Source organism: Mesorhizobium sp. M1409, assembly GCF_040317535.1.
In the GTDB taxonomy this organism is placed as follows: Bacteria; Pseudomonadota; Alphaproteobacteria; order Rhizobiales; family Rhizobiaceae; genus Mesorhizobium.
The window spans coordinates 226275-283431 of sequence record NZ_JAMYKV010000001.1 but is presented as its reverse complement, the minus strand read 5'-3'; the positions used below and the strand labels follow the sequence as shown (position 1 = coordinate 283431).

The window sequence follows — 57157 nt, the reverse complement described above, 5'->3', positions numbered from 1 at the left end:
GCAAGTCTCGTCGACAGCGCCGGGCCAATGACCATGCGATCGATATTGGCCAGCACATGCGCGCGTTCGGTCGCTTGCCCGCACCACCATGTCGCGACACTCGGCAGCAGCAATTCCTCGCCGCGCAAGGCGCGCGAAATCTTGGGCAGGAAGGCGAGCAACGCGCGCGTCTCCATCAGGCCCGAGCCCAGTGCATTGACGGTCGCAACCGCGCCCTGGCGGATCGCCTCGACCAGCCCCGGCGTGCCGATCTGCGAATCCGCGCGCAGTTCGAGCGGATCCGCGAAGGCGGCATCGAGCCGCCGCCATAATACGCTGATCGGCATCAGGCCGGAAACCGTGCGCACCATCAGCCTGCCGCCGGAAACGGTCAGATCCTCGCCTTCGAGCAGCATGATGCCGAGATAACGGGCGATATAGGCATGTTCGTAATAGGTTTCGTTGAGCGGCCCCGGCGTCAGGATGGCGACGCGGCCGTCGGTTTCCTTGGCCATGCCGATCAGCGCATCACGAAAACGGCGGAAGAAGCCGGCAAGGCGATGCACATGCATCTCGCCATAGATATCGGACAGCGCGCGCGTGGTGGCGACACGGTTTTCCAGCGCAAAGCCGGCGCCGGACGGCGCCTGCGTGCGATCGCCGAGCACCCACCACTGGCCATCAGGCCCACGGCCCAGTTCGAAGGCACAGAAATGCAGGAAATGACCGCCGGGTGGCTTGGTGCCGATGAGGGGTCGCAAATATTCCGGACTGGCCGCGATCAGTCCCGCCGGCAAGATGCCCTTTTCGATCAGCCGGTTCGGCCCGTGGATATCGGCGATGGTTTCCTCGAACAGCTCGGCGCGTTGCACGAGGCCAGCGCTGATCGCCGCCCACTCGCTCTCCTCGATGAGAACCGGGACATGCGCCAGCGGCCATTCGCGCTCATTGGTGCCGGCCTTGTCATAGACGCGGTAGTAGACGCCGGCGTCGCGCAGATACTGGTCGGCGCGGGCGAAACGCTGGCTAAGCTTTTCAGGCCCCAGTTCGTCGAGTGCTTCGATGAAGTGCTTCCAGACAGGACGGGGATTGCCTGATGGATCGACCATCTCGTCGACGACGCCGTCGATCGGCTGGTAGTGCTCCAGCAGGCTGTGGATCCGCGGCTTGCCGCGTACCCTCTTGTGATTCCCCTTTACCATCGCTGATCAGAGTCTTGCCGGCCGCCGAAGGTCAAGGGTCATCGGGAAATCTTCAGCGGGTTGTTCCTCACGTAGCACATAAGCGGACGGCGTATGGCCGCGCGGTTCGAAGCGGGCGAGGCGCCGTGCCTCCGCCTCATTGCCATTGACCGGGAAAGTGTCGTAGTTGCGCCCGCCCGGATGCGCGACATGGTAGACGCAGCCGCCGACCGCCCGGCCCGACCACCGGTCATAGATGTCGAAGACCAGCGGCGTGTTGACCGGCAGTGCCGGATGCAGGCCAGAAGCCGGCTGCCAGGCCTTGAAGCGGACGCCCGCCACCGCGACTTCGCGATTGTCCGTGACCTTCATCGGCACGATGCGGCCGTTGCAGACGATCGCGTGACGCTCCGGATTGAGACCTTCGGTCTTGACCTGCAGCCGCTCGACCGATGAATCGACGAAGCGTACGGTGCCGCCGATCGCGCCTTGCTCACCCATGACATGCCACGGCTCCAGCGCCTGCCGCAGTTCCAGCTTGATGCCCGCATGCTGAACCTCGCCGCAGAACGGGAAGCGGAACTCGAGCTGGGCGTCGAACCATTCGGGCCTGAACTCGAAGCCGTTGAGCTTGAGGTCGTCGAGCACGTCGAGAAAATCGGCCCAGACATAGTGCGGCAGCATGAAGCGGTCATGCAGCGAGGTGCCCCAGCGCACGAAACGGCCATCGAGCGGGTTCTTCCACGCCCGGGCAATGATCGCCCTAACAAGCAGCTGCTGCGCCAGCGACATGCGCGCATTGGGCGGCATCTCGAAACCGCGGAACTCGACAAGACCCAGCCGGCCGGTCGGTCCGTCCGGCGAGAACAGCTTGTCGATGCAGATTTCCGAGCGGTGCGTATTCCCGGTGACGTCGGTCAACAAATTGCGGAACAGCCGGTCGACCAGCCACGGCAAGGGTGCTGCCCCTTGCTCCGGATGCGGCACCTGCGCCATCGCGATTTCGAGCTCATAGAGCGAGTCGTGACGCGCCTCGTCGAAGCGCGGCGCCTGGCTGGTTGGGCCGATGAACAGGCCTGAGAAGAGATAGGACAGCGAGGGACGCCGCTGCCATTGCAGCACCAGGCTCTTCAACAGGTCCGGCCTTCGCAGGAACGGGCTGTCATTGGGCGTCGCACCGCCGACCACGACATGGTTGCCGCCGCCGGTGCCGGTGTGGCGGCCATCGATCATGAACTTGTCGGCGCCAAGTCGCGTCTGCCGCGCTTCCTCGTAGATCGCCGTCGTCGTCGCCACGCAATCCTGCCAGTTGGACGCCGGATGGATGTTGACCTCGATGACGCCGGGATCGGGCGCCACGCGGATGACGTTGAGGCGCGGATCGTGCGGCGGGCCATAGCCTTCGATATGCACGGGAAGGCCAATCGCCTTTGCCGCGTTCTCGGCCGCCGCGACGAGTTCCAGATAGTCTTCGAGCGCTTCAACTGGCGGCATGAACACACAAAGCCGCCCGTCGCGCGGTTCGACCGAGAGCGCGGTGGGCCCCGCGCCCCCCAACGCGGGGCTCGGATGTTGGACGCGCTCCGGCGGGCCGGTCGCCGCCGTGAAGGACGCCGCCTGCTGGCGCCGCGCCATCTCGTCGGCGCCTTCGAGTTCGGCCGGAGCCGTCACAGGCATTAAGGCTTCACGCGCGGGCAGCGGTCCGCGTGGCAGCGACGGATCGACCGGCACGATGTAGGGGAATTGCTCCGGCGGCACATAGGGCAGGGTGCCGAGCGGCAAGCGGTAGCCGACCGGTGAATCACCGGGCACCAAGAATAGCCGGCCGCGCCGCGTCTTCCATTTTTCCGAGCGCCAGCGTGGCCCTGATGCCTGGCTGTTCCAGCGCTGGACGGGCAGCACATAGCCTGACGGCTTGGTCAGCCCGCGTTCGAACACCTTCGCCATGCGGCTGCGTTCTTCCGGATCCTCCAGCTTGGAGTTGGATGGATCGACATTCTCCGGCAGCTTGCCTTCCTTGAGCAGCCACTCGGCCGGATCCTCATAGGCTTCACTGACCATGGTCTTGTCGATGCCGAGTTCGCCGGCAATCGCGGTGAGCAGACTTTCGGCCTGCTTCGGGCCGATATCGGCCTCGCTCTTTTCGCGTGCGATCAGCGACGGATCGCTCCACACCGGCTGGCCATCGGTACGCCAGTAGAGCGAGAAGGTCCAGCGCGGCAGGCTTTCGCCCGGATACCATTTGCCCTGGCCATAGTGGAGAAAGCCGCCGGGCGCGAAACGCTCGCGCAGTTTCCGGATCAGTTCGTCGGCCTTTTCGCGCTTGGTCGGGCCGACGGCGGCGGTGTTCCACTCGGCCGACTCGAAATCGTCGATCGATACGAAGGTCGGCTCGCCGCCCATGGTCAGCCGCACGTCCCCCGCCGTAAGGGCTGCATCGACCTTGTTGCCCAGCGCGTCGAGCGCCTGCCAGCTCTCATCCGAGAACGGCTTGGTGATGCGCGGATGCTCGGCGATGCGGTCGACCCGCATCTCGAAGCCGAATTCGACATTGGCGAAGCTCGCCATGCCGGAAATCGGGGCTGCGTTGCGGAAATGCGGCGTTGCCGCCAGCGGCACATGGCTTTCGCCGGTTAGCAGGCCGGAGGTCGGATCGAAGCCGATCCAGCCCGCGCCAGGCAGATAGACCTCGCACCAGGCATGCAGGTCGGTGAAGTCGACGGCGGTTCCCGGCGGCCCGTCGAGCGCGACGAGGTCAGGCTTGAGCTGGATCAGATAGCCGGAAACGAAGCGCGCGGCGATGCCGAGATTGCGCAGGATCTGCACCAGCAGCCAGCTCGAGTCCCGGCATGAACCCTTTTTCGCGGCAAGCGTCTCCTCCGGCGAGAACACACCGGTCTCCATGCGCACGATATAGGCAATTTCGCGCTGCAGCCGGGCATTGAGATCGACGAGAAAATTGACGGTATTCGGCGCGCTGCGGTCGATCGTCCCGAGCAAGGCCGAAAGCAACGGACCAGCCGGTTCCGGCGTCCGGTAGATGGCGAGATCATCGCGTATCTCTTCCGGATATTCGAACGGAAACGCCTCCGCCGATGGCTCGACGAAGAAATCGAACGGATTGTAGACCGTCATGTCGGCGACGAGGTCGACCTCGATCTTCAACTCGGTCACCGGCTCCGGAAAGACGAAACGGGCGAGGAAGTTGCCGTAGGGATCCTGCTGCAGATTGACGAAGTGGTTCGCCGGCTCGACCTTGAGCGAATGGCTGAGCACCTTGGTGCGCGAATGCGGCGCCGGCTGCAGCCTGATGATTTGGGGCCCGAGAACCACCGGCCGGTCATACTTGTAGTGGGTCAGGTGATAGACGGCTGCCAGAATTGCCATGGGGCCCCGGAATTCAGCGTTTCAAACGATTTCGCTGAACCCTGACACAAATGGCGGCCATTCTCCAAGCACAGATGTTGCGGTGCACCTAATTTAAGCGGCTACCGAAGGCTCAGAAGAACGCCTGTATCCCCGTCTGCGCCCGTCCCAGGATCAGCGCATGCACGTCGTGCGTGCCCTCGTAGGTGTTGACCGTCTCCAGGTTCTGCGCGTGGCGCATGACGTGGTAGCCGATCTGGATGCCGTTGCCGCCATGCATGTCGCGGGCCTGGCGGGCGATGTCGAGCGCCTTGCCGCAATTGTTGCGCTTGACGATCGAGATCATTTCCGGCGCCATCTTGCCTTCGTCGAGCAACCGTCCGACGCGCAACGATGCCTGCAGTCCAAGCGCTATCTCGGTCTGCATGTCGGCGAGCTTCTTCTGGTAAAGCTGCGTGCCGGCCAACGGCTTGCCGAACTGCTTGCGGTCGAGGCCGTACTGGCGGGCGCGATGCCAGCAATCTTCCGCCGCACCCATCGAGCCCCAGGAAATGCCGTAGCGGGCCCGGTTGAGGCAGCCGAACGGGCCGCCAAGGCCCTTGGCGTTGGGCAACAGCGCATCCTCGCCGACTTCGACGCCTTCCATCACCACTTCGCCGGTGATCGATGCCCGCAGCGACAGCTTGCCACCGATCGTCGGCGCCGAAAGCCCCTTCATGCCCTTTTCCAGCACAAAGCCGCGGATCTCGTCCTTGCCGTTCTCGCCCTTCAACTTCGCCCAGACGACGAACACATCAGCGACCGGCGCGTTGGAAATCCACATCTTGGAGCCGGAGAGCCTGTAGCCGTTCGAGGTCTTCTCGGCGCGCGTCTTCATGCCGCCCGGGTCGGAGCCGGCATCCGGCTCGGTCAGCCCGAAACAGCCGATCCACTCGCCGCTGGCGAGCCTGGGCAGGTACTTCTTGCGCTGTTCGTCCGAGCCATAGGCATGGATCGGATACATCACCAGCGACGACTGTACTGACATCATCGAGCGATAGCCCGAGTCAACGCGTTCGACTTCCCGCGCGACCAGCCCGTAGGTCACATAGTTGGCGCCAAGCCCGCCGAATTCCTCGGGGATATTGATGCCGAGCAGGCCGGCCTCGCCCATTTCGCGGAAGATGGCGGTGTCGAAGGTCTCGTTGAGATAGGCGTCCTCAATCCGCGGCGCCAGTCTGTCGGCGGCAAAGGCCGCCGCACCATCGCGCACCATGCGCTCGTCTTCCGAAAGCTGGTCCTCGATCAGGAATGGGTCTTCCCAGACGAATGCATTCTTGTCGGCGGCCATGGCATTCTCCCAAACCAATGCATGTCGCCCAAACATGTTCAGCAGTTTTGGATGACGAGATGCATGAAGCAAAATCTTGGCCCGGCTTATCGGCCTGCGCCTTGAAAAAATCAAACGAAATTGCTTCACCGATCAATGAGCGTTAGTAATGGATCATGAATGTCCAGCGCCGCCTTTTGCCCAACATCAGCGCCCTTGCCGCCTTCGAGGCTGTGGCCCGGCTCGGCAGTTTCACCGCTGCTGCCCAGGAGCTTGATCTGACCCAGGGCGCGGTCAGTAGACAGATCAGGTCGCTGGAAGATCAGTTCGGCCGCCGGCTGTTCGAACGCGACAGCCGCAATGTCAGGCTGTCGACATCGGGCGAGATATACGCCGACGCGGTACGTTCAGCGCTTGGCCAGTTGCGTGACGCAGCTCTCGGATTGATGAGCAATCGGCATAGTGGCATCCTGAACCTTGCCATATTGCCCACCTTCGGCACGCGCTGGCTGATGCCGATGATCCCCGATTTCGTCGAAAACAATCCTGACATCACCATCAACTTCGTCACCCGCGTCGGCCGCTTCGACTTCGCCAGGGAGAGGCTGGACGCCGCCATCCACTACGGGCTGCCGGACTGGCCGGAGGCCGACTCGACGCTCTTGGTGCGCGAAACGGTGGCGCCGGTGGTGTCGCCCGAATTCCTCGCCGGCCGCGCCATCGCCTCACCGGCCGATATCGGCCGCTTGCCGCTGCTGCACATGGCGACGCGCCCTGGCGCCTGGACCGAATGGTTCGAACATCAGGGCCTGAGCGCGCCCACCGGACCGGGCATGCAGTTCGAACAGTTCGGCACCGCGGCCCAAGCCTGCATGGCGGGGCTCGGCGTGGCGCTGTTGCCGTTGATCCTCATCGCAGGCGAATTGCAGCGCGGCCAGCTCGTATCGGCGCCCGGCCAGCCCATGCAAAGCCGCAGCGCCTATTATCTCGTCGTCCCGCACGACAAGCGCGGCCATCCGCCCGTCGCCAATTTTCGCGACTGGCTGCTCAAGCATGTAGGCCATCAGATTTGATTTGGCGGATTTATCAAAAATTGATAATATTGGGTAAAAGCAAGGATAACTCATGCCTGCAAGTTACAGCATCGGCCCCCGCTATGAGACATTGGTGCGCGAGTTGGTAAAGAGCGGCCGCTATGCCAGCGCCAGCGAAGTTGTGCGCGATAGCCTGCGCCTGCTGGAAGAGCGCGAAGAACAGCGCGAGGCAAAGCTTGCGGCGCTACGAGAGGACATTCGAAAAGGCGTGGAAAGTGGCCCGGGCATCCCGGCCGAACAGGTGTTTAAGCGACTGGAAGCAAAATACAGCGGCGGAAAGCCGTGAACAATGGCGGTCATATTTGCGCCAGCCGCCGCGCAGGACGTCGAAGAGATCGGCGATTACATCCTCGCTGAAAATCCCGCTGCGGCTCGACGCTTCATAGCTGCGCTCAGGGAACGCTGCGGCCGCATTGCTGACGCGCCACGCGGTGGCGTTCCCCAGCCGAGTCTATGGCCCGGCCTGCGCTCCATCGCATTTCTGCGCTATGTGATTTTCTACACCGCCGATGGCGATGATGTGCGTATCGAGCGCATTTTGCATGGTGCCCGCGACATCCCGACCATTCTTGAGGGACGCAATGATTCTTGAGCCCCTGTGTCGCACGGCATGAATCTCATCAAACGCGGACGTGCTTCGAGGCGGGTCGCAGAATAGTCATTTCCGCTTCAGCGCGTCAGCCAATGCCGCACCGAACGCGCCTTGCTGCGCCGGCCTTTCCGGCTGGCGTGGAGGTGCCGGCGAACGCGGCGCCGGCCTGCCGCCGCCATTGTCGCGCGGCCCGCCTTTCGACGCCCCACCTTCGCCGCCATCCTTGCGCATGGACAGCGCGATACGCTTGCGCTTGATGTCGACATCGACGACGCGCACCTTGACCACATCGCCGGCCTTGACCACCTCATGCGCATCCTTGATGAAACGATCGGCCAGCTGCGAGACATGCACCAGGCCGTCCTGGTGGACGCCGATATCGACGAAGGCGCCGAAGGCGGCGACATTGGTCACCGTGCCTTCCAGCAGCATGCCGGGCTTCAAATCCTTGATGTCGTCGATGCCGTCGGCAAACGTCGCCGTCTTGAAGCCGGGGCGTGGATCGCGGCCGGGTTTTTCCAGCTCCGCCAGGATATCGCGTACCGTCGGCAAGCCGAAACGCTCATCGACGAAGACGCGCGGATCGAGCGCCTTGAGTGCTGTACTGTCCCCCATCAGCGAGCGAACATCGCGCCCGCAGGCAGCGACGATCTTCTTCGCCACGCCATAGGCTTCCGGATGCACCGACGAGGCATCCAGCGGCTCGCTGCCATTGGCAATGCGCAGGAAGCCGGCGGATTGCTCGAACGCCCGAGGTCCAAGGCGGGCGACCTTCAGCAGGTCCTTTCGGCTGGCGAACGGGCCGGTCGCGTCGCGATGCGCAACGATGGCGTCCGCGAGCGATGCGCCAAGGCCAGACACGCGCGCCAGCAGCGGCGCCGAGGCGGTGTTGAGATCGACGCCGACGGCGTTGACCGCGTCTTCCACCACGGCCTCCAACGAGCGGCCGAGCCGGTACTGGTCGACGTCATGCTGATACTGGCCGACACCGATCGATTTCGGCTCGATCTTGACCAGTTCGGCCAGTGGATCCTGCAGCCGCCGTGCGATCGATACCGCGCCGCGTAGCGACACGTCGAGGCCGGGGAATTCCGCCGCCGCCGTCGCCGATGCCGAATAGACCGAGGCGCCCGCCTCGCTGACGATCACCTTGAGCGGCTTCGGACCAGCGTCCGCCGGCATGTCGGACAGCATGTCGGCGACAAGCTTCTCCGTCTCGCGGCTGCCGGTGCCGTTGCCGATCGAGATCAGCTCGACCTTGTGCAGGCGGATGAGCTTGGCGAGTTCGGCCTGCGTGCCACGCACATCGTTCCTCGGCGGAAACGGATAGACCGTCGTCGTGGTCAGCACCTTGCCGGTGCCATCGACCACCGCAACCTTGACGCCGGTGCGGATGCCGGGATCGAGCCCCATCGTGGCCCGCGAGCCGGCCGGGGCCGCAAGCAGCAAATCCTTCAGATTGCGGGCAAAGACGTGGATCGCTTCCTCTTCCGCTCGTTCGCGCAGATCGCGCATCAAGTCGAGCGTCAGGTGCAGCGACAGTTTGATCCGCCAGGTCCAGCCGGCAACCTCCATCAGCCAGCGATCGCCCGGCAGGCTGCCGCCGATCGCATAGGCATTGGCGATCATCCGTTCGACCGGCTTCACCGGGGAGGTGTCGTCGGCATCGACCTCGATGTCGAGCGACAGCACCTCCTCGTTGCGGCCGCGCAGCATCGCCAACGCCCGATGGCTCGGCACATTTGCCCAGCGCTCGACATGGTCGAAATAATCCGAGAATTTCGCACCCGCCTCCTGTTTGCCGTCGACCACCCTGGCCCGCATGAAGGCGCGTTCCCTCATGTAGGTGCGCAATTTGCCGACCAGGTCGGCATTCTCGGCGAACTGTTCCGACAGGATGTCGCGCGCTCCGTCGAGTGCCGCCTTGGCGTCGGCCACCTCTTCGGTGACATAGGCCAGCGCCAACTCAGCGGGCACCGACGCCCGGTTAGCGAGGATGGCTTCGGCCAGAGGCCCCAGCCCACGTTCCCGGGCGATCTCGGCCTTGGTCCGGCGCTTGGGCTTGTAGGGCAGGTAGATGTCTTCCAGCTCCGCCTTGGTCGCGGCGGCGACGATCTTGCCCTCGAGCTCCTGCGTCAGCTTGCCCTGCTCGCGGATGGAGCCAAGAATGGTGTCGCGGCGCGCATCGAGCTCGCGCAGATACGCAAGCCGTTCGGCAAGGTCGCGCAATTGCGTGTCGTCCAGCCCGCCGGTGACCTCCTTGCGGTAACGCGCCACGAACGGCACCGTCGCACCTTCGTCGAGCAATTTGATCGCCGCGGCCGCCTGTTCGGGCCGGGCAGTGATCTCGGCTGCGATGATGGCTGCAATGCGCTTGATGTCGGATGCCATGTCATTCCTGCTCTCGTCGAAAGAGCGGCGACCATAGGCGCAGACGTCCGATCCGCCAACCGCCGCGCTTTGATCAGCCCGGCGGGTCCACAGGAAAGCGCGCGCTAATGTGGCGACCCAGGCGCGCTCAGACCATGCGGCTCAGCGCTTCCAAAAAGGCGACGATCTCGACATCGAACGCATCGTCCACCGGCTCCGGCTGCGACGACATCTTGGCGATCACCACTTCGGTCCTGGGATCGACATAGAGCCACTGGCCATGGATGCCGATGCCGCAATAGGCGCCGTTCTCGTGTCCAGTCTGGTACCATTTGTTGCGATAGCGGCCCTTCGGAAACAAAAGCGCCATCGTGCCTCGCTGCCAGGCTTCCGAGCTGCCGCCGATAGCAACCGTGTCTCGCACCCAGGCTTCCGGCACGATGCGGCGGCCGTTGGCCATGCCGCCTTGCCGCATCATCTCGCCCACGCGCGCCAGATCGCGCGGCGTCACCGAAATGCCGCCGGCCGTGCGTGCCGTGCCTTCCATGTCGACGCTGATCGAAGCGTCGCTGACGGCGCCCAGCGGCAGCCACAGTTTGTCGCGCATCAGGTCGGAAAAACGCTGGCCGGAGGCGCGCTCGAGCAGGATGCCGAGCAGATCGGAATTGGGCGAGCGGTAGCGGAAGGTCTGGCCATGCGGCTCGGCAAGCCGCTGCAAGGTCAGGATGAATTCGCGCAGGCTTTCCGTGCCGCCGCCCGGATTCCACAGCGTGGCGCGGCGATAGCGGGCGAAAGCGCTCTCCGGATCGAGATAGGCCTCCTCGAAATCGAGGCTGACGCTCATGTCGAGCACATGCCGCACGCTTGCGTCGCCATAGGCCGAGCCGGCGGCTTCAGGGATGTAAGCCGTCACCGGCGCTTCCGGGTCGAACACCCCCTCGCCTTCCAGTATGCCGGCGACAATGGCGGTCATCGACTTGCTGATCGAAAAGATGATGTGGCGGGCGCCGAAATCCATGTGCGGCGCGAACCAGTCGCCGATGATCTTGCCGTCTTTCATCACCGTCAGCGCATCGGTGCTCGAACGTCCGAGAAATTCAGCCACCGTCTCCGGCACGCTGGCGATCGCGACCTTCTCGCCGAGCAGACCGCCCATGTCCCGGATCGGCGTCTCGACACCAGCCGGGGCTGCCGCCACGCGGGCGGTCGGCACCAGTTCTCCGAGATTCTGGAACGACCACCGGTTGAACGGGTTTTCGCGCCAGTTGGCGAGCAGCACCTCGTTGCGACAGAAGCCGTAGCGGGTCTCGAACGCGGTCTTGCCGGTCATGGCGGTTCCTCCCAAGTCTTGTTTAGAGGCTGTTTCGAAAGTCGGTCCGGCGAGTCATATGGCGGCGGTTTCGAGAACCAGAGCGGAGCGGACATTCAGGTCCGTGAGCATCGGAAGCGCAGAAAACGCCGTCAGATGGCCGCTGGAGTGAGTTTCCAAACAGGCTCTCAGCTCAGTGCAGCGGCGATGGCGTGCACGGCCTTCAACGTCGCCATGGAATAGGCGACGTTGCTGAAATCCGGATAGGTCGAAAGCTTCACCACGACCATTCCGGCATTCCAGTCGATATGGATCATCTGCCCGAACACGCCCCGGCACATCAGCGCGCGCGAGCGCGGGTCCTCGATCCAGAACTGGTTGCGATAGCTGCCCTCCGGCAGGCTGGGGCTGAAGTCCGGCCCATGTAGCCCGTTGCGCGTGGTCTCGATCCAGTCGGCCGGCACGACGCCGCCGCCATTGTCGAGGATCAGCTGGCCAAAGCGGCCGTAGTCGCGCAGCGTCGCATTGAAGCCGCCGTCGGCCACCGCATAGCCGGCGCTGTCGACGGTGAAGCAGGCGCTTTCGTCGGCGCCGAGCTTTTGCCAGAGCTCTTCCGAAACCAGCTGCGGCAGCCGCTTGCCCGTCACCCGTTCCATGATGAAGGCAAGCACGTCGTTTCTCGATCGAGCGGTATTCGAAGGCAGCACCATGCGGGCGGATCGTTTCCTTCAAGCCCAGGATCAGTTCGAACATGTGCGAGGGCCAGCGAAAGGCCGGATCGCTGTCCGGCGGCGCCGGCTTCCAGCCGGTGGCGACATCGACCTGGCCGATGTCCGAATAGCGGTCGGTATATTCCTCGGAGAAGCGGACGCCGCTGGTCATGTCCAGCACATGCTGGACACTGGCGCCGGCCCAGCCCGTCGCGCTGAGTTCCGGCAGATAGGTCGTCACTGGCTTGGCCGGATCGATCAGGCCGCGCCCGACCAGTATGCCGAATACCGAACCGGTGACGGACTTCGCCATCGACTGCGACAGGTGCAGCGTACGGTCATTCATGCCGTTGAAATAGCGCTCATAGGCGACCTTGCCGTCCTTCAGCACCAGCAAGCCGTCCGTATAGGTCTCGTCGAGCAGCCCGACGACCGTCGTCGGCGCGCCCGTGCTGTCCTCCACGGGCAGCCCGTCGAGGTCGATCTCGGCGCGTTCGAAACGGTGGCGATGGCCATTGCCGCGCCAGACTTCGGCGGTCGGCAGAATTTCGCGGATGTGCTGGAACGCCCAGCGGTTCCACGGCGGCCGGTCCCAGTCGAGCTTCGGCGGCACCATGGCCGGCGGCGAGCCCTGCATGATCGGCGGCCGCGGATCGGAGTTGCGGTAGGATTCCATGACGACCGAGCCCCTTGAACGTAAAACGGACCCCGCGGCGTGCGCCGCCGGGCCCGTCGAAAACGCGGTTACTTCTGCAGTTCGGTCCAGATCTTGGTGTAGATGTCCTGGATTTCCGGGGCGCACATCTGCTGCAACTCGGCACGCGGCTTGTCGGCTGCCGGGATGACAACTTCCGGCGCGTCCTTCATGTCGGCCGGCATGTACTTGTCCGATCCGGTGATGGCGTTGGCATAGCGATGGAAGGCCGAGAGACCCGCCGCATTTTCCGGGTCCATGATGAAGTTCTGGAAAAGCTTGGCGTTCTCGACGTTCTTGGCTTCCTTCAGAACGACGACGTTGTCGCTCCACAGGCCAAAGCCTTCTTTCGGATAGTTGTAGTGGATGGCCGGGTTGGCCAGCCGCTGGCGCAGCGCCGACCCGTTCCAGTCGCTGGTTGCCTTGAAGTCGCCGGCGCCCATCTTCTCGATGGTGTTGTACTCCATCGCGATCCAGTTCGGCTTGGCCGCGACAAGCGTGTCACGCACCTTCTTCAGCACTTCCTTGTCGGTGGTGCATTGCTGGCCGCCGACATATTTGATCGCGGCGAAGATGACGTCGTTCATTTCGGGAACGACATTGACCTTGCCCTTCAGTTCGTCAGGTGTGTTGAAGATGATGCCCCAGCTGTCGGCCGGGCCCTTGTAGGCGTCGGTGTTGACGACCACGCCGACAGTGCCCAGGGCCCACGGCACCGAGTATTTGCGGCCCGGGTCGAAATCGGGATTGGCCCATTCCGCCGCCACATTCTTGAAGTTCTCCATCTTGCCCGGATCGGTCTCCTGGACGAGGCCTTCCTTGATCCAGATCGGCACGTAGGTCTGCGAAGGCACCGCGATGTCGAAGCCGGTGCCGCCCTGGCGGACCTTGGCGAGCGCGGTGTCGTTGGAATCGTAATCGGTGATGGTCACCTTGACGTTGTATTTGGCCTCGAACTTCTTGATCACGTCAGGGCTGGTGTAGTTGCCCCAATTGTAGATGTTCAATTCGCCGTCGGCGCGGGCGAGGCTCGTCGAAGCGAGCAACGCCAACCCCATGGCGGTTGCTGTTGTCTTCCAGTTCATCGTTTTAACTCCCATTTTCGGTTCAGTCTCGTTTCCTGCTGACGAAGAAAAACAACGTGACGATCGCGACCGAAAGCAGCAGGAAGGCGGTCGATATCGCGTTGATCTCGGGTGTGATGCCGCGGCGAATCTGGCCGAGCATGTAGGTTGGCAGCGTGTCCTGGCCGCCCGATTTGACGAACTCTGTGATAACGACGTCGTCGAGCGAGATGACGAAGGCCAGCATCAATCCGGCCAGGATGCCGGGCCACAGAAGCGGCAGCGTGATGCGGCGGAAGGTTTTCCACGGAGTCGCGTAAAGGTCGGCGGCGGCACGCTCCAGCGTCAGGTCCATATTCTCAAGCCGCGCCCGGATCGGCAGGTAGGCGAAGGGAATGCAGAACGCCGTGTGCGCGGCGATCAGATAACCGATGCCGGAATAACCGGTGAATATTTTGATGCGCGAGAAGAAGATCAGCAGCGCCACGCCGGTGACGATCTCGGGCACCATCAGCGGCTGATTGATCGCCGCATATTTGAAGGTGAGGCCGGGGTAGGGCGCGGTGCGCGTGGTGGCGAGCGCGGCCATGGTGGCGAAGATGGTGGAAAGCACCGCCGCGACGGAGCCGATCTGGAAGGAACGCAGCGTGGCATCGATGACCTGCGTGTTCTGCCATGCCGACTGGAACCATTTCAGCGAAAAGCCGCCCCATTCGGAGGTCGAGCTCGCCGCGTTGAAGGCATAGATGACCAGCACGATGATCGGCAAATAGAGCACGATAAAGCAGGTCGCGGCGATCGTGGTGAATCCCGGCTGGTGCTTGATGGAAAAGTTCTTAGCCATGACGCACCCCTGACTTGCCGGCATTGCGCACATAGGCAAGCAGCGCCACCATGACGATGATCATGACGGCGATCGACAGCGCCGAGCCGAGCGGCCAGTTGCGGCCCTGCCCGAACTGCAATTCGATCAGGTTGGACAGCATCATGTTCTTGCCGCCGCCCAGCACGCTTGGCGTCACATAGGCGCCAAGTGCTGGAATGAAGACCAGGATGGAACCGGCGATGACGCCTGGCTTGACCAGCGGGAAGATGATCCGCCGCAGCACCTGGAAACGTGTCGCGTAGAGATCATAGCCCGCCTCGACCAGCCGGAAATCGAGCTTCTCCATGCTGGCGTAGATCGGCAGCACCATCAGCGGCAGGTAGACATAGGCCATGCCGATCAGGATCGCCGTGTCGGTGTAGAGTATCTGGATCGGCGCCGAGATGATGCCGAGCTTGAGCAGGATCGTGTTGATGATGCCTTCGTTGCGGATGATCTGCAGCACGGCGAAGGTGCGGATCAGCAGGTTGGTCCAGAACGGTATGGTGATCAGGAACAGCCAGAGATCGCGAGTCTTTTCGCTGCGCGTCGCCATGAAATAGGCGGTCGGGAAGCCAAGCACCAACGTGGCGATGGTCGTCACCACCGCGAGTTTGATCGAGCGCAGGAAGATGGTGACGTGGGCTGCGGCGATCGAAAGCGTATCGTCGAAGATATCGCGTTCCAGAAACACCGCTATCCAGGCTTCCGGCGAGAATTGCCACTTCACGTCGCCATAGGAGCCTGGTGTCAGGAATGAATAGACGAGCACGATCAGCAACGGGCCGGTCGCGGCGAGAAAAATGGTCAACAGCGCTGGGGCTGACAAAAGCCAGCGCTCACGGATATCGCGCCGTTCCGCTGCCTTGGCGACTTCTTCCGCGGTCGCCATCGTCAGTCCTTCAGGACCTGGGCGGCATCGCTGCCGATGAGAATGCCGACCGTGTCGCCCTTCTCGAAACCACAGCCCGCGCTGCGCGTGTTCTGCTGGCGTACGGTGAAGAGTTCGCCACTCTCGAGATGAACATGGATGTGGGTGTCGGTGCCGAAATAGACGATGTTGTCGACTGTTCCCGACAACTCGCCCTTGCCCTTGCTCAGCTTGGCATGTTCGGGCCGAACCACGACCGTGGCATTGGCGTTGGGCTGGAAACCTTGGGCCACGGTCGCCTCGATGGTCGCACCGGATTTGAGCGTCGCGCGCGCCTTGCCGTTGGCCATCTCGCTGATGGCGGCCATAAGGAAGTTGGTTTCGCCAATGAAGTCGGCGACGAAGCGTTCGGCCGGCTTGTCGTAGATATCCCAGGGCGAACCGACCTGCAGGATCTTGCCCGACGACATCACCGCGATGCGGTCCGACATGGTCAGCGCCTCTTCCTGGTCGTGGGTGACGAAGATGAAGGTGATGCCTGTCTCGTGCTGCAGCCGCTTCAATTCGATCTGCATTTCCTTGCGCAGCTTGTAGTCCAGGGCCGAGAGCGGCTCGTCGAGCAGCAGCACCTTGGGCTGCGGTGCGAGCGCCCTGGCCAGCGCCACGCGCTGCTGCTGACCACCCGAAATCTGGCTGGTGCGGCGGTTGGCGAGCGCTTCCATCTTGACCAGCTTCAGCATCTCGGCGACGCGCGCCTTGATCTCGGCCTTCGGTTTGCCCAGCATTTCCAGGCCGAAGCCGATATTGTCGGCGACCGTCATGTGCGGGAACAGCGCATAGGACTGGAAAACGGTGTTGACCGGCCGCTTGAAGGGCGGCAGCAGGGCGATGTCCTGGCCATAGAGCAGTATCCCACCGGCGGTTGGAAAGTCGAAGCCGGCGATCAGCCTAAGCAATGTCGTCTTGCCGCAGCCGGATGGGCCAAGCAGCGTGAAGAACTCGTTCTCGCGGATGGATACCGAGACCGTGTCGAGGGCAGCGACCTGCCCCTCCCCTGATCCGAAAATTTTGCTGACGTTTACTACTTCAATCGCATTCCGATCCGGTTTGTCCGGCACGATTACGCCTCACTGTTGACCCCGCTCTTGCTGGCGGAGCTCTTCCCCTGTTCGATGTGACCACATGGCCGGTAGGTTGGCAAGCCCGGCATTGAATCACGGTTCAGTTCGTATTTTCGGCTGGCAAGGCTCATGCCCAGCAAGCCTCATGCCATTGTCAGGCCTGATAGGTGATCTTGCCGCCACAGATCGTCGTCACCGGCCGCACCTCGTGCAACGCTTCCGGCGCCGTCGCCTCGATATCCGCCGAAAGCACCACCAGATCGGCCATGTAGCCTGCTTTCACCTTGCCCTTGCGGTGCTCGGCAAACTCGGCATAGGCGCCCTCGACCGTGTATGCGGCGAGCGCTTCATGCAGCGAGAAGCTCTGGTCCGGGTCGCTTTCTGCCCACGGTTTGCGCAACACCGCCGCGCGGATGCCCAGGATCGGATCGATCGGCGACACCGGCCAGTCCGATGCGAAGACGACATGCGCGCCGGCATTCTTCAGGGTTCGCCAGGCATAGCTCAAGGGCCAGCGCGCCGGCCCGATGCGCGACACCGTCGGCTCCAGCGGAAAATCCATGGCGCCGGGCGGATGCGGCGGCTGCATGGAGGCTATGACGCCGAGTTCGGCGAAGCGCGGCACGTCCGAAGTAGTGGTGACCTCGATGTGCTCGACCCGGTGGCGGCTGTCGCGCTTGCCGTTCGCCTTCCGCGCCGCCTCATAACCGTCGAGCACCGCGCGCACCGCGCCGTCGCCAATCGAATGTACGGCGATCTGCAGCCCCCGCTTGTCGACCGCGACGGCCAGATCGATGAACTGTTGAGGCGTGAACAGCGGCTCGCCCACCCAGTCGGGCCGGTCGGCATAGGGCTCGACCATGACAGCCGTCCAGGAATCGAGCACACCGTCATAGAACACCTTGACCATGCCCGACGACAGCCATTCGCTGTTGTAGCGTTCGGCCATCGTTGATGCCTTGTCGAGCATGTCGAGCGTCATGAAATTCTTGTAGTGGAACGGGATTTGTACGCGGCAAGGCAAGCCTTCCACGGCTTCGATCTCGGCCAGCAGCTCGAGCTGATAGAGATTGCCGTCCATGTTCTGGATCGAGGTGATGCCATGGCGGGCGCACCAGGCGAGCCCGCGCCGCATGATATCGCGATCGGCGGCCCGCTCGGCTGCCGTCGGCATCGGATCCGGCTCGCCGCCGGTCGACAGCCCCAGCCGCACCCGGCTTTCGCCGGCAAGGTCGAGCACCGGGCCGAAGGCCTCGCCTTCGCGCAATTCACCGGCCGCCAGTCCATCGTCACCCATGACGATCTCATTGCCCGGACCAAGCGTGCGTCCATGCAGGATGCCGGCCATTTCCAGCGCCTTGGTGTTGGCCCACATGGTGTGATGGTCGGGCGCGGCCATACAGAACGGGCGATCGGGCAAAATGGCATCGAGGTGATGGCGCGTCACCCGCTCGCTGCCGAGCACGGTGTAATCGACGCCCTGGCCGACCAGCATCGGAGCATCAGGCCGCGTCGGCGCGTAGTCGCGTATCGCCTTTTGCAGCGCCTCGAAGCCGTGGACCCCGACAAGCTGGAGATGGGAAAGCTCCGCCCCGCCTGAAAACAGATGCATGTGGGCTTCGATGAAGCCCGGCACGATCGAGGCGCCCTTGGCGTCGATGACCTTGGTGGCCGGTCCCTTGAGCTCTTCGATCGAGGCGCGGCTGCCAACGGCGATGATGGCGCCGTCCTTGACGGCAACGGCCTCGGCGGCGGGATTGGCATCGTCCATTGTCTGCACACGACCGTTGATGACGATCAAATCCGCATTGTGACACGCACCCGTGACAGACATCGCGACTCCGCGCTTTTGACGACTGGCTGACACCGACAACCCTGCCTCCAACGATCTGCCGCTCCACCGGAGCGGCGCCATGGGATGGAAAAAGATGCCAGCTTGCCGTCTTCGAAATTCCCCTTGTTATCCCGGGAGACAGCGTGGATAAAGAATGCGACTGATTATTCGCGTTTGTCAACATGCGGAATATGGAATGTATTGTGGACAGCACCCCGCGCCTGTGTTGGGACCGGGCGGGGAACGAGGACATCAAGCCGTGAAGCGCAGTCTCGACCGCAAAACCAGGATAGCGCTCGAACCGCGCAAGCAGCCACGGCAACAACGGTCGAGCAAGGTGGTCGACAGGATTCTCGACGCGGCGCTGATCTTGACACGGGAGCAAGGGACAAAGACGCCGACGACGCTCGCCATTGCGCAGCGCGCGGGCTTGTCGGTCGGTTCGGTCTACCAATACTTTCCCAACAAGGAAGCCATTCTTCTGGACCTCGCCCGGCGCTGGCTGTCATCCTTTCCCGAGGTCATCGCGAGGCGCATCAAGGTCGCCCGGCCCACCAACCGCGACGAATTTCGGCAGGAAGTGCGCAGGCTCTTCATCGACACGTCCAGGCTCTACCTCGAAAACGCCAGCCTGATGCCGGTGATCGAAGCTATCTCCGGTAACGCCGACCTCCGGCCGATTCAGAACGAATATGACGACCAGATCATCGCCCTCTACGCCGCATGGCTGCAGCATGTGAACCCGGCTCTTGAAGACAAGATCGCCAGCCGGCTCGGCGTGGTGATGATGGAGGTCGGGCACGTATGCCGGCTTGTGGGGCTGAAAAAAGACCGCCGGACGTTCGACCTCATCGAGGACGATGTGGAAACCATGTGGCTCGCTCTGGTGAGCCCGTATCTCAATCTTGACTGATTTCGCACTTCGAGAGGAATCTATGCAGACTGTCTATTCGCCGCTTCACGCTGGTCATGCTGGCCAAATGGAACTGGTCACCTCGGCCATCGTGCCGGGTTTCGAAAAGCCGTCGCGGGCCGAATTCATCAAGGCGCGGGTCGAGAGTGAGAAACTGGGGCCGATCGTCCTGCCGCTCGAGCATGATCTCGCCGCCGCCAAGCGCATCCACAAATCAGACTATATCGACTTCCTGCCGACGGTCTGGCCGCAATGGGTGGAAGCCGGCCTGAAGGGCACGGCGATGCCCTTCACCTGGCCGACGCGCGGCCTGCGCGGCGACGTGCCGCCAAAGCGCGTCGACGCCCTGCTCGGATACTATTCCTTCGATGCCGGTGCCACCTTCGTCGAGGGCACGTGGGCCGCGATCAAGTCGTCCTATGATGTGGCGCTGACCGCCGCCGGCCTGGTCAAGGGCGGCGAGACATCCGCCTTCGCGCTCTGCCGTCCGCCCGGCCACCATGCCGGTGCCGGCTTCATGGGCGGCTATTGCTACATCAACAACGCCGCCGTCGCCGCGCAATGGTTCCGCGATCAGGGTGCCGAACGCATCTCGATCCTCGATGTCGACTACCACCATGGCAACGGCACGCAGGAGATCTTCTATGATCGCGCCGACGTGCAGGTGCTCAACCTGCATGGCGATCCCCTGGTCGAGTATCCGTTCTTCCTCGGCCACGCCGACGAACGTGGCACTGGTGCCGGCGAAGGTTTCAACATCAACTACCCGATGCCCTTCGGCACCGATTGGGGCGCCTGGAATGCCTCACTCGAGGATGCCTGCGCCAAGCTCGCCGCTTACGCACCGGATGTCGTCATCGTCTCGCTGGGCGTCGATACCTTCGAGAAGGATCCGATCAGCCAGTTCAAGCTGAAAACATCTGACTATCCAAAGATCGGCCGCCGCATCAACAAGCTTGGCCTGCCGACGCTGTTCGTCATGGAGGGCGGCTATGCCGTCGAGGAGATCGGCGTCAATGCCGTCGGCGTTCTGACCGGTTTCGAGGATCGGTAAAATGAGCGCCGAACGGCGGTGGCCGTTCGGCGTTAGATCTAGCTTGCCGCCTCGGTGCTCGGCACGGCAACCGGTGCGGCTGCCTTGCGCGAGCGCCCGAGGTAGTAGACCGCCGCCGCCGCGATGATGCCGGCCGCAAGGATGCCCACCGCCAGGACCGGCCGATACCAGAACCAGGCAATCGCAATTGTCGTCGTGCCGACCAGGATCGCCAGGAAGAAGGCGATGATGCCGGTTCCCATCCGCGCCATGCCGCCGAGGAACGGAATGACGTCTAGGATCACGCCGATCGGACTGAGGAACAGGGCAAAGCCGATGGTCAGCAACAAAAGGCCGGCGGCACGCAGCAGCCAGGTGATCAGCGTGTTTGCGCTGACCGCCTCGGCGAACATCTTGTCTGCCGGGACAGTGCCGGTGTCGACCATCAGCAACGCATCGCCCGCCTGCGTCTGGTAGGGTTCGAACCGACTGCCGGCCTGCCGCGCCACGATGCTGATCACGCCGAGTGGTGCCAACTCGTAGCCGATGCGGTAATCGCCCAGCGCCGGCGTTGTCGTGTCGGCGCCGAGATAGATCCTGCCGTCGACGACGCTGAGCGGCCCGGTGCCGGTATAGGCGGCCTTGATCGCGGCCGATTGGTCGGGTGACAGCGCATACGCCTTGTCGCCCTCGATGCGATCAAGCACCGGCGTGTCGAGATCGAAGGCGACGAGCTTGCCTTGCGGAATCTGGAAAGTCCGGCCGTGGATCGCCATCGGCGGATTCTGGTGGCCATCCGGCTTCTTGAAATCCGACGAGTCGATCTGGCTGTCGTCCCACACTTTCGAATAGCTGTAGGTGGTTACGGTCTCCTCACCGCCACCAAGCTTCTTGGTGGTCTCCGATTTGGACTCTTCCTTCCACTGGTACATCTCGGCGCTGCGCGACAGGCGCAGACCTTGCGCCGCAATGCCGAAATCCGGATCGGCGAGACCACTGTCCGTCGTCACCGGCCCGCTGACATGCACCAATTTGCCGTCATTGGCGGCATCGACGCTGTCGGCGCTGGCCGAAACCACGGCTCCGGCCCCTTCGGCCAGAGAGCGCGCTGTCTGCACCGCGCGCCCCTCGTTCCAGAACAGCCCGATCACCATCAGCACGACCAGAAGCAGGCCGAAGATGACCCCACCGACAGCGCGCTTGATGCGTCCGAGCCACGAGACCGACGTAACTTCCCGAAATGAATCGCTCATTGTTTCCCCCGAAACCATTGATACCAGAATTTGAGCTCGGCCGTTGGCCGCGCAATGAACCGATCAGTTGGCGTAAATCTATGCTCCGCGCCAATGCCTATTGCCCAGAAGCGCAAGTCATCTTGCCCAGTCCGATCCAAAGGACGCCCATCCTTGCGGATCGCCGAAAACTTATCGGAAACGATCGGTCTTCGATACGGCGGTGTTGCAAACACGGTTCGGTCTTTTCGCGTCGACTTTTCAGGGGCGTGAGGGCGGCGAAAGCGGTTTGAATCCGCCTCTGAGTCGCACGCGAGTCCCCAGATTCGATTTTGTCAAATCGCGTTTGATGTCGGATTCAACTGCGGGTAGATTAGACCCGAATCAGCCGGTCCTCGGGGGGCGCGGCGACCACCCAAAGTCTCTTGTTCCGGAGCTTTTCCGGCACCAGACGCGGACGGCTTCGCGTTCCCTGAATGGATTCGAATCTGGTGGGCGCAGCCCTGCGCCAAGCGTGTGTCTTCAAAGTAATGCGTATTCGGGTTCGGTGGCTGGCTTCCAGCAACCGGATAGCAGAAACGATTCCGGCCAAAAGCAACAAGAATGAGCAGTCCCGCCGCGCTACTTCAATCCGACACATTGGGCTCGCGCCTGACGTCGCGCGGCGATCTGACCAGCTTTTTCATGCAACTGACAGCCGAGATCGGCGCCGACAGCTATATGCTGGTCGCCATCGTCCACGACCAGGACCGCAACGATGCGCGCATCGTCTCGTCCAATTGGATTTTCGACGCCATCGAACTGACCGGCAAGCGGCTGATCGCCGGGCTTGCACAAGGTGCGCTCACCGTTGCGCCCGGTATCCGCCCGATCGCCCTGGTGGCATCCCAGGCACCCGAGACTGACGGATTGATCACCGGTGAGGAAGCGCGCCTTCTCGACGTGCTTGGCCATGCCGAGATCTATTCGCTGCGCCTCAATGTCGGCCGCCAGCGCCTGTTCGCCTTGTTTTCGGCAGCGACAGCCGGCAGCATCGACCAGCCGGCGCTGATGAGGGCACAGCTGAAATGCTGCTATGCGCTCTCGCACATCCCGCAACTGATTGCCGCCGCCGCGATGCAGGATCCGCTGTCGGATCGCGAGCGCGAATGCCTGTTCTGGGTCTCCGAGGGCAAGACCACCGACGAGGTCGCCGTCATCCTTGGCGTCTCCTCCAACACCGTCAACAGCTACATCACCCACGCCATCCAGAAATTCGCGGCCAGCAACCGCGCGATGGCAATCGCCACGGCGATCAGGAGCGGCATCATTTGAAACACGTCGACATCAAGGAGGCTGCCGAAGCCCTTTTCAACGAGCAGCGCAATCCGTTCGGCGCCTTTTCGCTCGGCTCCGAAACCCATCACGCCGTCACCATTCCCGATGCCGTGCGCCGCTGCCGCTGGATCTCCGTCGACATCAACGCATCGGCCTTTGGCCTGTTCTTCGTCAGCCCCTCGCCCGAACGCGCACGGCTCGTCCCTTGCCTTGATTCCGACTACCCCGGCATTGCGGCGGCGACGAAATTCATTTCAGGCGCCAATGGCGAGGAGATCGTGCGCCACACCCGCATCTCGACGGAACCGCGCTGGTGGTCGGATGACGGCGTCGCCGCCATGGCGGAGATGTTCGGCAATCTCGCCTGGACCGAGCAGATGGCGCCGCTGGCGCCCGGCACCAGCGGCATCGCCTTTCCGGTCCACGCCGATCGTGGGCAGTGCGGCCTCGTCGTTTTCATGGGCCCGGAGATCTCCTTGCCGCAGGACGCGCTCTACGAGATCCACGCCCGTTGCTTCTCGCTATTCGCTGCCGTCGCCCGCATCCGCCCTAGCGATGCCGGCAGGATGCGTGCGATCTCCAAGCGCGAACTCGAATGCCTGAAGCTGACCGCCAACGGCAACACCAGCGAGGAGATCGCCAGGCTGCTGAAACTGTCGGTACACACCGCCAACCAGTATCTGACCCAGTCGACCCAGAAGCTGAATGCGGTCAACCGCAACCAGGCCGTTGCCAAGGCGCTGCGGCTGGGGCTTATTGAATAAGGCAACTATAGGATTGGCCAGCGGCTGTCGGAAGCGATCGATGTTCCGAGAAAGGCCAGCGGCTCGGCCTTGCGGATACGCGCCTGCTCGATGACCGTCTCGAGCAAGGCCGTGTTGTGCTCCGGGTCTTCGCCCGGCTTCTCGAACGACACGTAGTTGACCACCACCGAAGCGCCGTTCTCGCTCAGCGTCAGCTGGAAATAGACGGTGACCCCAGGCGGCCTCAACTCCAGATCAAGCACGATGCGCGGGCTGCCGGTCCAGTCGACATGCGCCTCGCCGCCATGGCCGAGCCGCAGTGTGCCTGGCATGAAGAACAGCTCTACCGCTGAATCGACCAGATCCGACAGGCACGCGAAATGCTCCAGTCGGATGAAGGCGATATAGTCGGCTACATCGATCAGCCTCAGTTCTCCCACCACTTGCTCGATGGCACTGGCGACGATGATCTCGCGGGATTTTGCGTGCGGTTGACGGTTCATGAAATCTGTCTGCGCTCAGCCTTTTTCGAGTAGACGATCCGCACCAGTTCGGCGACGGCCTGGTAGAATTGCGATGGGATCACACTATCGACCGAAACTTGCTTGTACATGGAGCGGGCGAGCGCCACGTCCTCGAAGATCGGGATGTTGTTTTCGCGTGCGATCTCGCGGATTTTCAGCGCCACTAGATCCTGCCCCTTGGCCAACACCATTGGTGCCGAGTCCTCGTCGCGCACGTATTTCAACGCGATCGAAAAGTGCGTCGGGTTGGCGATGATAAGCGTCGCGCGCGGCACCGCCGTCATCATCCGCTTGCGCGCCCGGTCGCGCGCCAGCGAGCGCAGTCGCGACTTGACGATCGGGTCACCCTCGGATTGCTTGAACTCGTCCTTGACCTCCTGCTTGCTCATGCGCAGATCCTGCTTCCAGTGGAAGCGCGACCAGACGATGTCGACTGCCGCGATCAGCCCCATGACGAAGACGATCGCCACCAGGATGTCGACGGCAATGCCGCGGATGACGAGTCCGAAAGCGACCGGATTGGTGATCATGCCGGCGAGCAGCTTGCGGTGGTCTTCCGACAGAGTGAAGCTCAGCACGACGACGGCAAAGCCAACCTTGCCTAGTGACTTCAGGAACTCGACCCAGCCCTGAATGCCGAACAGCCTGTTCCACCCCTTGGGGATCGAGATGCGCGAGAGTTGCGGCCGCACCCGCTCGCCGACGAACTGCGGCATGTTCTGGAACACCGAGGCGCCGACACCGGCGACGGTCAGCAGCACGAACAGGCTGATGACGGCCCGGCCCACCTCGAAAATAACAGTCTTGTAGAGCGCGATGACGTCCGTCTCGGTGTCCATCGGCCAGGCTTCCGGCTTCTCCAGGAACATCGACAGGAACATGCCGAGATCGATGACGGCGTCCTTGGCGTAGAAGACGGTGAACACCAGTATGGCAACGAACGATGCAAGAAGCGCCGTTTCTCGCGAATGGGGCAGTTTGCCCTGTTCGATAGTGTCGCGGATCTTCTTTTCCGTCGCCTCTTCGGTTTTCGAATCCTTGTCGACCGCGTCAGCCATGGCGCGGCCTTAGGCGGCGTCTTGGGTCGACGGAAGTTCGAAGGCGCCTTCGCGCGACAGCCGGATCGTCGTCGTCACGATCGTCTTGCGTGCTGCTGTTATATCGGCGAGAGGAACCCCTTCCGAACCTTGTCCGAGTTCGGCTTCGATCATGCGCCGCGACCGCGCGCCGATCGCCGACAGAACGGATTCGGCAAGTCCCGCCTGCGAGCCGCGCAAGGCCAGCGTGATCAGTTCGGCCGACAGCCCGTCGAACAGCAGCACCCGCGCTTTCTGGGCGAGCAACGGCAGGTCGTCGAAGGCGAACAGGCGGGCCCGCACACCATCGAGGTCGGGTGTGCCGGCGGCTTCCAGATCCTGCATGACCTCCTCCAGCAGCGGCTTGTCCAGTTCGTTGAGGACGCTGGCGACACGCGCCTGCCCGGCAGAAGTGTCCTTGGTCGAGGTTTCCGCCAGCACGCTGGTGCGCAGCCGGTTTTCGACGATCTTGCTGGCGGCGTCCGGAACATTGGCCATCGTCACCATGCGCTTGATGATTTCGCCACGCATCGGCTTGGTCAACGTCAGCAGCACGCTTGCCGCCACCTGCGGCGCCAGTTTCGACAGCACCATGGCCGCGGTCTGCGGATGCTCGCCGGCCAGGAAGGCGCCAAGCCGCGCCGGTTCGAGCTTTTCGAGCTCGGGCCAGATCGGCGGCGGGCCTTCCGGAGCGACCTCGAATCTCTTGTCGCCCATGATCGCGCTCATCTCTTCAGGCGACAGCGACTCATTGAGGATGGTGTCCATCCTGTCGGCGGAATCGAGCAATCCCGCCCCTTCGGTGAACTCGGCCTCGAACTCGGCGACGATGCGCTCAAGATCGCTTTGCGGAATCGTCCGCAGCAGACGGGCGCCCTCGATCAGCGCCTTCAGTTCTTCCTGCTTGAAGAATTTCAACAGGCGGCTGGCCGACGGCTTGCCCATCGCCACCAGTATGGCGGCTGCCTTCTGCGCGCGGGTCAAGGTCACCGGCGTCGTCATGCCACCCGCCTCCGCTGCCACCGGCAAGCTCCGCAACCCATGTCTAGGCGCCCTTCGTGCCAGCGATGATTTCGGTCAGCCTGATGCCGAAGCGCGACGGATCGCTTTCCAGCACGGTGATCTCGCCGCGCGCGATCTTGCGGCCGTTGACCACGACGTCGACAGGTTCGCCGATACGGCGATTGAGCGCCACCGTCGACCCCTTCTGCAGCGCCATCAGGTCGGAGACCGGCATCTCGGTGCTGCCGAGGATGATCTGAACTTCGACGGGGATGTTCATGATGACGCTTGAATTGGCGCCGGAGGCGGCCCTGAACGCCGCATCCGGGCGTTGTTCCTCTTCGTGCAGGACCCCGCGCAATTCTTCGATGGCACGGTCGAGTTGTTCGTCCGGCTGGTCGAGGTCGGCTTCCACCTTGGTCTTGGCCATGAATTGTCTCCAGTGCTCAGGCGCGTCCGGCGGCAGCCGGCATCAGCCCGTCGATAAAATCCTGCCCGGCATCGAAGGGATGCTTGATTCGGACGGTATAATTCTGTCCCAGTTTGCCGAATTCGCAGACGAACAGCGTCTGGCCGCGGGCACTGAGACGCGCCTGTGATTGCGCTGTTTCCTCGAATTCGATGATCTGGCCGACGTCGAAGTCGGCGACATCGCCGAGCGTCAGCCGGGCCAGCGGCATGGTGGCTTCGAGCGCTACCATTGAGCGCATCACCTCTTCCGAAAAGCGCGCGCGCCAGCTGGCGTTTTGATCGTTCTCACTGACGGCGGCAACGCTGTCCCGACCGGCCAGCACGATACGCTGCGGCATCGTCACGGTGATGCTGCCGCTGTCGGCCGGCGTCGAGATGCCGAGGACGATGCGCAGTGCGGCCCCGTCGCGCAGCACGTGTCGCTTGGCCTCCATGCCAGACATCGCCCGCGGCGCCGGAAGCCGTAGCTCAAGCGAGCGCCGACCGGATCCGTTCAGCGCCTGCGCGACCTGCTGAAACACCATCGTCGAGACGTCGGTCTCGATCGGCGACAGGTCACGCTCGATCGGTGACACCGGCATATCCGGATCGCCCCCAAACAGCGTCGAGACCATGATGGCGATCGCCGCGCCATCGATGACGAAGGTCACCGCATCTGACGACGCTGGCGAGGCAACGACGGTCATCGCGAAATTCTCACCGGCGCGGGAACGCGCCTCGGGAACGCGGCTGATCTCGATCGCTTTGAGATCGACAATGACCGGAACGCCAAGCTCGCCGGTCAGGCTTTTCTGCAGCAGCGGCACGGCGCGCTCGGCCATGGCGCGGCCTGCATCGATGATCTGCGCGGCCTCGCCGCTGTCACCGACGAGCCGCTCGATGATCAGCGAGCGTGCTTCCGATGGGCTGCCCGGACTGGTCATGGCGATGCTGGGACCGATCTGTCACGCATCGTTCAGGCGGCCTTCTTTTCGACGGCGCCGGTGTTCATCGTGCTCTGCTCGACGGCGTCGATCGTTGGTCGTTCGTAGGACGAGATGGTCTTGCGGCCGAACTCGATCGCCACCTGCGGCAGAGCGCCGTTCATGTAGGCCAGCAGCGTCTGCTTGACGATGGTATAGAGGCGGTTCTTCTTCTCGCGCACCGTCTTGATCTTGGTGGCGATCGGCCCGACCACCGCATAGGACAGGAAGATGCCGAGGAAAGTGCCGACCAGGGCCGCGCCGATCAGGCCGCCCAGGATTTCCGGCGACTGATCGAGCGCGCCCATCGCCTTGACCACCCCAAGAACGGCGGCGACGATGCCGAGCGCAGGCAAGCCATCGCCAACCGCGATCAGCGCGTGATAGGCCTTCATCTTGTCGGATTTGATGGTCTGGATTTCCTCGTCCATCAGCGCCTCGATCTCATGCGAGCGGGCATTGCCGATGATGATGATGCGACAGTAGTCGCAGATGAAATGCGTCAGATCATGATTCTTGAGCACGGTCGGGAATGCCTGGAAGATCGCCGATTCCTCGGGATTATCGATATGGGCTTCGACCTCGCTGCGCGATTTCGAGCGCAGCTCGCGCATCAGTGAGTGCAGCACGCCGAGCGTTTCGAGATAGTCCCGCTCCTTCGGCACCGCCTGCTTGAAGGCTTCGAGGATGGCCTTGCCGGTGTCCTTGACCGTCTTCATCGGGTTGGCAACGAGGAAGGTGCCGAGCGCAGCACCGCAGATGACCACGGCTTCCCACGGCTGCACCAGCACGTGAAGATGGCCGCCCATGGCCATGAAGCCGCCAAGGACGCAGCCGAGCGTCACCACAAGTCCAATCAGAATGCCCACAAGAGGTCCTTCCGCATTTCACATCAGGAGCAAGGGATAGCCCCCGTGCCTTGTGTGAGGCTTGAATCGAAGCCGCCGGATCCGATTCAGTTTCGCGCAAGGAAGTGGGGATATTGTCCTGTCATAGCTTCGGCCGGAGGCGCGTCTTTGCTCAATACATTTACCAGCTACCAGCTCATCACCAAGGACATTTCAAAGTCGCTCGACAGGATCGAGCAGCAGCCCGTGGTCGATCGCGACACCAAATATTATCTGGACAACATCACCAAGGTGAAATCGATCGACGATTTCGTCAAAAATGACCGTTTGTTCAAATATGCCATGAAGGCATACGGGCTCGAGGACATGGACTACGCCAAGGCCTTTATGGTCAAGGCACTCAAGGAGGGCGTCTCCGATCCCGACAGCTTCGCCAACAAGCTGACCGACAAACGTTACGCCGAATTCGTCAGCGCCTTCAATTTCGCCGCCAACGGCGCCGATGCGACCATCTATAACAAGACACAGCAGATGGTGACCAAGAACTACGCCACGCAAGCGAAAATCGCCGGCCTCGATCCGAATTCGGCCTATGTGAAAGGCGAGACGACATACTATCTCGCCAACATCACCAAGGTGAAGTCGATCGACGACCTGATGTCGAATAACCGGCTCTACACATACGCACTGGCTTCATTCGGCCTCGATTCGATGACGAAGGACAAGGATCTCATCAAGCGGGTTCTGCAGGGTGGCGTCCGCGATCCCGACAGCGTTGCCAACAAGATGACGGACAAGACCTACGCGGCACTTGCTTCCGCCTTCAATTTCGAAGCCTATGGTGCGAACGCCACCACCATCAATCCGGCGCAGCAGCCGACCGTCGACAAATACATGCGCCAGACCCTCGAAGAGGATGCCGGCCAGACCAACCAGGGCGTGCGGCTGGCGCTTTATTTCGACCGCAAGGCGCCGACCATCACCAGTTGGTACGACGTGCTGGCCGACACCGCGCTTGCCAGCGTCGTGCGCACCGTGCTCGGCCTGCCCGATTCCTTCGCCACCGCCGATGTCGACAAGCAGGCGCAGCTGTTCGAGCAGAAACTCGACATCTCGGATTTCTCCGATCCCGAGAAGCTCGGCAAGTTCCTGACGCGCTTCACCAGCATGTACGAGATCAACAACCCGACGTCATCGGCCGTCACCTCGGTCAGCGTGCTGTTTGCCCAGCCGATCACGGTCGGCATCTCCACCGACCTGATGATGGCCATGCAGAAACTGAGGTTCTGAGAGCATCATGCGGGACAGCCTTTACGTCGCCCTTTCCTCGCAGATCGCGCTCGAGCGCCGCCTCGACACGATCGCCGACAACGTCGCCAACGCCTCGACGATCGGCTTTCGCGCCACCGGCGTGAAGTTCGAGGACGTCGTGTCCGGCACCGGATCGAAATCGGTGTCCTTTGCCTCCCCTGGCAAGACCTATCTTTCCGGCGCTCACGGTGCCTTGAGCGAGACCGGAAATCCGTTCGATTTCGCCATCCAGGGCGATGCCTGGTTCGCCATCGACACGCCTGTCGGCACCGTCATGACCCGCGACGGGCGCTTTTCGATGAACGAGAACGGCGAGCTGATGTCGATCGAGGGCCACGCTGTGCTCGATGCCGGCGGCTCACCGATCCAGCTCGACCCCCGCAACGGCCCGCCCAAGGCCGGGGCCGACGGTTCGCTGCGCCAGAACGATCAGCTTGTCGGCTCCATCGGTCTCTACAATTTCGATCCGGGCGAAAATTTCGTCCGCTACGGCAATTCCGGCATCGTTCCGGCGCGCACGCCAGAGCCTGTTACCGATCGCTCCGATATCGGCATCGCCCAGGGGTTTCTCGAAGAATCCAACGTCAATCCGGTGCTGGAGATCACCCGACTGATCATGGTCCAGCGCGCCTTCGAGAACACCGCCGCCCTGATGCGGCAGACCGACTCCTCCACCGACGAGGCGATCAAGACGCTCGGCTCGAAGTAACCCATGTCGCTCGACCAGCCATCCCTGCGCGCACCTGAAAGACAGCTCCAGCCGGCGCCGGAAGACCGGCTTGTCGCTCTGGAACGGGTCTGGCGGCGTTTCGCCGACACCGAGGCGCTGCTCAAGCGCGGCGGCCGCGTCACCGAAGTCACGCCCACGCACTACAAGGTGCACGGCCTTTCCGACTTCGCCAGGCTGGGCGACATCGTCGAGCAGCGCGGTCATGCCGGCGCCCGCCGCGGCGAGATCGTCAAGATCAGCCGCGATGAGGTCGTCGTGGCCCCCTTCGAACGCAGCGCCGACGCTGGCATCGGCGATGCCGTGTTCCGCCGCGGTCCGCTCGCGGTGGCGCCGCATGCCTCGTGGCGCGGACGCACCATCGACGCGCTGACCCAGGCGATCGATGGCGGCACGCCCCTGGTCAGGGGCGATGACGCATCGATCGGCGCCCAGACGACGCCCGGCGCCATGGCGCGGCAGCGTGTCGGCACCGCCTTCATGACCGGGGTCAAGGTCATCGACATCTTCACGCCGCTCTGCTTCGGCCAGCGCCTCGGCATCTTCGCCGGCTCCGGCGTCGGCAAGTCGACGCTGCTCGCCATGCTTGCGGGCGCCGATGCGTTCGACACCGTCGTCGTGGCGCTCATCGGCGAACGCGGCCGCGAAGTGCGCGAATTCCTCGAGGACACGATCGGCGACAGCATGGCCAAAACCGTCGCCATCGTCGCCACCAGCGACGAGAGCGCCATGATGCGCCGGCGCGCGCCGGACACCGCCATGCGCATCGCCGAACATTTTCGCGACCAGGGGCACCGCGTGCTCCTGGTGCTGGACTCGATCACCCGCTTCGCCCACGCGCTGCGCGAGGTGGCGACGGGAACCGGCGAGCCGCCGGTCGCCCGTGGCTATCCGGCCTCGGTGTTCACCGAGCTACCCAAGCTGCTCGAGCGCGCCGGGCCAGGCGCGGAAGGCAAAGGCTCGATCACCGCCATCATCTCCGTGCTGGTCGACGGCGACGATCACAACGACCCGGTCGCCGATTCCGTGCGCGGCATCCTCGACGGTCACGTCGTGCTCGACCGCACGATCGCCGAACAGGGCCGCTACCCGCCCGTCAATCCGCTGTCGTCCATTTCGCGGCTGGCCGGCAAGGCCTGGAGCACCGAACAGCGCGCGCTGGTGACAAGGCTGAAGTCGATGATCTCGCGCTTCGAGGACACGCGCGATATCCGCCTGCTGGGCGCCTATCAGGGCGGCGTCGATGCCGAACTCGATATTGCCGTGCGCAAAGTGCCGCTGATCTACGAGGCACTGACGCAAGCGCCGACGGACCGCCCCTCAGCCGATCCATTCTCCGACCTCGCCCGCCACCTCAAGAGCAAGCTGAACGCCGATGCCGGAGACTGAACGCGAATATACAGAGCGCATCCTGCGCGACATGATCGCCGAAGCCAATGCCGCGGAAGAAGCCCGAGCTGACGAAGCGAGAGCCGCCAAGGCAAAGGCTGCCCGTGCCATAGCCGCCAAAGCCGAGGCCGTTCTGGCCAAGGCCGCCGAGCCCGCTTTGCCCCGAGCGCCCCGGGCGCAGGCCGCCGAGATGACGCAGGCCAGCCGCGACTCGCTGATCGATGGGCTGTTCCCACTCAACGAGTGGCCGCGGCCACCGAAGGCGGTGTTTCCCAGGTTGAAAAAAGAGTCCAGCCGGCGCAGCGATCTCGTCATTGCCGCGCTCGGCATCACGCTCGGGCTGATCTGCGCCCTGTTTCCGTGGTACATCTTCTTCAACCAGGACCAGTTTGGCGTCCAGGCGATCAAGTTCGGCGGCACCGGCACCAATTCGGGGCGGGCGGGCGGCGGCGTGGTCGCCCAACGCAGCGCGCCGCTGACAGCGAAGGACGTTCCCGCGGCCGATCTCGATCTGCTCGCCACGGGAACGGTGCAGGACGATGCCAATCCCGCGCCGGCACCCGACGATCAACCTTTTCCGGCCGACGCCGCGAAATTTCGCCTGGTCCATGTCGCCAATGGCCGCGCCATGATCGAGGACGATGCCGGCCTCTGGATCGTCCAACGCGGCTCGATACTCCCGGATTCCAGCCAGGTGTCTTCCATCGAGCAGCGCAAAGGCAAATGGGTCATGGTCACCAGCACCGATCAGGTGATCGAGCTTTCGCGATAAAGCTCTCCGGTCTCTGGTCATTCGCAAGGCCCGCGCAAGACTCGCGGCCTAGTCTCTGAGCACCTGCCCGGAGATTCCCATGGAGCCCGTTTCCCTTTTCGACCTCGCCGCCAAGCAAGCCCAGTGGCTGGCCGTGCGCCAGTCCGCCGTCGCCGGCAACATCGCAAACGCCAACACGCCGGGCTACACGGCGAACGATGTCGAGCCGTTCGAAAAGGTGCTCGATCGCACAGCCGTATCGCTTCAGGCCACGCAGGCCGGTCATCTAGGCAACGCGGCGACCAATGCCGGCTTCACCATCAAGCCGCAGGAAGATGACGGCGTTATCATGCCATCCAAGAACTCGGTCGTGCTAGAAGACCAGTTGATGAAGGCCGGCGAGGTGCGCCGCTCCTTCGAACTCAACACGGCGATCGTCAAGGCGTTCCATTCCATGATGATGATGGCGGTTAAGAGCTGACCATGGACGCGCTCACCGCAGCCCTCAAAGTCGCAGCATCCGGGCTCGGCGCTCAGTCGGAGCGGCTGCGCGTCGTTTCCGAAAACCTAGCCAACGCTCAGTCGACCGGAACCGCGCCCGGCTCCGACCCCTATCGCCGCAAGACCATCAGCTTCGTCTCCGAACTCGACCGGACCTCCGGCAGCTCGACGGTTGCGGTGAACTCGATCGATCGTGATCCCAGCGACTTTCCAATCGAGTTCCAGCCCGGCAACGAGGCCGCCGACGAGAAGGGCTACGTCAAGATGCCCAACGTCAACGTGCTGATCGAAATGGCCGACATGACCGAGGCCAACCGCTCCTACGAGGCCAACCTTCAAGTCGTCAAGCAGGCCCGCGACCTGATTTCCATGACCATCGACCTGATGAGGAACCAGTAATGATCAGCGGTATCGGAGCGCTTCAGTTCAAGCCGTCGATCGGCGGCGACGACGCGGTGACAAGCCTGCTCCAGGGCGGCGCGACACCTTCGGCCGGCGGCAACATCGGCACCTCCTTCGCCGAAGCGTTGAGCCATGCCGCCTCCAAGACCGTCAACACGATGCAGAACGCCGAGCAGGTGTCGATACAGGCGCTCAAGGGTGACGCCGACACCCGTCAGGTGGTCGACGCCGTGATGAGCGCGCAGCAGGCGCTTCAGACCGCCGTCGCCATCCGCGACAAGGTGGTTTCCGCCTATCTCGAAGTCAGTCGAATGGGCATCTGAGGAATTCCGCCATGAAAGCACTCGCCATCGCCGCCACCGGCATGAATGCCCAGCAGACAAATCTGGAAGTCATCGCCAACAACATCGCCAACATCAACACCACCGGCTACAAGCGCGCCCGTGCCGAATTCTCCGACCTGCTCTACCAGGTCGATCGCACGCAGGGTGTGCCCAACCGCTCCAATGCCTCGCTGGTGCCGGAGGGCGTCTCGATCGGCCTCGGCGTCAAGACGACGGCCGTGCGCAACGTTCACACCCAGGGCGAACTGACCAGCACCGGCAACAGTTTCGACCTGGCGCTGACCGGCAGGGGCTGGTTCCAGATCGAAGGTGCCGACGGCGGCACGCTCTACAGCCGCGCCGGCGCCCTCAACACCAACGCGACAGGCCAGTTGGTGACGGTCGACGGCGCTGCCGTCATTCCGGCCATCAACGTCCCCGTCGATGCCGTCGAGGTCATCATCAATAAGACGGGACAGGTCTTCGCTCGCATCGACGGCCAGACCGACCTTCAGAACCTCGGCCAGCTTCAGATCGCCAATTTCGCCAACGAGGCGGGCCTGGCACCGCTCGGCGACAATTTGTTCCAGGAAACCACGGCTTCGGGACCAGCGAATGTCGGCGTCCCCGGCGATCCCGGCTTTGCCACCATCCAGCAGGGCTATCTCGAAGCCTCCAACGTCGACCCGGTGAAGGAAATCACCGAGCTGATCTCGGCGCAGCGCGCCTATGAGATGAACTCCAAGGTCATCCAGGCCGCCGACGACATGGCCTCCGTCGTCTCCAAGAACATCAGGTAACGGATGATGGCCATGCCGATCTCCTGCTCAGCATTCCGCCGCACCGCGCTCGTCCTTGCGCTGGTGACCGGTGGCATGCCGGCGTTTGCCCAGGAATCGACAAACCAATCAGCCACCCAGATCGCCAGCAATCAACCTGTTGGCGAGGTGGTGCTGATACCCAACCGGGTCATCTATCCCGGCCAGACCATCGAACTTACTGCCTTGAAACAGGTGACCCTCATCGCCGGCAAGCACAAGCCGGACGGAGTCGTCACACGGGCCGAGGAACTCGACGGCAAGGTCGCCAAGCGCACCCTGCTGCCCGGCCGCTACATCCCTTCCACAGCCATCCGCGTGGCCTGGCTGGTCGAACAGGGTGCGTCCGTGCAGGTCTTCTTCATCGCCGGAGGACTGACGATCTCGGCGACCGCCGTGACGCTGCAGCCGGGTGCCGCGGGCGACCTCGTCAAGGTCCGCAACATCGACAGCGGCAAGATCCTGTCCGGCACGGTGATGGCGGATGGAACCATCCAGGTCAGCGCTTCATGATGCGCGGACTTACCCTGATATTGGCAGCCGTGCTTGGCCTGCAGCCGGCACTGGCCGACGGCCTGACGCCGAAGGCCAAGCGCGAGCTCGCCGCCAAGAATGGCGGCGTCTACAACGATCCCGAATATGATCCGGCCACCACCAGCCGCATGTTCCGGGTTTCCACCGGGCCTAGTTCCCTGCCGCCGGGCCAGGTCGCCTCGCGCATCAAGGACATCGCCCAGCTGCAGAGTTCGCGCGACAACCAGCTGGTCGGCTACGGCCTGGTCATCGGCCTTGCCGGATCGGGCGACAGCCTACGCAACTCGCCGTTCACCGAACAGTCTATTCGCGCCATGCTCGAAAATCTCGGCATCGCCACCGAAGGCGGCCGCGCGCGCGCCAAGAACGTCGCCGCCGTCATTGTCACCGCCAACATGCCGCCCTACGTGCAGTCGGGCGCCCGCATCGACATCGACGTCTCCTCGATGGGCGACGCGACCTCGCTCGCCGGCGGAACGCTGATCATGACGCCGCTGAAGGCGGCGGACGGCGAGATCTATGCCGTCGGACAGGGCTCGGTGATCGTTTCCGGCTTTACCGCCAAGGGGCAGGCCGAGCAGCTGACGCAAGGCGTGCCGACCTCCGGCCGCGTGCCGAACGGTGCCATCGTCGAGCGTGCTGTCCAGGCCGAGTTCGACGATCAGGCAACACTGACGCTGCAACTGCGCAATCCCGACTTCTCGACCGCCATTCGTATCGCCGATGCCATCAACGATTACACCAGCCAGCGCTTCGGCGCGCGGGTGGCGGCCGAGCGCGATTCACGCACCGTGCAGATCAGAAGGCCAAAGGGTGTTTCGGCGGCCCGCTTCTATGCCGAGATTGAAAACCTGGTGGTCGAATCCGACACGCCGGCCCGTGTCGTCATCGACGAGCGCACCGGCACCATCGTCATCGGCAACGACGTCAAGATCTCGCGGGTCGCCATCAGTCACGGCACGCTCACCGTGCGCATCACCGAAGCACCGCGCGTCGTTCAGCCCGAGCCCTTCTCCAAGGGCGAGACCGCCGTCGAACCGTTCACCGCCATCGAAGCCAGCCGGCCCGATGCCCGCGTTGCCGTGCTTGATGGTCCCGATCTCCAGACCCTGGTTTCCGGCCTCAACCGGCTCGGCGTCAAGCCGGACGGCATCATTGCCATTCTGCAGGGCATCAAGTCGGCCGGCGCCCTGCAGGCCGACCTGGTTCTGCAATAGGCTATGCCGATGACGCGCTCGTTCTCACGCCATGAAAGATATCGCCCCGTCGCAATCCTGCTCGTGACCGCCGTTCTCGCGGCGCTGCCCTTTGCCAGCGATACCGCACGTGGTGAGGAGGCGGTCCGCCAGGTCTTGCCGGGAGCACCGGTCGTAGCGCCCCCGCAGCAATTGGCGCGAGAGAAGGCACCCGACCAAAGCGAGATCGAGCGTTTTTGCTCCAATATCGCCGACGCCGCCCGCGACCGCCGATATGTCTTGCAGGCGGAGGAACTGAAGCAGCTCCAGGCCGGCATCGACCAGCGGATGAAGGCGCTGGAGGAAAAAAAGGCCGAATACGAGACCTGGCTGAAACGACGTGAGGTTTTCCTGGCCCGGGCCGAGGACGGTGTGGTCCAGATCTATGCCGGCATGAAGCCAGACGCCGCCGCCGAGCGGCTGGCCATCGTCAACGCCGATCTGGCGGCGGCCATATTGATGAAGCTCGATTCTCGCAAGGCGAGCGTCATCCTCAACGAAATGGACCAGAAGGCGGCGGCGACGCTCACCGGCATCATGGCCAGCGCAGCCCGAAGGGTAGACCCGTCATGATCCGCAAGATGCTCGTCCTGTGCGCGGTCGCCATGTTGTCCGGTTGTGGAACCAACCTGAAGGAGGTCGGCAGGGAACCGGCTCTGTCACCGGTCGGCTCCGGCATCGACGACGGCAGCGCCTCTTCCCTCTATCGCTATCCGGAAACGCCGCCCGCGCCGCCCAGGAAATTCTCGTTGTGGGATGACCGCCAGAGCCGATTGTTCACCGATCCGCGGGCGCTGTCCCAGGGCGACATCCTGACCGTCAAGATCAGGATCAATGACCGGGCCAACTTCAAGAACCAGAACGACAGGAGCCGCACCGCCAACCGCAAGCTCGGTTTCGACATCAGCGCGCAATGGGACAAGATCGGCAGCACCGCCGGCAAGGGTGCTGGCGCTCTGAACTCCACCACGGACACGACGGCCGATGGCGAAATCAAGCGATCGGAAACCCTGGAGCTCAATGTCGCCGCCATCGTCATCGATGTCCTGCCGAACGGCAATTTGATGATCAAGGGATCGCAGGAAGTGCGCGTCAACGCCGAACTCAGGGTGCTGACCATCGCCGGCATCGTGCGGCCGGCCGATATCGGCGCCGAGAACACCATCCCCTACGAACGCATCGCCGAAGCGCGCATCTCCTATGGCGGACGCGGCCGCATCACCGAGGTCCAGCAACCTGCCTATGGCCAGCAGGTTCTCGACCAGGTTCTTCCGTTCTAGGATTGGGGAACACCGCGCCGTGGCAAATGTCGAACAGGTTCAGCCCCGCAAGGGTCCTTCGCTCGCCGTCCAGGGCGGCATGCTGCTGGTGGTGACGGCGGCCGCCATCGGCATGGGCTGGATGTCCGGCGGCTATCTCAAAGGCGTCGATGCACCTGCGTCGGTACCGGCGGCGCCTGAGAACGAAGGCAAGGCCGAGCAGCCGGCTTCGGCCGACCAGCCAGGCGTGGGGCCGACGCTCGTCGTGCTGGCGCCGATCACCACCAATATCGCTTCGCCCGCCGATACCTGGATCAGGATGGAGGTGTCCGTCGTCTATGATGGGCCGCAGCCACAGGCAATGTCGGACGACATCCACCAGGATCTTCTGGCCTTGGTGCGCACCTTGAAGATGCATCAGATCGAGGGCGCCAGCGGCTACCAGCACCTGAAGGCCGATCTCGAGGAACGCGCCTCGATCCGCAGCCAGGGTCACGCCAAACAGGTTCTCATCAGGACATTGCTGCTCGAATGAGAAAGTTCCTTCTCGCCACGGCGATGATCGCCGCCGCCACCTCCGTCGCGGCGGCCCAGCAGCTCGATCTCGGCGGCATCGGCAAGGCCGATGGCACCACCGTCGGCTACATCATCCAGATGTTCGGCCTGCTGACCGTGCTGTCGGTGGCCCCGGGCCTGCTGATCATGGTGACCAGCTTCACCCGCTTCGTCATCGCCTTCTCGATCCTACGCGCAGGCATCGGCCTGCAGTCGACGCCGGCAAACCTAATTTTGATTTCTCTGTCGCTGTTCATGACCTTCTATGTCATGGCGCCGACCTTCGATCAGGCCTGGAACACCGGCGTCAAGCCGCTGATGGACAACCAGATCACCCAGACCGAAGCCTTTGACAAGATTTCCGATCCGTTCCGCACATTCATGCTGCGTAATGTGCGCGACAAGGACTTCGACCTTTTCGCCGATCTCGCGCGTGAGCGCGGCCAGACCGTTTCGCGTGACACCGTCGACCTGCGCATCCTGGTACCCGCCTTCATGATCTCGGAGATCCGGCGCGGCTTCGAGATCGGCTTCCTGATCGTGCTGCCATTCCTGGTCATCGACATGATCGTCGCGACGATCACCATGGCGATGGGCATGATGATGCTGCCGCCGACAGTGGTGTCGCTGCCGTTCAAGATCCTGTTCTTCGTCCTGATCGACGGCTGGAATCTGCTTGTCGGCAGCCTTGTGCGCTCCTTCAACTGACCCCGGCAACTGAATCCCGCAGCGCCGCTCTGGCGCGCTGCTCCGGCGCAGAATTCACGCAATATATTTTCGATTAACCGTCCGGTTTAGCCCTTTGGTAGGGACTTGCCCGCATATTCGCTCGCAGATGGCGGGTGATCGATTTCCAGAGATCATTGGCATGATGCCGCACCGTCATACCGGTAGAGCCGGTATGTCAAAAAAACACGTGTAAAATCAGGGTACGAGTAGCCATGTCCAGCATCATGACGAACACTGCCGCGTTGACGGCACTGCAGAGCCTGAACTCCACCAACAAGAACCTCGAAGCCACCCAGTCCCGCATCTCGACCGGCTACAAGGTCTCGCAGGCCTCGGACAACGCCGCTTACTGGTCGATCGCGACCACGATGCGTTCCGACAACCAGGCAATGTCCACCGTTTCGGACTCGCTCGGCCTCGGCGCCTCGAAAGTCGACACCGCCTACACCGGCATGAACAGCGCGATCACCACCATCAACCAGATCCAGCAGAAGCTGACTGCATCTTACGGCCAGACGGATGCCTCCAAGGAAAAGACCCAGGTCGAAATCGCCGCTCTTCAGAAGCAGTTGAAGGCCTATGCCGATGGCGCCACCTTCTCCGGCACCAACATGCTGTCCGTAAACAGCGGCGCGACAGCCACGACGGCGGCCGACGTCAAGATCGTTTCGGCCTTCAACCGCAGCGCCACCGGCGCGGTTTCGATCTCGACGATCGACGTCAACGTGGAAAGCATCAAGCTGTATGAAGCTGGTACCACCGCGACACTCGCGAAGGGCATCCTCGACACGCTCCGCGTTGGCTCCACCGGTACGGCCACCCTTACTGCCTCGGCCCCGACCCTGGGCGCCGCGGCTGCAGGCACCGACACCTATTCGGTCGCCTCGCTGACCATCTTCGCGGGTGGCGTCGCTGCCAGTGATAGTCAGATCGCGCAGCAGATGACCGTCGTCGACGCGGCGCTCAAGGACATGACCAACGCCGCCACCAAGCTCGGCGCGGCCAAGAGCAGTATCGACCTGCAGAAGACCTTCACCTCGAACCTGATGGACTCCATCGATCGCGGCATCGGCCAGCTCGTTGACGCCGACATGAACAAGGAATCGACCCGTCTGCAGGCCCTGCAGGTCCAGCAGCAGCTCGGCATCCAGGCGCTGTCGATCGCCAATGGCTCGTCGCAGTCGATCCTGTCGCTCTTCCGCGGCTAATCGCTCTCAATCGACTACAGCTAGACAATCGGGCCGCGCCAAAAGCGCGGCTCGATTTGCGTTTTTGCTCCAGCCCCGCGCAACCGTCACTCCTTAACTCTCGAAAGCCAGCGTTTAACAAGCTGTTAACCATGTCGCGCTAGTTATGGTTAACCAATAGCTTACAACAGTTGGCGAATCGGCCCTACCGGCACGATAGCAGCGTTGAACGGGCCTATCCGGCATGTCTGAGCATGTCGGCTTTTGAGAAGGAGCGACTTTCTTGGCGAGCATCATGACAAACGCTTCGGCGTTAACCGCGCTTCAAAGCCTCAGCGCCACCAACAAGTCGCTCGAGCAGACGCAGGCTCGTATATCGACGGGCTATCGGGTCTCGCAGGCCTCCGACAACGCCGCCTACTGGTCGATCGCCACCACGATGCGCTCGGACAACCAGGCCCTGTCGACGGTGCAGGATGCGCTCGGCCTCGGCGCCTCGAAAGTCGATACCGCCTATACCGGCATGAACAATGTGCTGACGACCATCGGCCAGATCAAGACCAAGCTGCTTTCGACCGTCGGCCAGACGGATGCAGCCAAGGCAAAAACCCAGACCGAGATCAAGGCGCTTCAGGCACAGATGAAGTCCTTTGCCGATGCGGCCACCTTCTCCGGCTCCAATTTCCTTGCGGTGACCTCCAAGCAGGTCGCGGCCAACTATGACGGCGTCCAGCCCGACTCCCAGATTGTTTCTTCATTCAATCGCTCCTCATCCGGCGCCATATCGATCGGAACGATCGACATCGATGTCGAGAGCACCAAGCTCTTTGACTACGGCCTTGCCACCGACGTGAAGAACTATGGCACCCTCGATCGCCAGACTTCCATCTATTCCACGGGAGCCGCCCAGACGGAGTATGACACAGCCTATGCTGCCGCGATCGCTGGCGGAGGGACTGATATCGCCGCGAACACCGCAGGCCAAGCCGCTGTTACCGGCACCCCCGCCAAGGTCGACAACATCTCGGCCTACAACCTCGACATCACCGCACCTGGGATAACCGACGATATCATCACGCAGATGGTGAACAGGATCGACAAGGTCATGGCTCAGCTGACCGACTCCGCCACCATCCTCGGCTCCGCCAAGAGCAGCATCGACCTGCAGAAGACCTTCACCCAGAGCCTGATGGACTCCATCGATCGCGGCGTCGGTCAGCTCGTCGATGCCGACATGAACAAGGAATCGACCCGCCTGCAGGCGCTGCAAGTCCAGCAGCAACTCGGCATCCAGGCGCTGTCGATCGCCAACAGCGCCTCGCAGTCGATCCTGTCGCTGTTCAAGAACTAGTCACTGGCGCCACCGGCGCGATCCCTACTCATCTCGATTGACGGGCCGCGCCGCAAGCGCGGCCCGATTTCATTTTCGCACAAGCTTCGAGGACTACTGTTCCGGCGGACAATCATGCTGGGAGTCGTCGAACCGTGCCGGAACAGATCCAGAGCATCATCTCGAATCTCCGCGGGTTTGGCGTGAAGCGCCTTGCCATGCTGGCGGGCATCGCCGTTCTGGTGATGGGCGTCATCGGCATCGCCTCGGTCTATCTCAACCGCCCCGCCTACGACACGCTCTATGTCGGGCTCGACCGCGCCGACGTGAACCAGATCGGGCTGGTGCTGGGCGAAGCCGGCATCGGCTTCGACGTTGGCGCCGACGGAACCTCCGTGCTGGTGCCGGCGGGCACCACCGCGCAGGCGCGCATGCTGCTTGCCGAAAAGGGCCTGCCGACGAGCGCCAATGCCGGCTACGAACTGTTCGACAATGTCGGTTCACTCGGCCTCACCTCCTTCATGCAGCAGATCACCCGCGTGCGCGCGCTGGAAGGCGAGATCGCCCGCACCATCCAGTCGATATCGGGCATCAAGGCGGCGCGCGTCCACATCGTCATGTCCGAACGCGCCAATTTCCGCCGCGACGAGCAGCAGCCTTCCGCCTCGGTGGTCATCCGCTACGCCGGCATCGACGCCGAGAAGAGCGCCATGTCGATCCGCCATCTCGTCGCCGCCGCTGTCCCCGGCCTGTCGGCCGACAAGGTGACGGTGCTCGATTCCAGCGGCAATCTGCTGGCCGCGGGCGATGATCCTTCCAACACCAGCGCCGCACGCACGCTCGGCGTCGAGCAGACCGTCGAAGCGCAGATCGGCGACAACATCCGCCGTGCCCTGACGGCCTATCTCGGCCCTGACAACTTCCGCGCCAGCGTCAAGGCCGAGGTCAACACCGACACCCGTCAGACCGAAGAAACCATCTTCGATCCGAACTCCCGCGTCGAGCGCTCGGTGCAGTCGGTGCGCGCCAACGAGAACAACAACCAGAAGCAGGCCTCGACCCCGGCCAGCGTCGAGCAGAACCTGCCCGAGACCCAGGCAACCGCCACCGATGGTCCGCAATCTTCTTCGCAGAACGACCGCAGGGAAGAGATCACCAACTACGAGATCAATTCCAAGAAGATCGCCACTGTCTCCAACGGTTACACCGTCACCAAGATGTCGATTGCCGTCGTCGTCAACCAGCAGCGGCTGATGACCATACTCGGCAAGGACGCCACGCCGGAGCAGATTGCCAAGCGTGTCGCCGACATCCAGAAAATGGTGACCTCGGCCACCGGCCTGGACGAAAAGCGCGGCGACGTCATCGACGTCTCGGCTGTCGAGTTCATCGACGGGCTGGATGGCGAGGCGGTCCCGCAGGCTGGAATGCTCGATTCCATTGGCCAGCATGCCGGCACTTTGATCAATGCCGGCGCTTTCATCGTCGTCGTGTTCCTGGTCGCCTTCTTCGGTCTGAGGCCGATGGCGTCGGCACTGACGGCGAAGGCGACACCAGCCCTGTCAGGTCCCAGCTTCGATGACGTGCAGCGCTCGCTGCCGACGCCGGAAGCAACGGCCGCCGCCGACAATGCCGCGGTCGCCGCCCTGCCCGGCTCGCGCCCAGGTCCGACGCCGCTCGACGATCTTCGCCAGAAGATCAGACCGGCGCCGCAGGATCGGCTTGCCCGAATGGTCGACCTCAACGAGGAGCGCACCGCGCAGATCCTGCGCAAATGGGCAGCCCAGGAAGTTGCGGTGTAACCATGCCCTCCGCAGCCCTCTTCGACCTTCTGCCTGATTTCGGCACACGCACGCAACGTGCCAGCCAGCCCCGGGCAGCAGTCGATCCCCAACACAATCCGGAAACGCCGGCCCCGCAAGCCGATATCGGCACGCTGATCGCGGAAGCGGTTGTCCAGGCCGAGGCTGCGCTTGAGGCGCGCCTTTCGGTTGCGCATGAAGCAGCGCTCGAAGCCGAACGCCAGGCCAATGCAGAGGAAGCAAGGGTATTTCTAGAAAGCCTCGGCGACGATGTCGGCAGGGCGGTCTCGTCGCGCATCGATGCCATGGAGGCGCGTGTCACCGGGCTTGTCGCCGCCACGGTCGCCCGCATCATCGGCGGCATCGTCAGCGACGACTTGCAGAAACGTTCGATCGAGGCACTGGCCGGCGCCGTACGCGAAGCGGTCGGCGATGCCGAAGCGGTGCGCATCGTCGTGCGCGGGCCTCTCTCACTGTTCGAAACACTGAGGGCATCGCTTGGGCTCCGCGCCGCCAATCTCGACTTCGTCGAGGCACCGGGTTTCGACCTCACCGTCGCCATCGACGAGGCGGTGTTCGAGACGCGCATGGCCGAATGGTCGACGACCCTTTCAGAGGTCCTGGCATGAGCGTCGCCGAGGCCGGACACACACCCCACGAAATCATCATAGTGCGGCGTGGTCATGACGACCATGACGAGGCCCACCATGGCGGCGTCTGGAAGATCGCCTTCGCCGATTTCATGACGGCCATGATGTGTTTCTTCCTGGTCATGTGGCTGATAAACGCCGCCAACGAGCAGACCAAGGCAGCCGTCGCCAGCTACTTCAACCCGGTCAAGCTGGTCGACCGCAATTCGAGCCGCAAGGGCCTGGAGGATCTCGGCGACGGTCCGCGCGCGATCGGGACGACGGCCGACAATCCGAAGAAGGCGACCAACAAGGCCGGTCAGGACGGCGACGGCTCGGCGGACCGCAAACAGGACAAGCAAGAACTCCCGCAGGCGGAACACTCCGACGAGCATCTGTTCGCCGATCCTTACGCGGTGCTTTCGGAAATCGCCACCGATACCGGTGTCATGCAGAACGTCAGTCAGAAGGGCGACGGCGGCGCGCAGGCCGCCGGCCCGGCGACAGGCGCCTCCGGCGGCGCCTCCTATCGCGATCCCTTCGAGCCTGATTTCTGGTCGCAGCAGGTGGCGGCGCCCGGCGCCGAGGCTAGTGCCGAGCGCACCAGGATCGAGGGCGATCCGGTCAAGCCCGGCGACAAGGCCGCCGAAAAGCGAGTGCTCAAAGTCAAAGCCGTACCGCCTGTCGCGGCCGCACCGCTCGAGCCGCTGGCCCAGGATGCGACCGGCAAGCAAGCCATGAACCTCGCCAAGGCCGGCGACACGAAGCCAAGCGAGATCAAACCGGACGAGATGAAACCGGACGCAGCCAAGGGCGAGCCCGAAGCGCAAAAGGCCGCCAAGCCCGACACCGGCGAGAAGGCGCCGACCGCCGCCGCCATCAAGGCCGCGGCCGACGTCAAGCGGCAGTTGGCCGATGCCTTCAAGCCCGGCGACAAGCTGCACGACGGCGTCTCGGTTGAAGCCACCGACAAGGGCGTCGTCATCTCGATCACCGACCAGTTCGACTTCGGCATGTTCGAGGTCGGCTCGGCGCTGCCGCGCCGCGAACTTGTGCTGGCGATGGAGAAGATCGGCCGCATCGTCAACGCCCAGAAAGGCACCATCAGCATCAACGGCCACACCGACGCCCGGCCGTTCCGCAGCGATAGCTACGACAATTGGCGACTGTCGACGGCGCGTGCGCATTCCGCCTACTACATGCTCGTGCGCGGCGGCGTCGACGAACGTCGCATAACCGAGGTCGCCGGCTTCGCCGACCGCCAGCCGAAGGATCCCAAGGATCCATTGTCGGCCGTGAACCGCCGCATCGAAATCCTGATGGCGACCGGCGGATGAGTCGAGCAGCCGTCACCAGCCGGTTGATTGGCCTGTTGCTGCTGGCCGGCGGACACCCGTCGACCGGCTTCGCCCAGGACGCGCTGCAGCCGTATCAGCTGGTGCGCTCGCTGCAGCTCATCCAGGACCGCATAGCCGTCGGCGATCATGCCGCCCTGCCGATGCAGGCCAAGCTGCTGGAGATGGCGGATGCGCGCCTGCGCGCGGCGGATGCCGAGGATTACAAGGATCCCAAGAACTTTCGCGCCCTGCTTGTCTACGGCATGAGCGGCGGCAATCCGGTGACCGTCGAGGTCGCCACGTCGCGCGCCACGACGGACCCGCAAAGCCTTGTCATAGCCAAAGGCGTGATCGACTACCTGACCGGCCGGCCCGGCGAGGCGATCGAAGCCTTGAGGCCGATCGATCCGATGGCACTGCCTCCCGATCTCGGCGCTTTCCTTGCCCTGGTCAAAGGCTCGCTGCTTGCCGGCGACCAGCCGGCGGCCGCACTCCGCCTGCTCGATGAGGCAAGATTGCTCGGCCCCGGCACGCTGGTCGAGGAAGCGGCACTTCGCCGTTCGGTCGGCATTTCAGTCGCGCAAGGTGACGCGGCACGCTTCGCGCTTGCCTCCACGCAGTATGTCGAGCGCTACCTCCATTCGCCCTATGCCAGCCAGTTCGCCGACTCCTTCGTCTCCGGCGTCATCGCGCTGCACATGTCGATCAGCCAGGACAAGCTGGGCGACATCACCTCGATGATGGATTCCGAGCGCGAGAAAGTGATCTATCTGCGCATCGCCCGCCGCGCCGCGATCGACGGTCTGAACGACCTGTCGGCTTTTGCTTCGGCTCGGGCCGAGCAGGGCCGCGACGGCAACACCAACCAGGACGATCCACGCGCCCTGCTCTATGCCAGCCTTTCCACCGTCACCTCGGGCACCATCGAGGACGTCCGCGCCAAGCTTGGCAAGATCGACCGCAGCCGGCTGTCGGAAGGCGATCGCGCCTTGCTCGACGCCGCGCAAGCTATTGCCGGCGAAGTCGTCGCGCCGCCCGCCGCCGTTCCCGAGGAAAGGCCTGCCCCTGTCGCGGCCGAGCAACCACCGGTGCCCGAGATCGCCACGGCGCAAGGCGCCGATGACAGCGGACTGCCACCGGTCGAAGGCGCGATCTCGGACCAACCCGCCGTCACCGCGGCTTCCAACGGACCAGCCGCCAAGGCGGCGGTTGCGGCGGCGTCTGGCGACGTGGCGACTGTCGCGCCGGCCTCGGCGCCATCGCCCGCTGCCGAGCCCACCGATCCGACCGACGCCGCCATGACCAGAACACGTCGACAGCTCGACCTTATCGACCAGATGCTTGGAGCCGCCCCCAAATGACCACCAGCCTCGGCTCGGCCCTGCCAGGATTTGCCTCCACGCGCGCGACGTCGGAGCAACCGGCCGCGAATGGCAGGAACGACGACGGCTTCGGCAAGATGCTGCGCGGCGACGCCGCTCCCGCCCGCCCGGAACGGCAGCCGACGACGGAAGCGGGATCGCGCGACCAGCGCTGGTGCAAGCTCGCTGCCGGTCTTGCCGGGCATGCCGGCAAGGCCGAGCCGCCATCGGCCGATCCAGAAAACATCGTCTCGGCTAGAGGGCCGACCGTGAAAGCCAGCAAGGACGACCTGGAAGCAGAGTCGCACAAGGACGATGCCGACGCCGAAGAGACGGCTCCGGACGCCGATGCCGAGCCGCTTCAGGACGACCTGCCGCTGCTGATCGCATTTCATGACCTGCGCCATTTCTCGACATCGTCCAAGGCAGCCGGGCGCGATGCGGCACTGGGCGAGAGCCCGTCGGACCCGGCGCTCGACCGGCAGGCTCCACCGCCAAAGACCCACCGGTCAAAGTCCACGACCGGACAAGAGGCCCTCGAAACCATGTCGAAGCCGGAGCAGGCTTCGATCGCCGACGGACCCCTGACGGAACTTGACGCTCAGCCATCGAGCGCTGCCGGTGCTATCTCGAGTGCGCCGAAACGCGACAACACGGTGGCAACCCAGAAGCAGCCGGACGCGCCGGCTGCCGACGTGCCCGGCGTACGGTCGAAGCACGCCGCATCGACGATGAAGAGTATCGAGGACGTCCAGTCCGCGATGCGGCCCGAGGCGGGAAAACAATCCCTGTCCGCCGCACGCATCGACGTGGTGTCCGAACAGAGCTACCCGGCACCGCCGCAAAGTCCCATCAGCCAGGCAGCCCTCGATGTGATCAACGCCATAGCCGCCGACAACGGCCCGCAAAAGGCGCTTTCAGTCTCATCCGCGGCCACTCAGCCGGCCAGCCCTGTGGCCGTTCCGACACATGTGTTGAAGATCGAACTTCACCCCGCCGAACTCGGCATGGTGACGGCCAATCTTCGCCTCTCCGGAGAACAACTTTCGATTGAGCTGAAGCCCCAAACACATGACGCCTACCGTCGGCTGTCCGCCGACAGCGAGGCCATCGTCAAATCGCTGCGCGGGCTCGGCTTCGAGGTTGACAAGGTCACGATCCTGCAACCTTCAGTAGCAGTTCCCTCCACTGCCCGCACCGATGCAACCGCCCCTTTGCCGGCGGCAACAGGCCGCGATCCATCGTCCTTCCAACCGGGGAATTCGGGAGCTGGTAGTAGTGGAGCCGGCGGCCAGCAACCGGATCGGCAGTCCACGGGGAACCGCAACGATGACGCGCAGGACTACGGCCGCGGCACTTCGCCTTCTCGCGAGCGCGCTGGCGGCGATATGTTTATCTAGCGTCGCCAGTGTCGCCGCTGCCACCACCAACCCATGCGAGCCGGAGATCCTGCGCGCCGCCGATCGCTATGGCGTGCCCGCCGGCATCCTCTACGCGGTCGGCTTGACGGAGACCGGCAACAAGGGCAGCCTTCAACCCAATGCGTTGAATATAGAGGGAAAAGCGGTCTTCCCACGAAGCCGGGCCGAAGCGCTTGCCGCCTTCGCCGACGCCCGCCGCGAGGGCAAGACGCTGATCGACCTGGGCTGCATGCAGATCAACCATCACTACCACGCGTCGCATTTTCGCAGCGTCGAGGACATGCTCGACCCACGCCAGAACGTCGACTACGCGGCGCGCTTCCTGGCCAGCCTCCATGCCCGTCACGAGACCTGGTCGATGGCCGTCGCTCGCTATCATGCCGGTCCCGACAACGATCCCGCGCAGAAGACCTATGTCTGTCGCGTCATTGCCAACATGGTCGCCACCGGCTTTGGAAAATGGACCGCGAACGCCCGCGGCTTCTGCAACCCATAAGCGTATTTTCAGCTTCTAATAAAGCAACCGCACAACCCCCCGAAAGCATATCTGGCTGCGAGCTAATGCAACCGATACGATTCCAGACTCCCAAGAAACTAGCTACAAGAAATGACGGTTGTTCAGGATTCTCCCCAGCGGTTACGCCTCTTTTCACGGGGCAAATGATTTGATTCGGAAGGCGGGCCGATGATTGTGATCGTTGACGAGCGCGAGCTCGTAACAGAGGGATACAATTCACTTTTCGATCGTGAGGGCATCGCCTGTGCAGGCTTTGCATCCGGCGAATTCGGTGAGTGGGTGAGTTCGGCCGCCGACACCGATCTGCGCTCGGTCAGAGCCTTCCTCATCGGCGACTGCCGCGAAGGCTCCATCTCTCCCCGTCAGATCCGCGACCGCACCGGCGCTCCGGTCATTGCGCTCAGCGAGCAGCATTCCCTGGAGAACACGCTGCGGTTGTTCGAGAGCGGCGTCGACGACGTCATTCGCAAGCCCGTCCATATCCGCGAGATACTGGCCCGCATCACCGCCATCCGCCGTCGCGCCCAGGAAGACGTCGCCTACACCGAGATCGGCGCCATGCGCATCTTCATGGACGGCCGTGACCCAGAGATCGACGGTCAGCCTCTGCCCCTGCCGCGTCGTGAGCGCCGCATCCTCGAATATCTGGCGAGCAATCGCGGGCGTCGCGTCACCAAGACCCAGGTTTTCAACGCCATCTACGGCATCTTCGACGAAGAGGTCGAGGAGAACGTGGTGGAAAGCCACATCAGCAAACTGCGCAAGAAGCTGCGCGAAAAGCTGGGCACCGACCCGATCGATTCCAAGCGTTTCCTGGGCTACCGGCTGGTCTTCTGATGCAGCGCCGCGCCAGCCTCGCGCAAGAAAACACGCGTAGCCTCGTAGCCAGTGGCATGGACACAGCGGAGACGTTTCGATGAGCCTCTATGGAATGATGCGGACCGGCGTGTCCGGCATGAACGCGCAGGCAAACCGCCTGTCGACGGTCGCCGACAACATCGCCAATTCCGACACCACCGGTTACAAGCGGTCCTCCGCCGAATTCTCGACGCTGGTCATGCCGTCGACGGGCGGTGCCTACAATTCTGGCGGCGTCACCACGACGATCCGTCAGGCGGTCAGCGATCCGGGCGTGCTCCAGTACACGACCTCGGTCTCCGACCTTGCCGTCAGCGGTGATGGTTTCTTTGTCGTTCAAGATCCGAGCGGTACGCCCTACCTGACCCGCGCTGGCGCCTTCGTTCCCGATGGGCAGGGCAGGTTGGTCAACTCGGCCGGCTTCCAGCTGATGGCCTACAGCTACGACAACGGCGTACCCGCGGCAACGGTCAACGGTTTCGAGGGACTGGTCCCGGTTGTCATCTCCGACCAGGGAATGACCGCGACGCCGAGCACCGAGGGTAGCTATGCCGGCAACCTGCCGGCGGGCGCGACACCGGTCGCGACCGCCAACTTGCCCGCCGCCAACGCTGCGGGCGCGCAATACACGTCGAAATCCTCGATGGTCGCCTACGACAACCTCGGCAACAAGAAGTTGCTCGACGTCTATTTCACCAACACCGGCGCCGGCACCTGGCAGGTGGCGGTCTTCGATCAGTCGAAGGCCACCCCTGGAACATCGTTCCCCTACACCGCCGGCGGCTTGCTGGGCTCGGCCAACCTGACCTTCGACACCACCACCGGCAAGCTCACCGGCACTCCCACCGGCGTTTCATTTACCGTGCCGAACGGCGCCGGCCTCAATCTCGACCTGTCGGCGCTGACCCAGCTCGGCACCGGCTTCACCGTTTCCGATGCCCAGGTCAACGGCAATGCGCCGAGCACCATCGACAAGGTCCAGATCAGCAAGGACGGCACCATCTACGCCCAGTACAAGGACGGTTCCACCAAGCCGCTCTACAAGATCCCGCTGGCCGACGTGCAGAGCCCGGACCAGCTCACCGCACTGCCCGGCAACGTCTACTCGCAGGGCACCGAATCGGGCGCGGTCCGTGTCGGCTTCGCCAATGAAGGCAAGCTCGGCTCCATCATCTCGGGCGCGCTCGAGAATTCCAACGTCGATATCGCCGAAGAACTGACCAACATGATCGCGGCGCAGCGCAGCTACACCGCCAATTCGAAAGTCTTCCAGACCGGTTCCGATCTGATGGACGTCCTTGTCAACCTGAAGAGATAAGACGGGCGCCGCCCGCGAAAGACCCGCATGTCACTGTCTACCGCATTGAGTATCGCCCAGTCGGCGCTTATGAACACCGCGCGACAGACCAGCGTCGTCTCGCGCAACGTCGCCGACGCCTCCAATCCGGACTATTCGCGCCGCCAGGCCATCGTCACCAGCACGGCGCCGGGCGCGCGTTCGGTTGATATCCAACGCGTCACCAACGACCTCTTGTTCCGCCAGAACCTCGGCGCGCTGTCGGCCTGGAGCGGCCAGAACGCACTCTTCAGCGGCATGGATCAGCTGGGCGTTGCGGTCAACGGCGTCGACAATGCGTCCTCGCCCTCGACCGCGATCGCCAACCTGCAGCAGGCGCTGCAGCTCTACGCCACCTCGCCGTCCAACCAGAACCTCGGCGCCAGCGTCATCGACGCCGCCAAGCAGGTTGTGCGTTCGCTGAATGAGGGCTCCAAGGCCGTCCAGGATTTCCGCACCCAGACCGACGGCCAGATCGCCACGGCGGTCGACGACCTGAACTCGCTGCTCAGCCAGTTCCAGGATGCCAACACGGCGGTCATGTCCGGAACCCGCTCCGGCAACGACGTTTCCGACGCGCTCGACCAGCGCGACGCGCTTTTGAAGAAGATTTCGAACTATGTCCCGGTATCGACCTTCACGCGTGGCGACAACGACATGGTCATCACCACCGGCGACGGCACGACATTGTTCGAGACGATACCGCGCGCGGTCAGCTTCGCGGCGTCGGCCGGCTACACCGCGGGCGCCGCCGGCAATGCCGTCTATATCGACAATGTGCCGATCTCGGCGGGAGCAGGCGGCAACACCAGCGCCAGCGGCACGCTTGCCGGCCTGCTGCAACTGCGCGACGGCGTCGCCACGACCATGCAGAGCCAGCTCGACGAGACCGCGCGCGGCCTGATCACGGCCTTTGCCGAAACCGCACCGGCAATGCCCAATGCCGCGGGCCTGTTCACATGGTCGGGCGCGCCGGCCGTGCCGGCAGCGGGCACGCTGATCAACGGCCTCGCCGCATCCATCAGCGTCAATGCGGCGATGGACCCGAGCGCCGGCGGCAATCCGACGCTGCTGCGCGATGGCGGTGCCAACGGCGCGGCCTATGTCGTCAACACCGGCGGCGCATCCTATTCCACCCTGCTGATCGCCTATGGCGATCGGCTCGACCAGCCGATGACCTTCGACCCCGCCGCCGGGGTTTCGGCAACGTCCAGCGTTTCCGATTACGCGGCCAACTCGATCGGCTGGTTCGAGGGCGTGCGCCAGCAGGCATCGACCGCTTCCGACGCCAAGGAAGCACTGGCCTCGCGCAGCGCCGAGGCGCTGTCCAACGCGACCGGCGTGAATGTCGACCAGGAAATGTCGCTGCTCCTCGACCTCGAGCACACCTATCAGGCGTCAGCCCGGATGATGAAAACCGTCGACGACATGATGGCGGCCTTGCTCAACGCGGTGGGATAATCCATGACTTCCGTCTCGTCAGCCGCCATATCGAACGCCATGCGCTCCCAGCAGATGCGCATGCAGGCCGATCTCGTCAAAGCCACGAAGGAGTCCTCAAGCGGCAAGGTCGCCGATGTCGGCCTGGCTCTCGGAGGGCGCACCGCCCAGTCCGTCACCTTCCAGCGCGATCTCGACCGGCTCAATGTCATCATCGACTCCAACGGCCTGGTCGGCGCCCGGCTTTCCTCGACGCAGACCTCGCTTGGCCAGCTCTCCGGCGCCGCTCAGACATTCCTGTCCGCCCTGACCACCGCCTCATCAAGCGATTCTTCCAACAGTCTTACCCGGGATTCCGGCAAAGCGACCATTCAGCAGCTGACCTCGATCCTCAACACCAGCGTCAACGGCGAGTACCTGTTCGCCGGCACCAACACCGACGTCAAGCCGATCAACGACTTCAGCGCCGCGGGCTCGCCGGCAAAGGCGGCATTCGATGCTTCCTTCGTCACCAATTTCGGTTTCACCCCGGATGACCCGGCAGCCGCCAATATCACTGCCGCGCAGATGGACGATTTCATCACCAACGATGTCGTGCCGCAGTTCATGGGTCCGGGCTGGCAAGGCAACTGGTCGAACGCCACCGACCAGCAGATCGTCAGCCGCATCGCGCTCAACGAAACCACACCGACCTCGACCAGCGCCAACAGCGACGGTATCCAGAAGCTCGCCATGGCGGCAACCATGGTTGCCAGCCTGATGTCCAGCAACATCAGCCAGGCTGCGAAGAACACGGTCGTCAGCCGCTCAACGTTGCTGGTCGGCGAAGCGCTGAGCGGCATTGCCCAGGTTCAGTCCGAGACCGGCATCGTCCAGAAGCGGCTGTCCGATGCAAACGACCGTATGAAAACACAGACCGATCTATTCGAACGGCATATTGTCGATCTCGTTGGCGTCGATCCAGCCGAAGCCGCGACCCGCGTCGCCGACCTGACGCAGCACATCGAAACGTCCTTCGCGCTGACCGCACGCCTGCAGCAGCTCAGCCTGCTGAATTACCTGACCTGACAACGCTTAACGGAACGGTAGAGCCCCAACGATGTACCAATTCTCCTACGCCGACATCCAGAGCACCTCCGTAGCCGATGCGAAGGATCGCGAGCGGGAACTGCTGACCCGCTCGATCGACATGCTGGCGGCAGCGGCGGCGGCCGGCCACGGTTCGATGGAGGCGATCGAGGCGCTGAATTTCACCAACCGTGTCTGGACCGCTTTCGTCGAGGACCTCGGCTCCAGCGACAACGCCCTGCCCAAGGAACTGCGCGCCAACCTCATTTCCATCGGTCTGTGGCTGCTGCGCGAGGCGGAGGATATTCGCCAGGGCCGCACCAACAATTTCGAAGGGCTGATCGAAGTGTCCCAGATCATCAGGGACGGCATTCAATGACCAACACGCTGAAGATATCGCTCAAGCCGAATGAAAAGATCTACATTAACGGCGCCGTCATCCGTGTCGACCGCAAGGTCACCGTCGAATTGATGAACGACGTGCAGTTCCTGCTCGAAAGCCACGTGATCCAGGCCGAAGATGCCTCGACGCCGCTCAAGCAGCTGTATTTCATCCTGCAGGTCATGCTGATGAATCCGGCCGGCGCGGCCGCCGCGCGCGACATGTTCCGCCGCTCGCTGCCGTTGCTGCTTGCAAGCTTCGAGGACACTCAGATCTGCGGCGCGCTGAAACAGATCGACCGCATGGTCGGCGAGGGTCATATTTACGAGGCGCTGAAGGCAATTCGCGCGCTCTATCCGCTCGAACGCCGCGCGCTGGGTGGCAATGACGACGTTCCGGGTGCCGAACGCCCGCTGGCTGTGGGAGCACGATACTGATGAACGTGGACATGACGACGACGATACCGACCGGCACCAACCAGGCCACCGCGTCGACTTCGAAGACAGCGGTCGACTACCAGTCCTTCCTGAAGCTTCTGATCGCCGAGATGAAGAACCAGGATCCGACGAAGCCGATGGACTCGACGCAGTACGTCGCCCAGCTCGCCACCTTCTCGCAGGTCGAGCAATCGGTGCAAAGCAACACCAAGCTCGACCAGATCATGCAGTCGTCGGCGCTGTCGCAGGCCGACGCGCTGATCGGGCGCTCGATAACCTCCGCCGACGGCAAGACGACGGGCACGGTGGCGTCGGTGCGCCTCGCCAGCAGCGGCCTCATCGCCGTGCTGCAGAACGGCACCGAAGTCGCGGTCGGCCCGGGAGTCTCGGTCAAGGCAGCGAGCTGACGTTTTCGACAGAGAGCCAGTCCCATGAACGAGGCCGACGCTCTCGACATCGTCCAGTACGCGGTGTGGACGGTGCTCACCGCGTCCGCCCCAGTGGTGCTTGTCGCCATGGTGGTCGGCATCGGCATCGCCCTCATCCAGGCGCTGACGCAGGTCCAGGAGATCACCTTGACCTTCGTGCCGAAGATCGTCGCCATCATGCTGGTGGTGGCGCTGACCGGCCCTTTCATCGGCAGCCAGATATCGGCCTTCACCAACGTCATCTTCGAGCGCATTCAGAACGGGTTCTGAGCGGCAGCTATCCGTCCGGATTGTGTTGGAACGAATGCCAACGCTTGCGCGTGGCTGGGGCTAGCTAGATTGCCGTTTTGCATTCGGGTAGGTCGGTTGCCGGCCCGATGCATCCTCGGGTCTGGCAGCGGACAAGGGCGTGGACCTCCTCTATCCCATTGTTGGACCATGGGCTTTTTCGAAAGACATTCGCCCTTTGCGGCGCCATGCCCTACTTTCGGCAAACGGTCTGAGCAAACGGATCGCCTGACGAATCGGCACGACATGGCAGGAACCCCCGATGATTGACGAAAAGCCGGACAGCGAGAGCGTCTCGGCGCTGGCGCCTTTCCGGCACGGCATTTTCCGCGCCGTATGGGGCGCAAGTCTCATCTCCAATTTCGGTGGCCTGATCCAGGGCGTCGGCGCCGCCTGGATGATGACCACGATCGCCACCTCGCCCTATCAGGTGGCTCTGGTCCAGGCTTCGACCACCTTGCCGATCATGCTGTTCGCGCTCGTTGCCGGCGCCATCGCCGATAGTTTCGACCGGCGCAAGGTGATGCTGGTCGCCCAGACCTTCATGCTGGTCGTCTCGGTGCTCCTGACCCTGTTCACCTATTCGGGCCTGATCACGCCGTGGACGCTGCTTGCCTTCACCTTCCTGATCGACAGCGGCACCGCGCTCAACAGCCCGTCATGGCAGGCCTCCGTCGGCGACATCGTCCCTCGCAACAAGGTCCCGGCCGCCGTCGCGCTCAACTCGATGGGCTTCAATCTTACCCGCAGCGTCGGCCCGGCGATCGGCGGCATCATCGTCGCCGCTGCCGGTGCGGCGGCCGCGTTTGCGGCAAACGCGGTGAGTTACATCGGCCTGATCGTCGTTCTGGCGCGCTGGAAGCCGGACGTGCCGGTATCGACCTTGCCGCGCGAGTCGCTGGGCGCCGCCATGGGCGCCGGCCTGCGCTATGTCGCCATGTCGCCCAACATCGGCAAGGTGCTGGTCAGGGGCGCGGCTTTCGGCTTCAGCGCCGGCGCGGTGCTGGCACTGCTGCCGTTGGTGGCGCGCGATGTCGTCAACGGCGATGCCCTGACCTACGGCATCATGCTTGGCGCTTTCGGCATCGGCGCCGTCGGCGGCGCCTTGATCAGCGTCAGGCTGCGGCAATTGCTGTCCAGCGAGACGATGGTGCGCTGTGCTTTCGCCGGCTTCGCCGTCTGCGCTTTCAATGCCGCCCTTAGCCATCATGCCTGGCAGACCTCACTCGGGCTGCTTGTCGGCGGTGCCTGCTGGGTCATCGCGCTTTCGCATTTCAACGTCACGGTGCAGATGGCGACACCGCGCTGGGTGGTCGGCCGGGTGCTGTCGGTCTATCAGACCGCGACCTTCGGCGGCATCGCGCTCGGCAGCTGGATCTGGGGCGTCGTCGCCGATGCGCATGGCGCCGAAACCGCGCTGATCGCCGCCAGCATCGCCATGCTGGCCGGCGGCGCCATCGGCCTGCTTTTGCCGCTGCCGCAACAGCAGGTGCTCAACCTCGACCCGCTCAACCGCTTCAGGGAGCCGCATCTCGCGCTCGACCTGAAGCCGCGCAGCGGGCCGATCGCCATCATGATCGAATACATCATCCGCAACGAGGATGTGCCGGAGTTCCTGGCCATCATGGCCGAACGCGGCCGCATCCGCCGCCGTGACGGCGCCCGCAACTGGACGCTGGCGCGCGACCTGGAAAATCCGGCGATCTGGATCGAGCATTATCACACGCCGACCTGGATCGAATATGTGCGCCACAATGGACGCATCACCCATGCCGACGCCGTCATTGGTGAGCGCATCCGGGCACTGCACAGCGGCGACGAACCGCCGCGCGTGCGGCGCATGATCGAGCGCCCGACGACCGCCGGCACGGCTCTCGTGATGGCCAAGGGACCGATCGAGCATTAGGCTTCGCAACCGCGCCTGCCCTCTCTGGCATCCGGCTTGGCTTCCCCTACCCCTCACCCGACAGGTCCCGGCGCGCCTTATCGAGTTCCTCGGCGTAGCGCCGCATCAAATGACCTTCGGTCAAAAGCCCCAGCACGATATGGTCGGTGAAATCCTCGACCACGGCGAGTTCTTCGGCGCCCGCGCGCTGGAACGTTTCGGCGGCGGCCTGCACGTTCATGCTCGGCACCAGCACCGCGTCCTTGTACTTGGCAAGATCGCGCACCGGCACCTCGCCGTCGGAAGGATCGCTGTGCAGTTCAGCCACGATCAGCACGCCGACATAGCGATCACCCGCGTCGACGGCTATGACGCGCTGGGCCGAGCCTAGCGGCACTTGCTTGCGGAAGGCGGCCAGCGTCGTCGAGGCATAAATG

Annotated in this window: 56 protein-coding genes and 1 pseudogene (2 of these 57 only partly in view); 38 read left to right on the top strand and 19 right to left on the bottom strand. The window is 63.4% G+C overall.

Going from position 1 to position 57157, the window contains the following annotated elements; genetic code table 11:
* The 3 genes from NKG99_RS01375 to NKG99_RS01365 all read right to left on the bottom strand — a co-directional run.
* A protein-coding gene (locus NKG99_RS01375; protein ID WP_352863445.1) for a circularly permuted type 2 ATP-grasp protein crosses the window boundary here: on the bottom strand, positions 1-1181 show its start. Its footprint begins 1231 nt before the window's first position; only the first 1181 of its 2412 coding nucleotides appear in the window; its start codon is at positions 1179-1181; its stop codon lies off the left edge, out of view.
* Between the two features lie 6 nt (positions 1182-1187).
* A complete protein-coding gene (locus NKG99_RS01370) occupies positions 1188-4547 on the bottom strand; it encodes a transglutaminase family protein (protein WP_352863443.1) in 3360 nt (1119 codons plus the stop codon).
* Positions 4548-4659: 112 nt separating this feature from the next.
* Complete coding sequence (locus NKG99_RS01365; RefSeq protein ID WP_352863441.1) at positions 4660-5856, bottom strand: acyl-CoA dehydrogenase; 1197 nt, start codon at positions 5854-5856, stop codon at positions 4660-4662.
* Between the two features lie 155 nt (positions 5857-6011).
* On the opposite strand from NKG99_RS01365, the gene NKG99_RS01360 reads away from it, so the two are divergent.
* The 3 genes from NKG99_RS01360 to NKG99_RS01350 are packed head-to-tail and all read left to right on the top strand — an operon-like array spanning position 6012 to position 7521.
* Entirely contained in the window at positions 6012-6908 is an 897-nt protein-coding gene (locus tag NKG99_RS01360; protein WP_352863439.1) for a LysR family transcriptional regulator, read from the top strand.
* Between the two features lie 52 nt (positions 6909-6960).
* Complete coding sequence (locus tag NKG99_RS01355; protein WP_352863438.1) at positions 6961-7215, top strand: type II toxin-antitoxin system ParD family antitoxin; 255 nt, start codon at positions 6961-6963, stop codon at positions 7213-7215.
* A gap of 3 nt (positions 7216-7218) precedes the next feature.
* Positions 7219-7521, top strand: a complete 303-nt coding sequence (locus NKG99_RS01350; RefSeq protein WP_352863436.1) for a type II toxin-antitoxin system RelE/ParE family toxin — start codon at positions 7219-7221, stop codon at positions 7519-7521.
* A gap of 66 nt (positions 7522-7587) precedes the next feature.
* Here the strand turns inward: NKG99_RS01350 and NKG99_RS01345 are convergent, their stop codons facing one another.
* From NKG99_RS01345 to NKG99_RS01310, 8 genes and pseudogenes are all read right to left on the bottom strand, one after another.
* Positions 7588-9912, bottom strand: a complete 2325-nt coding sequence (locus tag NKG99_RS01345; RefSeq protein ID WP_352863434.1) for a Tex family protein — start codon at positions 9910-9912, stop codon at positions 7588-7590.
* Between the two features lie 127 nt (positions 9913-10039).
* A complete protein-coding gene (locus NKG99_RS01340) occupies positions 10040-11221 on the bottom strand; it encodes a serine hydrolase domain-containing protein (RefSeq protein ID WP_352863432.1) in 1182 nt (393 codons plus the stop codon).
* A 167-nt stretch (positions 11222-11388) separates the two neighbouring features.
* A pseudogene (locus NKG99_RS01335) lies at positions 11389-12586 on the bottom strand (serine hydrolase domain-containing protein).
* Between the two features lie 68 nt (positions 12587-12654).
* Positions 12655-13689: an extracellular solute-binding protein gene (locus tag NKG99_RS01330; RefSeq protein ID WP_352863430.1), complete on the bottom strand. Its 1035-nt coding sequence runs from the start codon at positions 13687-13689 to the stop codon at positions 12655-12657.
* A 22-nt stretch (positions 13690-13711) separates the two neighbouring features.
* Positions 13712-14512 carry an ABC transporter permease gene (locus tag NKG99_RS01325; RefSeq protein ID WP_352863428.1) on the bottom strand — a complete coding sequence of 267 codons (801 nt, stop codon included), beginning with the start codon at positions 14510-14512 and terminating at the stop codon, positions 13712-13714.
* Positions 14505-15425, bottom strand: a complete 921-nt coding sequence (locus tag NKG99_RS01320; RefSeq protein ID WP_352863426.1) for an ABC transporter permease — start codon at positions 15423-15425, stop codon at positions 14505-14507. Before NKG99_RS01320 ends, NKG99_RS01325 begins: the two co-directional genes overlap by 8 nt.
* 2 nt (positions 15426-15427) lie before the next feature.
* Positions 15428-16522, bottom strand: a complete 1095-nt coding sequence (locus NKG99_RS01315) for an ABC transporter ATP-binding protein (protein ID WP_352863424.1) — start codon at positions 16520-16522, stop codon at positions 15428-15430.
* A 157-nt stretch (positions 16523-16679) separates the two neighbouring features.
* On the bottom strand, positions 16680-18359 hold the full coding sequence (locus NKG99_RS01310) for an amidohydrolase (protein ID WP_352863422.1): 1680 nt from the start codon (positions 18357-18359) through the stop codon (positions 16680-16682).
* A gap of 154 nt (positions 18360-18513) precedes the next feature.
* Between NKG99_RS01310 and NKG99_RS01305 the strand changes: the two genes are divergently transcribed.
* Positions 18514-19272, top strand: a complete 759-nt coding sequence (locus tag NKG99_RS01305) for a TetR/AcrR family transcriptional regulator (RefSeq protein ID WP_352863420.1) — start codon at positions 18514-18516, stop codon at positions 19270-19272.
* 22 nt (positions 19273-19294) lie between these two features.
* The gene (locus tag NKG99_RS01300) at positions 19295-20326 is read left to right on the top strand and encodes a histone deacetylase family protein (protein WP_352863418.1); all 1032 of its coding nucleotides are present in this window, start codon (positions 19295-19297) and stop codon (positions 20324-20326) included.
* A gap of 38 nt (positions 20327-20364) precedes the next feature.
* On the opposite strand, the gene NKG99_RS01295 is transcribed toward NKG99_RS01300, so the two are convergent.
* The gene (locus NKG99_RS01295) at positions 20365-21558 is read right to left on the bottom strand and encodes a TMEM43 family protein (RefSeq protein ID WP_352863416.1); all 1194 of its coding nucleotides are present in this window, start codon (positions 21556-21558) and stop codon (positions 20365-20367) included.
* A gap of 582 nt (positions 21559-22140) precedes the next feature.
* On the opposite strand from NKG99_RS01295, the gene NKG99_RS01290 reads away from it, so the two are divergent.
* Together NKG99_RS01290 and NKG99_RS01285 are read left to right on the top strand one after the other, a co-directional pair.
* Positions 22141-22851: a helix-turn-helix transcriptional regulator gene (locus tag NKG99_RS01290; protein ID WP_352654619.1), complete on the top strand. Its 711-nt coding sequence runs from the start codon at positions 22141-22143 to the stop codon at positions 22849-22851.
* Positions 22848-23618: a helix-turn-helix transcriptional regulator gene (locus NKG99_RS01285; RefSeq protein ID WP_352863414.1), complete on the top strand. Its 771-nt coding sequence runs from the start codon at positions 22848-22850 to the stop codon at positions 23616-23618. Before NKG99_RS01290 ends, NKG99_RS01285 begins: the two co-directional genes overlap by 4 nt.
* A 5-nt stretch (positions 23619-23623) precedes the next feature.
* On the opposite strand, the gene NKG99_RS01280 is transcribed toward NKG99_RS01285, so the two are convergent.
* The 6 genes from NKG99_RS01280 to motA are packed head-to-tail and all read right to left on the bottom strand — an operon-like array spanning position 23624 to position 28501.
* The gene (locus NKG99_RS01280; RefSeq protein WP_352863412.1) at positions 23624-24100 is read right to left on the bottom strand and encodes a BspJ family T4SS effector nucleomodulin; all 477 of its coding nucleotides are present in this window, start codon (positions 24098-24100) and stop codon (positions 23624-23626) included.
* Positions 24097-25179: a flagellar biosynthesis protein FlhB gene (flhB, locus tag NKG99_RS01275; protein WP_352863410.1), complete on the bottom strand. Its 1083-nt coding sequence runs from the start codon at positions 25177-25179 to the stop codon at positions 24097-24099. Before flhB ends, NKG99_RS01280 begins: the two co-directional genes overlap by 4 nt.
* Before the next feature lie 9 nt (positions 25180-25188).
* Complete coding sequence (locus tag NKG99_RS01270; RefSeq protein ID WP_352863408.1) at positions 25189-26199, bottom strand: flagellar motor switch protein FliG; 1011 nt, start codon at positions 26197-26199, stop codon at positions 25189-25191.
* A gap of 43 nt (positions 26200-26242) precedes the next feature.
* Positions 26243-26629, bottom strand: coding sequence for a flagellar motor switch protein FliN (fliN, locus tag NKG99_RS01265; protein ID WP_352863406.1), 387 nt, complete (start codon positions 26627-26629; stop codon positions 26243-26245).
* A gap of 16 nt (positions 26630-26645) precedes the next feature.
* The gene (locus NKG99_RS01260; RefSeq protein WP_352863404.1) at positions 26646-27593 is read right to left on the bottom strand and encodes a FliM/FliN family flagellar motor switch protein; all 948 of its coding nucleotides are present in this window, start codon (positions 27591-27593) and stop codon (positions 26646-26648) included.
* A gap of 32 nt (positions 27594-27625) precedes the next feature.
* Positions 27626-28501 carry a flagellar motor stator protein MotA gene (motA, locus tag NKG99_RS01255; protein ID WP_352863402.1) on the bottom strand — a complete coding sequence of 292 codons (876 nt, stop codon included), beginning with the start codon at positions 28499-28501 and terminating at the stop codon, positions 27626-27628.
* Positions 28502-28648: 147 nt separating this feature from the next.
* On the opposite strand from motA, the gene NKG99_RS01250 reads away from it, so the two are divergent.
* From NKG99_RS01250 to NKG99_RS01100, 31 genes are all read left to right on the top strand, one after another.
* Positions 28649-29770, top strand: coding sequence for a DUF1217 domain-containing protein (locus NKG99_RS01250; protein WP_352863400.1), 1122 nt, complete (start codon positions 28649-28651; stop codon positions 29768-29770).
* A 7-nt stretch (positions 29771-29777) separates the two neighbouring features.
* The gene (flgF, locus tag NKG99_RS01245) at positions 29778-30500 is read left to right on the top strand and encodes a flagellar basal-body rod protein FlgF (protein WP_352863398.1); all 723 of its coding nucleotides are present in this window, start codon (positions 29778-29780) and stop codon (positions 30498-30500) included.
* A gap of 3 nt (positions 30501-30503) precedes the next feature.
* Entirely contained in the window at positions 30504-31907 is a 1404-nt protein-coding gene (gene fliI / locus NKG99_RS01240; protein ID WP_352863396.1) for a flagellar protein export ATPase FliI, read from the top strand.
* Positions 31894-32679 carry a hypothetical protein gene (locus NKG99_RS01235; RefSeq protein ID WP_352863394.1) on the top strand — a complete coding sequence of 262 codons (786 nt, stop codon included), beginning with the start codon at positions 31894-31896 and terminating at the stop codon, positions 32677-32679. The genes fliI and NKG99_RS01235 overlap by 14 nt, the downstream gene beginning before the upstream one ends.
* A gap of 79 nt (positions 32680-32758) precedes the next feature.
* Complete coding sequence (gene flgB / locus NKG99_RS01230; protein WP_023761682.1) at positions 32759-33139, top strand: flagellar basal body rod protein FlgB; 381 nt, start codon at positions 32759-32761, stop codon at positions 33137-33139.
* A 2-nt stretch (positions 33140-33141) separates the two neighbouring features.
* Entirely contained in the window at positions 33142-33558 is a 417-nt protein-coding gene (gene flgC, locus NKG99_RS01225) for a flagellar basal body rod protein FlgC (RefSeq protein ID WP_352863392.1), read from the top strand.
* The gene (fliE, locus tag NKG99_RS01220; protein ID WP_352863390.1) at positions 33558-33884 is read left to right on the top strand and encodes a flagellar hook-basal body complex protein FliE; all 327 of its coding nucleotides are present in this window, start codon (positions 33558-33560) and stop codon (positions 33882-33884) included. The genes flgC and fliE overlap by 1 nt, the downstream gene beginning before the upstream one ends.
* 11 nt (positions 33885-33895) lie before the next feature.
* The gene (flgG, locus tag NKG99_RS01215; RefSeq protein WP_352863388.1) at positions 33896-34684 is read left to right on the top strand and encodes a flagellar basal-body rod protein FlgG; all 789 of its coding nucleotides are present in this window, start codon (positions 33896-33898) and stop codon (positions 34682-34684) included.
* Between the two features lie 6 nt (positions 34685-34690).
* On the top strand, positions 34691-35215 hold the full coding sequence (flgA, locus tag NKG99_RS01210) for a flagellar basal body P-ring formation chaperone FlgA (RefSeq protein ID WP_352863386.1): 525 nt from the start codon (positions 34691-34693) through the stop codon (positions 35213-35215).
* Entirely contained in the window at positions 35212-36453 is a 1242-nt protein-coding gene (locus NKG99_RS01205) for a flagellar basal body P-ring protein FlgI (RefSeq protein WP_352863384.1), read from the top strand. The genes flgA and NKG99_RS01205 overlap by 4 nt, the downstream gene beginning before the upstream one ends.
* A 3-nt stretch (positions 36454-36456) precedes the next feature.
* Entirely contained in the window at positions 36457-37044 is a 588-nt protein-coding gene (locus tag NKG99_RS01200) for a MotE family protein (RefSeq protein WP_502910870.1), read from the top strand.
* Complete coding sequence (gene flgH, locus NKG99_RS01195) at positions 37041-37751, top strand: flagellar basal body L-ring protein FlgH (RefSeq protein ID WP_352863380.1); 711 nt, start codon at positions 37041-37043, stop codon at positions 37749-37751. The genes NKG99_RS01200 and flgH overlap by 4 nt, the downstream gene beginning before the upstream one ends.
* A gap of 19 nt (positions 37752-37770) precedes the next feature.
* Complete coding sequence (locus tag NKG99_RS01190; RefSeq protein ID WP_352863378.1) at positions 37771-38265, top strand: flagellar basal body-associated FliL family protein; 495 nt, start codon at positions 37771-37773, stop codon at positions 38263-38265.
* Complete coding sequence (fliP, locus tag NKG99_RS01185; RefSeq protein WP_352863376.1) at positions 38262-38993, top strand: flagellar type III secretion system pore protein FliP; 732 nt, start codon at positions 38262-38264, stop codon at positions 38991-38993. The genes NKG99_RS01190 and fliP overlap by 4 nt, the downstream gene beginning before the upstream one ends.
* A 233-nt stretch (positions 38994-39226) precedes the next feature.
* Entirely contained in the window at positions 39227-40222 is a 996-nt protein-coding gene (locus tag NKG99_RS01180) for a flagellin N-terminal helical domain-containing protein (RefSeq protein ID WP_352863374.1), read from the top strand.
* Positions 40223-40484: 262 nt separating this feature from the next.
* Positions 40485-41552 carry a flagellin N-terminal helical domain-containing protein gene (locus tag NKG99_RS01175; protein ID WP_352863372.1) on the top strand — a complete coding sequence of 356 codons (1068 nt, stop codon included), beginning with the start codon at positions 40485-40487 and terminating at the stop codon, positions 41550-41552.
* Positions 41553-41686: 134 nt separating this feature from the next.
* On the top strand, positions 41687-43333 hold the full coding sequence (gene fliF / locus NKG99_RS01170) for a flagellar basal-body MS-ring/collar protein FliF (RefSeq protein WP_352863371.1): 1647 nt from the start codon (positions 41687-41689) through the stop codon (positions 43331-43333).
* Positions 43334-43335: 2 nt separating this feature from the next.
* Complete coding sequence (locus NKG99_RS01165; RefSeq protein ID WP_352863369.1) at positions 43336-43962, top strand: hypothetical protein; 627 nt, start codon at positions 43336-43338, stop codon at positions 43960-43962.
* Positions 43959-45299, top strand: a complete 1341-nt coding sequence (locus tag NKG99_RS01160) for a MotB family protein (RefSeq protein WP_352863367.1) — start codon at positions 43959-43961, stop codon at positions 45297-45299. The genes NKG99_RS01165 and NKG99_RS01160 overlap by 4 nt, the downstream gene beginning before the upstream one ends.
* Positions 45296-46660 (top strand): MotC family chemotaxis protein, encoded by a 1365-nt coding sequence (locus tag NKG99_RS01155; protein ID WP_352863365.1) that lies wholly within the window; start codon positions 45296-45298, stop codon positions 46658-46660. Before NKG99_RS01160 ends, NKG99_RS01155 begins: the two co-directional genes overlap by 4 nt.
* The gene (gene fliK, locus NKG99_RS01150) at positions 46657-48060 is read left to right on the top strand and encodes a flagellar hook-length control protein FliK (protein WP_352863363.1); all 1404 of its coding nucleotides are present in this window, start codon (positions 46657-46659) and stop codon (positions 48058-48060) included. The genes NKG99_RS01155 and fliK overlap by 4 nt, the downstream gene beginning before the upstream one ends.
* A complete protein-coding gene (locus NKG99_RS01145; RefSeq protein ID WP_352863361.1) occupies positions 47990-48577 on the top strand; it encodes a transglycosylase SLT domain-containing protein in 588 nt (195 codons plus the stop codon). The genes fliK and NKG99_RS01145 overlap by 71 nt, the downstream gene beginning before the upstream one ends.
* A gap of 189 nt (positions 48578-48766) precedes the next feature.
* The gene (locus NKG99_RS01140; RefSeq protein ID WP_352632692.1) at positions 48767-49435 is read left to right on the top strand and encodes a response regulator transcription factor; all 669 of its coding nucleotides are present in this window, start codon (positions 48767-48769) and stop codon (positions 49433-49435) included.
* 79 nt (positions 49436-49514) lie between these two features.
* A complete protein-coding gene (locus tag NKG99_RS01135) occupies positions 49515-50774 on the top strand; it encodes a flagellar hook protein FlgE (RefSeq protein WP_352863359.1) in 1260 nt (419 codons plus the stop codon).
* Positions 50775-50801: 27 nt separating this feature from the next.
* Complete coding sequence (flgK, locus tag NKG99_RS01130) at positions 50802-52253, top strand: flagellar hook-associated protein FlgK (RefSeq protein ID WP_352863357.1); 1452 nt, start codon at positions 50802-50804, stop codon at positions 52251-52253.
* Positions 52254-52256: 3 nt separating this feature from the next.
* Complete coding sequence (locus NKG99_RS01125) at positions 52257-53300, top strand: flagellar hook-associated family protein (protein WP_031260869.1); 1044 nt, start codon at positions 52257-52259, stop codon at positions 53298-53300.
* 31 nt (positions 53301-53331) lie between these two features.
* On the top strand, positions 53332-53679 hold the full coding sequence (flaF, locus tag NKG99_RS01120; protein WP_352829119.1) for a flagellar biosynthesis regulator FlaF: 348 nt from the start codon (positions 53332-53334) through the stop codon (positions 53677-53679).
* Positions 53676-54119 (top strand): flagellar biosynthesis repressor FlbT, encoded by a 444-nt coding sequence (gene flbT, locus NKG99_RS01115; protein ID WP_352863355.1) that lies wholly within the window; start codon positions 53676-53678, stop codon positions 54117-54119. The genes flaF and flbT overlap by 4 nt, the downstream gene beginning before the upstream one ends.
* On the top strand, positions 54119-54526 hold the full coding sequence (flgD, locus tag NKG99_RS01110) for a flagellar hook assembly protein FlgD (protein ID WP_352863353.1): 408 nt from the start codon (positions 54119-54121) through the stop codon (positions 54524-54526). Before flbT ends, flgD begins: the two co-directional genes overlap by 1 nt.
* 24 nt (positions 54527-54550) lie before the next feature.
* Complete coding sequence (gene fliQ / locus NKG99_RS01105; protein ID WP_023761707.1) at positions 54551-54817, top strand: flagellar biosynthesis protein FliQ; 267 nt, start codon at positions 54551-54553, stop codon at positions 54815-54817.
* A gap of 280 nt (positions 54818-55097) precedes the next feature.
* The gene (locus NKG99_RS01100; RefSeq protein ID WP_352863351.1) at positions 55098-56741 is read left to right on the top strand and encodes an MFS transporter; all 1644 of its coding nucleotides are present in this window, start codon (positions 55098-55100) and stop codon (positions 56739-56741) included.
* Positions 56742-56787: 46 nt separating this feature from the next.
* Here the strand turns inward: NKG99_RS01100 and NKG99_RS01095 are convergent, their stop codons facing one another.
* A protein-coding gene (locus tag NKG99_RS01095) for a chloride channel protein (RefSeq protein ID WP_352863349.1) crosses the window boundary here: on the bottom strand, positions 56788-57157 show its 3' portion. 1412 nt of this gene lie beyond the right edge of the window; the window shows 370 of its 1782 coding nt (coding positions 1413-1782); the start codon falls outside the window, past its right edge; the stop codon is at positions 56788-56790.

Excerpts from the sequence above, each read along its gene's own strand:
- NKG99_RS01355 (WP_352863438.1), top strand. The coding sequence starts at position 6,961 with ATGCCTGCAAGTTACAGCATCGGCCCCCGCTATGAGACATTGGTGCGC.
- flgD (WP_352863353.1), top strand. The coding sequence starts at position 54,119 with ATGAACGTGGACATGACGACGACGATACCGACCGGCACCAACCAGGCC.
- NKG99_RS01100 (WP_352863351.1), top strand. The coding sequence starts at position 55,098 with ATGATTGACGAAAAGCCGGACAGCGAGAGCGTCTCGGCGCTGGCGCCT.
- flaF (WP_352829119.1), top strand. The coding sequence starts at position 53,332 with ATGTACCAATTCTCCTACGCCGACATCCAGAGCACCTCCGTAGCCGAT.
- flgG (WP_352863388.1), top strand. The coding sequence starts at position 33,896 with ATGAAAGCACTCGCCATCGCCGCCACCGGCATGAATGCCCAGCAGACA.
- NKG99_RS01290 (WP_352654619.1), top strand. The coding sequence starts at position 22,141 with ATGAGCAGTCCCGCCGCGCTACTTCAATCCGACACATTGGGCTCGCGC.
- NKG99_RS01145 (WP_352863361.1), top strand. The coding sequence starts at position 47,990 with ATGACGCGCAGGACTACGGCCGCGGCACTTCGCCTTCTCGCGAGCGCG.
- fliP (WP_352863376.1), top strand. The coding sequence starts at position 38,262 with ATGAGAAAGTTCCTTCTCGCCACGGCGATGATCGCCGCCGCCACCTCC.
- fliE (WP_352863390.1), top strand. The coding sequence starts at position 33,558 with ATGATCAGCGGTATCGGAGCGCTTCAGTTCAAGCCGTCGATCGGCGGC.
- NKG99_RS01300 (WP_352863418.1), top strand. The coding sequence starts at position 19,295 with ATGCAGACTGTCTATTCGCCGCTTCACGCTGGTCATGCTGGCCAAATG.
- NKG99_RS01350 (WP_352863436.1), top strand. The coding sequence starts at position 7,219 with ATGGCGGTCATATTTGCGCCAGCCGCCGCGCAGGACGTCGAAGAGATC.
- NKG99_RS01345 (WP_352863434.1), bottom strand. The coding sequence starts at position 9,912 with ATGGCATCCGACATCAAGCGCATTGCAGCCATCATCGCAGCCGAGATC.
- NKG99_RS01235 (WP_352863394.1), top strand. The coding sequence starts at position 31,894 with ATGCCGGAGACTGAACGCGAATATACAGAGCGCATCCTGCGCGACATG.
- NKG99_RS01125 (WP_031260869.1), top strand. The coding sequence starts at position 52,257 with ATGACTTCCGTCTCGTCAGCCGCCATATCGAACGCCATGCGCTCCCAG.
- NKG99_RS01365 (WP_352863441.1), bottom strand. The coding sequence starts at position 5,856 with ATGGCCGCCGACAAGAATGCATTCGTCTGGGAAGACCCATTCCTGATC.
- NKG99_RS01155 (WP_352863365.1), top strand. The coding sequence starts at position 45,296 with ATGAGTCGAGCAGCCGTCACCAGCCGGTTGATTGGCCTGTTGCTGCTG.
- flbT (WP_352863355.1), top strand. The coding sequence starts at position 53,676 with ATGACCAACACGCTGAAGATATCGCTCAAGCCGAATGAAAAGATCTAC.
- flhB (WP_352863410.1), bottom strand. The coding sequence starts at position 25,179 with ATGGCTGACGCGGTCGACAAGGATTCGAAAACCGAAGAGGCGACGGAA.
- NKG99_RS01260 (WP_352863404.1), bottom strand. The coding sequence starts at position 27,593 with ATGACCAGTCCGGGCAGCCCATCGGAAGCACGCTCGCTGATCATCGAG.
- NKG99_RS01205 (WP_352863384.1), top strand. The coding sequence starts at position 35,212 with ATGATGCGCGGACTTACCCTGATATTGGCAGCCGTGCTTGGCCTGCAG.
- fliN (WP_352863406.1), bottom strand. The coding sequence starts at position 26,629 with ATGGCCAAGACCAAGGTGGAAGCCGACCTCGACCAGCCGGACGAACAA.
- flgC (WP_352863392.1), top strand. The coding sequence starts at position 33,142 with ATGGACGCGCTCACCGCAGCCCTCAAAGTCGCAGCATCCGGGCTCGGC.
- NKG99_RS01165 (WP_352863369.1), top strand. The coding sequence starts at position 43,336 with ATGCCCTCCGCAGCCCTCTTCGACCTTCTGCCTGATTTCGGCACACGC.
- NKG99_RS01200 (WP_502910870.1), top strand. The coding sequence starts at position 36,457 with ATGCCGATGACGCGCTCGTTCTCACGCCATGAAAGATATCGCCCCGTC.
- flgF (WP_352863398.1), top strand. The coding sequence starts at position 29,778 with ATGCGGGACAGCCTTTACGTCGCCCTTTCCTCGCAGATCGCGCTCGAG.
- flgK (WP_352863357.1), top strand. The coding sequence starts at position 50,802 with ATGTCACTGTCTACCGCATTGAGTATCGCCCAGTCGGCGCTTATGAAC.
- NKG99_RS01370 (WP_352863443.1), bottom strand. The coding sequence starts at position 4,547 with ATGGCAATTCTGGCAGCCGTCTATCACCTGACCCACTACAAGTATGAC.
- NKG99_RS01360 (WP_352863439.1), top strand. The coding sequence starts at position 6,012 with ATGAATGTCCAGCGCCGCCTTTTGCCCAACATCAGCGCCCTTGCCGCC.
- NKG99_RS01310 (WP_352863422.1), bottom strand. The coding sequence starts at position 18,359 with ATGTCTGTCACGGGTGCGTGTCACAATGCGGATTTGATCGTCATCAAC.
- flgB (WP_023761682.1), top strand. The coding sequence starts at position 32,759 with ATGGAGCCCGTTTCCCTTTTCGACCTCGCCGCCAAGCAAGCCCAGTGG.
- fliK (WP_352863363.1), top strand. The coding sequence starts at position 46,657 with ATGACCACCAGCCTCGGCTCGGCCCTGCCAGGATTTGCCTCCACGCGC.
- NKG99_RS01140 (WP_352632692.1), top strand. The coding sequence starts at position 48,767 with ATGATTGTGATCGTTGACGAGCGCGAGCTCGTAACAGAGGGATACAAT.
- NKG99_RS01160 (WP_352863367.1), top strand. The coding sequence starts at position 43,959 with ATGAGCGTCGCCGAGGCCGGACACACACCCCACGAAATCATCATAGTG.
- fliI (WP_352863396.1), top strand. The coding sequence starts at position 30,504 with ATGTCGCTCGACCAGCCATCCCTGCGCGCACCTGAAAGACAGCTCCAG.
- flgA (WP_352863386.1), top strand. The coding sequence starts at position 34,691 with ATGGCCATGCCGATCTCCTGCTCAGCATTCCGCCGCACCGCGCTCGTC.
- NKG99_RS01295 (WP_352863416.1), bottom strand. The coding sequence starts at position 21,558 with ATGAGCGATTCATTTCGGGAAGTTACGTCGGTCTCGTGGCTCGGACGC.
- NKG99_RS01180 (WP_352863374.1), top strand. The coding sequence starts at position 39,227 with ATGTCCAGCATCATGACGAACACTGCCGCGTTGACGGCACTGCAGAGC.
- NKG99_RS01340 (WP_352863432.1), bottom strand. The coding sequence starts at position 11,221 with ATGACCGGCAAGACCGCGTTCGAGACCCGCTACGGCTTCTGTCGCAAC.
- flgH (WP_352863380.1), top strand. The coding sequence starts at position 37,041 with ATGATCCGCAAGATGCTCGTCCTGTGCGCGGTCGCCATGTTGTCCGGT.
- NKG99_RS01305 (WP_352863420.1), top strand. The coding sequence starts at position 18,514 with ATGCGACTGATTATTCGCGTTTGTCAACATGCGGAATATGGAATGTAT.
- NKG99_RS01320 (WP_352863426.1), bottom strand. The coding sequence starts at position 15,425 with ATGGCGACCGCGGAAGAAGTCGCCAAGGCAGCGGAACGGCGCGATATC.
- fliQ (WP_023761707.1), top strand. The coding sequence starts at position 54,551 with ATGAACGAGGCCGACGCTCTCGACATCGTCCAGTACGCGGTGTGGACG.
- NKG99_RS01330 (WP_352863430.1), bottom strand. The coding sequence starts at position 13,689 with ATGAACTGGAAGACAACAGCAACCGCCATGGGGTTGGCGTTGCTCGCT.
- NKG99_RS01135 (WP_352863359.1), top strand. The coding sequence starts at position 49,515 with ATGAGCCTCTATGGAATGATGCGGACCGGCGTGTCCGGCATGAACGCG.
- NKG99_RS01280 (WP_352863412.1), bottom strand. The coding sequence starts at position 24,100 with ATGAACCGTCAACCGCACGCAAAATCCCGCGAGATCATCGTCGCCAGT.
- NKG99_RS01325 (WP_352863428.1), bottom strand. The coding sequence starts at position 14,512 with ATGGCTAAGAACTTTTCCATCAAGCACCAGCCGGGATTCACCACGATC.
- NKG99_RS01270 (WP_352863408.1), bottom strand. The coding sequence starts at position 26,199 with ATGACGACGCCGGTGACCTTGACCCGCGCGCAGAAGGCAGCCGCCATA.